General features: G+C 41.8%; 59 protein-coding genes and 1 tRNA gene (2 of these 60 running past the window's edge). 45 read left to right on the top strand and 15 right to left on the bottom strand.

What is annotated here, in order from left to right; all coding sequences use genetic code 11:
* From ACRRU2_RS09160 to ACRRU2_RS09145, 4 genes are all read left to right on the top strand, one after another.
* Window positions 1–79 carry the final stretch of a ParA family protein gene (locus tag ACRRU2_RS09160; protein ID WP_331697566.1) on the top strand. Its footprint begins 695 nt before the window's first position, so 79 of the gene's 774 nt are visible here — the last part of the coding sequence; its start codon lies beyond the left edge, outside the window; it ends in the stop codon at window positions 77–79.
* Window positions 60–914 carry a ParB/RepB/Spo0J family partition protein gene (locus tag ACRRU2_RS09155; protein WP_331697565.1) on the top strand — a complete coding sequence of 285 codons (855 nt, stop codon included), beginning with the start codon at window positions 60–62 and terminating at the stop codon, window positions 912–914. The genes ACRRU2_RS09160 and ACRRU2_RS09155 overlap by 20 nt, the downstream gene beginning before the upstream one ends.
* A 233-nt stretch (window positions 915–1147) precedes the next feature.
* Window positions 1148–2320, top strand: a complete 1173-nt coding sequence (locus ACRRU2_RS09150; RefSeq protein WP_432500922.1) for an aminotransferase class V-fold PLP-dependent enzyme — start codon at window positions 1148–1150, stop codon at window positions 2318–2320.
* 15 nt (window positions 2321–2335) lie between these two features.
* Window positions 2336–2830, top strand: a complete 495-nt coding sequence (locus tag ACRRU2_RS09145) for a DUF4446 family protein (protein ID WP_331697564.1) — start codon at window positions 2336–2338, stop codon at window positions 2828–2830.
* A 320-nt stretch (window positions 2831–3150) separates the two neighbouring features.
* Here ACRRU2_RS09145 and yyaC read toward each other — a convergent pair whose 3' ends face one another.
* Window positions 3151–3750 carry a spore protease YyaC gene (gene yyaC, locus ACRRU2_RS09140; protein ID WP_331697563.1) on the bottom strand — a complete coding sequence of 200 codons (600 nt, stop codon included), beginning with the start codon at window positions 3748–3750 and terminating at the stop codon, window positions 3151–3153.
* A gap of 105 nt (window positions 3751–3855) precedes the next feature.
* On the opposite strand from yyaC, the gene ACRRU2_RS09135 reads away from it, so the two are divergent.
* The 3 genes from ACRRU2_RS09135 (at window position 3856) to ACRRU2_RS09125 (ending at window position 4473) form a co-directional block, all read left to right on the top strand.
* Complete coding sequence (locus ACRRU2_RS09135) at window positions 3856–4095, top strand: DUF3343 domain-containing protein (protein WP_331697562.1); 240 nt, start codon at window positions 3856–3858, stop codon at window positions 4093–4095.
* 24 nt (window positions 4096–4119) lie between these two features.
* A complete protein-coding gene (locus tag ACRRU2_RS09130) occupies window positions 4120–4320 on the top strand; it encodes a DUF951 domain-containing protein (RefSeq protein ID WP_331697561.1) in 201 nt (66 codons plus the stop codon).
* Between the two features lie 62 nt (window positions 4321–4382).
* Window positions 4383–4473 (top strand) — tRNA-Ser (locus tag ACRRU2_RS09125).
* 337 nt (window positions 4474–4810) lie between these two features.
* Here the strand turns inward: ACRRU2_RS09125 and ACRRU2_RS09120 are convergent.
* Complete coding sequence (locus ACRRU2_RS09120; RefSeq protein WP_331697593.1) at window positions 4811–4990, bottom strand: YjzC family protein; 180 nt, start codon at window positions 4988–4990, stop codon at window positions 4811–4813.
* 219 nt (window positions 4991–5209) lie between these two features.
* On the opposite strand from ACRRU2_RS09120, the gene rpsF reads away from it, so the two are divergent.
* The 4 genes from rpsF to ACRRU2_RS09100 all read left to right on the top strand — a co-directional run bounded on the left by rpsF (window position 5210) and on the right by ACRRU2_RS09100 (window position 7002).
* The gene (gene rpsF / locus ACRRU2_RS09115; protein ID WP_331697592.1) at window positions 5210–5494 is read left to right on the top strand and encodes a 30S ribosomal protein S6; all 285 of its coding nucleotides are present in this window, start codon (window positions 5210–5212) and stop codon (window positions 5492–5494) included.
* Between the two features lie 50 nt (window positions 5495–5544).
* Window positions 5545–6078 (top strand): single-stranded DNA-binding protein, encoded by a 534-nt coding sequence (gene ssb / locus ACRRU2_RS09110; RefSeq protein WP_331697560.1) that lies wholly within the window; start codon window positions 5545–5547, stop codon window positions 6076–6078.
* A 20-nt stretch (window positions 6079–6098) separates the two neighbouring features.
* On the top strand, window positions 6099–6380 hold the full coding sequence (gene rpsR / locus ACRRU2_RS09105) for a 30S ribosomal protein S18 (protein WP_331697559.1): 282 nt from the start codon (window positions 6099–6101) through the stop codon (window positions 6378–6380).
* A gap of 169 nt (window positions 6381–6549) precedes the next feature.
* Window positions 6550–7002, top strand: coding sequence for a hypothetical protein (locus ACRRU2_RS09100; protein ID WP_331697558.1), 453 nt, complete (start codon window positions 6550–6552; stop codon window positions 7000–7002).
* Window positions 7003–7068: 66 nt separating this feature from the next.
* Here ACRRU2_RS09100 and ACRRU2_RS09095 read toward each other — a convergent pair whose 3' ends face one another.
* From ACRRU2_RS09095 to ACRRU2_RS09085, 3 genes are all read right to left on the bottom strand, one after another.
* A complete protein-coding gene (locus tag ACRRU2_RS09095) occupies window positions 7069–8457 on the bottom strand; it encodes a TrkH family potassium uptake protein (protein WP_331697557.1) in 1389 nt (462 codons plus the stop codon).
* Window positions 8441–9106, bottom strand: coding sequence for a potassium channel family protein (locus ACRRU2_RS09090; protein ID WP_331697556.1), 666 nt, complete (start codon window positions 9104–9106; stop codon window positions 8441–8443). Before ACRRU2_RS09090 ends, ACRRU2_RS09095 begins: the two co-directional genes overlap by 17 nt.
* Before the next feature lie 142 nt (window positions 9107–9248).
* Complete coding sequence (locus ACRRU2_RS09085; protein ID WP_331697555.1) at window positions 9249–9446, bottom strand: hypothetical protein; 198 nt, start codon at window positions 9444–9446, stop codon at window positions 9249–9251.
* A gap of 233 nt (window positions 9447–9679) precedes the next feature.
* Here ACRRU2_RS09085 and ACRRU2_RS09080 point away from each other — a divergent pair, with 233 nt between their 5' ends.
* The 6 genes from ACRRU2_RS09080 to mnhG are packed head-to-tail and all read left to right on the top strand — an operon-like array spanning window position 9680 to window position 15337.
* Window positions 9680–12553, top strand: coding sequence for a Na+/H+ antiporter subunit A (locus tag ACRRU2_RS09080; protein WP_432500916.1), 2874 nt, complete (start codon window positions 9680–9682; stop codon window positions 12551–12553).
* Window positions 12553–12891: a Na(+)/H(+) antiporter subunit C gene (locus ACRRU2_RS09075; RefSeq protein ID WP_432500948.1), complete on the top strand. Its 339-nt coding sequence runs from the start codon at window positions 12553–12555 to the stop codon at window positions 12889–12891. The genes ACRRU2_RS09080 and ACRRU2_RS09075 overlap by 1 nt, the downstream gene beginning before the upstream one ends.
* Window positions 12884–14356 (top strand): Na+/H+ antiporter subunit D, encoded by a 1473-nt coding sequence (locus ACRRU2_RS09070; protein ID WP_432500914.1) that lies wholly within the window; start codon window positions 12884–12886, stop codon window positions 14354–14356. Before ACRRU2_RS09075 ends, ACRRU2_RS09070 begins: the two co-directional genes overlap by 8 nt.
* A gap of 12 nt (window positions 14357–14368) precedes the next feature.
* Entirely contained in the window at window positions 14369–14707 is a 339-nt protein-coding gene (locus tag ACRRU2_RS09065) for a Na+/H+ antiporter subunit E (protein ID WP_331697552.1), read from the top strand.
* Complete coding sequence (locus ACRRU2_RS09060) at window positions 14704–14994, top strand: Na(+)/H(+) antiporter subunit F1 (RefSeq protein WP_432500912.1); 291 nt, start codon at window positions 14704–14706, stop codon at window positions 14992–14994. The genes ACRRU2_RS09065 and ACRRU2_RS09060 overlap by 4 nt, the downstream gene beginning before the upstream one ends.
* Window positions 14969–15337 carry a monovalent cation/H(+) antiporter subunit G gene (mnhG, locus tag ACRRU2_RS09055; protein WP_331697550.1) on the top strand — a complete coding sequence of 123 codons (369 nt, stop codon included), beginning with the start codon at window positions 14969–14971 and terminating at the stop codon, window positions 15335–15337. Before ACRRU2_RS09060 ends, mnhG begins: the two co-directional genes overlap by 26 nt.
* 105 nt (window positions 15338–15442) lie before the next feature.
* On the opposite strand, the gene ACRRU2_RS09050 is transcribed toward mnhG, so the two are convergent.
* Window positions 15443–15796 carry a DUF4870 domain-containing protein gene (locus ACRRU2_RS09050; RefSeq protein WP_331697549.1) on the bottom strand — a complete coding sequence of 118 codons (354 nt, stop codon included), beginning with the start codon at window positions 15794–15796 and terminating at the stop codon, window positions 15443–15445.
* 352 nt (window positions 15797–16148) lie between these two features.
* Here ACRRU2_RS09050 and ACRRU2_RS09045 point away from each other — a divergent pair, with 352 nt between their 5' ends.
* From ACRRU2_RS09045 to dnaB, 6 genes are all read left to right on the top strand, one after another.
* Entirely contained in the window at window positions 16149–17198 is a 1050-nt protein-coding gene (locus ACRRU2_RS09045) for an LCP family protein (protein WP_331697548.1), read from the top strand.
* An 8-nt stretch (window positions 17199–17206) separates the two neighbouring features.
* A complete protein-coding gene (locus tag ACRRU2_RS09040) occupies window positions 17207–17617 on the top strand; it encodes a CBS domain-containing protein (protein WP_331697547.1) in 411 nt (136 codons plus the stop codon).
* 687 nt (window positions 17618–18304) lie between these two features.
* On the top strand, window positions 18305–19207 hold the full coding sequence (locus ACRRU2_RS09035) for a DUF2232 domain-containing protein (protein ID WP_432500909.1): 903 nt from the start codon (window positions 18305–18307) through the stop codon (window positions 19205–19207).
* Window positions 19208–19225: 18 nt separating this feature from the next.
* Complete coding sequence (locus tag ACRRU2_RS09030; protein WP_432500907.1) at window positions 19226–21187, top strand: DHH family phosphoesterase; 1962 nt, start codon at window positions 19226–19228, stop codon at window positions 21185–21187.
* Entirely contained in the window at window positions 21184–21627 is a 444-nt protein-coding gene (gene rplI, locus ACRRU2_RS09025; RefSeq protein ID WP_432500905.1) for a 50S ribosomal protein L9, read from the top strand. The genes ACRRU2_RS09030 and rplI overlap by 4 nt, the downstream gene beginning before the upstream one ends.
* 64 nt (window positions 21628–21691) lie before the next feature.
* Window positions 21692–23047: a replicative DNA helicase gene (dnaB, locus tag ACRRU2_RS09020; protein ID WP_432500903.1), complete on the top strand. Its 1356-nt coding sequence runs from the start codon at window positions 21692–21694 to the stop codon at window positions 23045–23047.
* 78 nt (window positions 23048–23125) lie between these two features.
* Here dnaB and ACRRU2_RS09015 read toward each other — a convergent pair whose 3' ends face one another.
* The 6 genes from ACRRU2_RS09015 to ACRRU2_RS08990 form a co-directional block, all read right to left on the bottom strand.
* Window positions 23126–23950 (bottom strand): MBL fold metallo-hydrolase, encoded by an 825-nt coding sequence (locus ACRRU2_RS09015; RefSeq protein WP_432500901.1) that lies wholly within the window; start codon window positions 23948–23950, stop codon window positions 23126–23128.
* Between the two features lie 25 nt (window positions 23951–23975).
* Window positions 23976–24803: a carbohydrate ABC transporter permease gene (locus ACRRU2_RS09010; protein WP_331697541.1), complete on the bottom strand. Its 828-nt coding sequence runs from the start codon at window positions 24801–24803 to the stop codon at window positions 23976–23978.
* 21 nt (window positions 24804–24824) lie between these two features.
* Window positions 24825–25706, bottom strand: a complete 882-nt coding sequence (locus ACRRU2_RS09005; protein ID WP_331697540.1) for a carbohydrate ABC transporter permease — start codon at window positions 25704–25706, stop codon at window positions 24825–24827.
* A 61-nt stretch (window positions 25707–25767) separates the two neighbouring features.
* Window positions 25768–27117 (bottom strand): ABC transporter substrate-binding protein, encoded by a 1350-nt coding sequence (locus ACRRU2_RS09000; RefSeq protein WP_432500898.1) that lies wholly within the window; start codon window positions 27115–27117, stop codon window positions 25768–25770.
* Between the two features lie 93 nt (window positions 27118–27210).
* Window positions 27211–28833 (bottom strand): response regulator, encoded by a 1623-nt coding sequence (locus ACRRU2_RS08995; RefSeq protein WP_331697538.1) that lies wholly within the window; start codon window positions 28831–28833, stop codon window positions 27211–27213.
* The gene (locus tag ACRRU2_RS08990) at window positions 28826–30586 is read right to left on the bottom strand and encodes a cache domain-containing sensor histidine kinase (protein ID WP_432500895.1); all 1761 of its coding nucleotides are present in this window, start codon (window positions 30584–30586) and stop codon (window positions 28826–28828) included. Before ACRRU2_RS08990 ends, ACRRU2_RS08995 begins: the two co-directional genes overlap by 8 nt.
* Window positions 30587–30946: 360 nt before the next feature.
* On the opposite strand from ACRRU2_RS08990, the gene ACRRU2_RS08985 reads away from it, so the two are divergent.
* The 7 genes from ACRRU2_RS08985 (at window position 30947) to ACRRU2_RS08955 (ending at window position 39202) form a co-directional block, all read left to right on the top strand.
* A complete protein-coding gene (locus tag ACRRU2_RS08985) occupies window positions 30947–31627 on the top strand; it encodes a hypothetical protein (protein ID WP_432500893.1) in 681 nt (226 codons plus the stop codon).
* Between the two features lie 140 nt (window positions 31628–31767).
* Window positions 31768–33354, top strand: a complete 1587-nt coding sequence (locus tag ACRRU2_RS08980; protein ID WP_432500891.1) for a peptidoglycan DD-metalloendopeptidase family protein — start codon at window positions 31768–31770, stop codon at window positions 33352–33354.
* 180 nt (window positions 33355–33534) lie between these two features.
* Window positions 33535–34272 carry a response regulator YycF gene (gene yycF, locus ACRRU2_RS08975; protein ID WP_331697534.1) on the top strand — a complete coding sequence of 246 codons (738 nt, stop codon included), beginning with the start codon at window positions 33535–33537 and terminating at the stop codon, window positions 34270–34272.
* A gap of 2 nt (window positions 34273–34274) precedes the next feature.
* On the top strand, window positions 34275–36122 hold the full coding sequence (gene walK, locus ACRRU2_RS08970) for a cell wall metabolism sensor histidine kinase WalK (RefSeq protein WP_432500888.1): 1848 nt from the start codon (window positions 34275–34277) through the stop codon (window positions 36120–36122).
* Window positions 36122–37537, top strand: coding sequence for a YycH family regulatory protein (locus ACRRU2_RS08965; protein WP_432500886.1), 1416 nt, complete (start codon window positions 36122–36124; stop codon window positions 37535–37537). Before walK ends, ACRRU2_RS08965 begins: the two co-directional genes overlap by 1 nt.
* Window positions 37538–37556: 19 nt before the next feature.
* Window positions 37557–38309: a two-component system regulatory protein YycI gene (gene yycI / locus ACRRU2_RS08960; protein ID WP_432500883.1), complete on the top strand. Its 753-nt coding sequence runs from the start codon at window positions 37557–37559 to the stop codon at window positions 38307–38309.
* Between the two features lie 83 nt (window positions 38310–38392).
* On the top strand, window positions 38393–39202 hold the full coding sequence (locus ACRRU2_RS08955; RefSeq protein ID WP_331697530.1) for an MBL fold metallo-hydrolase: 810 nt from the start codon (window positions 38393–38395) through the stop codon (window positions 39200–39202).
* Here ACRRU2_RS08955 and ACRRU2_RS08950 read toward each other — a convergent pair.
* Entirely contained in the window at window positions 39168–39401 is a 234-nt protein-coding gene (locus tag ACRRU2_RS08950) for a hypothetical protein (RefSeq protein ID WP_432500881.1), read from the bottom strand. The two genes, ACRRU2_RS08955 and ACRRU2_RS08950, sit on opposite strands and share 35 nt — an antisense overlap.
* 199 nt (window positions 39402–39600) lie before the next feature.
* On the opposite strand from ACRRU2_RS08950, the gene ACRRU2_RS08945 reads away from it, so the two are divergent.
* Entirely contained in the window at window positions 39601–40959 is a 1359-nt protein-coding gene (locus ACRRU2_RS08945; RefSeq protein WP_432500878.1) for a S1C family serine protease, read from the top strand.
* Between the two features lie 3 nt (window positions 40960–40962).
* On the opposite strand, the gene ACRRU2_RS08940 is transcribed toward ACRRU2_RS08945, so the two are convergent.
* Window positions 40963–41166, bottom strand: coding sequence for a hypothetical protein (locus ACRRU2_RS08940; RefSeq protein WP_432500875.1), 204 nt, complete (start codon window positions 41164–41166; stop codon window positions 40963–40965).
* Window positions 41167–42131: 965 nt separating this feature from the next.
* Between ACRRU2_RS08940 and ACRRU2_RS08935 the strand changes: the two genes are divergently transcribed.
* The 6 genes from ACRRU2_RS08935 (at window position 42132) to ACRRU2_RS08910 (ending at window position 47774) form a co-directional block, all read left to right on the top strand.
* Window positions 42132–42299 (top strand): CxxH/CxxC protein, encoded by a 168-nt coding sequence (locus ACRRU2_RS08935; RefSeq protein ID WP_331697527.1) that lies wholly within the window; start codon window positions 42132–42134, stop codon window positions 42297–42299.
* Between the two features lie 140 nt (window positions 42300–42439).
* The gene (gene rlmH, locus ACRRU2_RS08930) at window positions 42440–42919 is read left to right on the top strand and encodes a 23S rRNA (pseudouridine(1915)-N(3))-methyltransferase RlmH (protein WP_331697526.1); all 480 of its coding nucleotides are present in this window, start codon (window positions 42440–42442) and stop codon (window positions 42917–42919) included.
* A gap of 135 nt (window positions 42920–43054) precedes the next feature.
* Window positions 43055–44683: a hypothetical protein gene (locus ACRRU2_RS08925; RefSeq protein ID WP_432500873.1), complete on the top strand. Its 1629-nt coding sequence runs from the start codon at window positions 43055–43057 to the stop codon at window positions 44681–44683.
* 232 nt (window positions 44684–44915) lie between these two features.
* Window positions 44916–45761, top strand: a complete 846-nt coding sequence (locus tag ACRRU2_RS08920; protein WP_432500870.1) for a sce7726 family protein — start codon at window positions 44916–44918, stop codon at window positions 45759–45761.
* A gap of 2 nt (window positions 45762–45763) precedes the next feature.
* Window positions 45764–46693, top strand: a complete 930-nt coding sequence (locus ACRRU2_RS08915; protein ID WP_432500868.1) for a sce7725 family protein — start codon at window positions 45764–45766, stop codon at window positions 46691–46693.
* Between the two features lies 1 nt (window position 46694).
* Window positions 46695–47774 (top strand): RES family NAD+ phosphorylase, encoded by a 1080-nt coding sequence (locus ACRRU2_RS08910; RefSeq protein WP_432500866.1) that lies wholly within the window; start codon window positions 46695–46697, stop codon window positions 47772–47774.
* A 131-nt stretch (window positions 47775–47905) separates the two neighbouring features.
* On the opposite strand, the gene ACRRU2_RS08905 is transcribed toward ACRRU2_RS08910, so the two are convergent.
* Window positions 47906–49774, bottom strand: a complete 1869-nt coding sequence (locus ACRRU2_RS08905) for an ATP-dependent nuclease (RefSeq protein WP_432500864.1) — start codon at window positions 49772–49774, stop codon at window positions 47906–47908.
* Between the two features lie 260 nt (window positions 49775–50034).
* Between ACRRU2_RS08905 and ACRRU2_RS08900 the strand changes: the two genes are divergently transcribed.
* From ACRRU2_RS08900 to ACRRU2_RS08865, 8 genes are all read left to right on the top strand, one after another.
* On the top strand, window positions 50035–51990 hold the full coding sequence (locus tag ACRRU2_RS08900) for an ATP-dependent nuclease (RefSeq protein WP_432500862.1): 1956 nt from the start codon (window positions 50035–50037) through the stop codon (window positions 51988–51990).
* A gap of 962 nt (window positions 51991–52952) precedes the next feature.
* A complete protein-coding gene (locus tag ACRRU2_RS08895) occupies window positions 52953–53663 on the top strand; it encodes a formylglycine-generating enzyme family protein (RefSeq protein ID WP_432500946.1) in 711 nt (236 codons plus the stop codon).
* 43 nt (window positions 53664–53706) lie between these two features.
* Window positions 53707–54690 carry a sigma-70 family RNA polymerase sigma factor gene (locus tag ACRRU2_RS08890; RefSeq protein ID WP_432500944.1) on the top strand — a complete coding sequence of 328 codons (984 nt, stop codon included), beginning with the start codon at window positions 53707–53709 and terminating at the stop codon, window positions 54688–54690.
* A 73-nt stretch (window positions 54691–54763) separates the two neighbouring features.
* On the top strand, window positions 54764–55198 hold the full coding sequence (locus tag ACRRU2_RS08885; protein ID WP_432500859.1) for an SRPBCC family protein: 435 nt from the start codon (window positions 54764–54766) through the stop codon (window positions 55196–55198).
* Window positions 55195–55617 carry a VOC family protein gene (locus ACRRU2_RS08880; RefSeq protein WP_432500857.1) on the top strand — a complete coding sequence of 141 codons (423 nt, stop codon included), beginning with the start codon at window positions 55195–55197 and terminating at the stop codon, window positions 55615–55617. The genes ACRRU2_RS08885 and ACRRU2_RS08880 overlap by 4 nt, the downstream gene beginning before the upstream one ends.
* Before the next feature lie 312 nt (window positions 55618–55929).
* Window positions 55930–56079, top strand: a complete 150-nt coding sequence (locus tag ACRRU2_RS08875) for a hypothetical protein (RefSeq protein WP_432500950.1) — start codon at window positions 55930–55932, stop codon at window positions 56077–56079.
* Window positions 56021–56206 (top strand): erythromycin esterase family protein, encoded by a 186-nt coding sequence (locus tag ACRRU2_RS08870; RefSeq protein ID WP_432500941.1) that lies wholly within the window; start codon window positions 56021–56023, stop codon window positions 56204–56206. Before ACRRU2_RS08875 ends, ACRRU2_RS08870 begins: the two co-directional genes overlap by 59 nt.
* A 154-nt stretch (window positions 56207–56360) precedes the next feature.
* A protein-coding gene (locus ACRRU2_RS08865; RefSeq protein ID WP_432500854.1) for a fibronectin type III domain-containing protein crosses the window boundary here: on the top strand, window positions 56361–57671 show its 5' portion. Its footprint extends 1176 nt past the window's final position; 1311 of the gene's 2487 nt are visible here — the first part of the coding sequence; the start codon lies at window positions 56361–56363; its stop codon lies beyond the right edge, outside the window.

Raw genomic sequence — 57671 nt, 5'->3', positions numbered from 1 at the left:
TGATCCAAGGTCAAAAGGTGCGGAAGTCTATCTTGAACTTGCGAAGGAAGTGATTATGTATGAACAAGCGGCTAGGTAGAGGGTTAGATGCATTAATTCCATCACTTTCTGTTAATGAAGAAGATAAAGTTATAGAAATATCATTATCTAAACTAAGGCCTAACCCATATCAACCACGTAAAACATTTGATGAAGAGTCGATTAAAGAATTGGCAGAATCGATTAAACAGCATGGTGTGATTCAGCCTATAATTGTACGTACAGTCGTAAAAGGCTATGAAATAATTGCTGGTGAAAGAAGATTCAGAGCTTCGCAATACTGCGGTAATGAAACAATACCTGCTGTAGTTCGCTCGTTTTCTGATCAGCAGGTAATGGAAATTGCTTTAATCGAAAATTTGCAAAGAGAAGACTTGAATGCGATTGAAGTAGCGATTGCTTATCAAGCACTGCTTGATAAGTTCAACTTGACGCAAGAGGAGCTTTCTTTAAAAGTAGGAAAATCGAGATCGCATATTGCTAATTTTGTCAGGCTGCTTAGTTTACCAGAAGAAATTAAACAAAATGTTTCACGTGGAACATTATCAATGGGACATGCCCGCGCGTTAGCAGGTATTAAAAATGAGAAAACGCAGTTAGAGATAGCGGATCAAGCGATTACGCAAGAGTGGAGTGTAAGGGAGCTTGAGGATGCGATTCAAAAGCTGGATAGCAAGCCTGTCGATACAAAAGAAGTAGCTGTAAAAACGAAAAGCAGAGACCCGTATATTGAGCATGTAGAAGAAGCATTGCGTGATCGTTTTAAAACAACTGTGAAAATTAAGCAGCAAAAAGATAAAGGTAAAATTGAATTACAATATTACAGCAAGCAAGACTTGGAGCGCTTATTGGAATTGCTTCAGCAGATGGCTTAGCAAGTAGACAATTGTTCAAGGCATATCTAAGTTGTAATCTTCATTCTGAAGGATTAAACTAAGATAGGCCTTGTTTTTTTTGGAGTGAAGGATCGATAATCACGACTGTCCCGAGTACAACTCATAAAAATCGGACTGCAACAGTGGTCGGAATTCCAATCTTGATCGCAGTGGCACCCCTTTGATAGATGTTGTTTAATAGACATATTAGGATAGATGGAGGCTGAATAACAGTGCAGACTGAAAGTGCGTTTATTTATTTGGATAATGCAGCGACCTCATGGCCTAAACCGCCTGAGGTAATTGAAGCAGTTACCCAAACTATGATGTACGACGGAGCCAATCCGGGAAGAGGCAGTCATGCGATGGCCGTTCGAGCGAGCAGAGTGCTGTTTGATACAAGAAAGCAGCTTGCTAAATTGTTTCATATTAAAAACCCTAATGATATTGCATTTACAAGTAATACGACGATGGCATTAAATATGGCCATAAAAGGGTTCTTAAAGCCAGGCGATCATGTTATTGCAACTTCGATTGAACATAATTCTGTTAGAAGACCTTTATATGAGCTGCAGCGAAAATTAGGTATTGAGGTTACGTATATACCATCCGATGTAGAAGGTAATATTAATATAGCTTTGCTGAAGGCAGCGATTCAAAAAAACACAGTTCTTTTGATTGTTAACCATAGTTCTAATCTGCTAGGAACGATTTTGCCGCTTGAACAATTAGCCGATATAGCGAAAAAAAACCAAATAAAGCTGTTAGTTGATGCTGCGCAAAGTGCTGGGTTGCTGTCTATTGATGTGCAAGCGCTGGGAATAGATATGATGGCTTTTCCAGGCCATAAAGGGTTGATGGGTCCTCAAGGAACCGGGGGACTGTATATAGCACCGGATATTGAATTGGAGCCTTTATTGCATGGCGGAACTGGCAGCCAATCAGAAACACCGCATCAGCCGACAGTCAGACCAGACCGATATGAGGCAGGCACGCAAAACACAAGTGGACTGGCTGGGTTAAAAGCCGGCGTAGAGTATATTCACAAACGATCTGTTGAAGCGATTGGGGGGCATGAGTGGAGCCTGTCGCAAAGGATAATAGAGGGACTAATGCGCAATAATGATGTAAGAGTATTAGGCCCGGCCCTTGGAAAGCCTAGAACAGGAATTGTATCTTTTACAGTTAATCATATAGAACCGTCAGAAATGTCATTTATATTGGATCAGCATTATCAAATTGCAGTCCGATCAGGCTTTCATTGTACGCCTTTAGCGCATGAAATAGCTAAGACAGATGCTACTGGCGCGATAAGAGCAAGTGTCGGCGCATTTTCAACTGAGAAGGAAGCTGATCATTTTATAGCTGCAGTTAATGAAATAACAAAACAGTATTCCAAGGCTTAGAGAAGAGGAAAAGAAATGATGGAATGGGTTGAGGAACCGATAGCAGCTATAGCTTTGGCTGTGGCGCTTGTAATGGCTCTAATTTTGTTTCTAATGTTAATTTGGGTAATAAGGCTGAGCGGCAGGCTAAAGAGGCTTACAAGGCAATACAGGGCGTTTATGGAAGGGTCGAGTGTCGACGATCTGGAACAGGTAATCATAAATATGAAAAATAATATTTTTCAAAATGAAGAACAAATCAAAATTCAAGGTCAGCAGCTTCAGCAGGTTCAAGCTAAACTGCCAACAATGAGCAGCAAAGTGGGGATTAATCGTTATAATGCGTTTGGCGACAGAGGGAATGATTTAAGCTTTTCTATTGCCATTGTTAATGAGACAGAGGATGGCATGGTGCTGACAGGCATTCATAGCCGTGAAACGACTTATGTATATGCGAAGCCTCTGGAAAAAGGCACATCAAACTATCCACTTACTCCTGAAGAGCTAAAAGCGATCAGGGAAGCCAAGTGAAAGCTTGATGAATGCCATCATGATCATTACTTGGGCATGCAAAGTGTGTAACGGTTGCTATAGCCGCTAAAGAGCTGATTTTAAGCAGTTTAATTTTTTAATGGTTGTTTTAGCGGTTATTTCGGCTTTTTGGCATGTTTTTAGCATAATTTTATTGAATAGCGGCAATAGCAACCGTTAGATTTTAAAACACCTTATTTTTTTAAAAATAGGCTCTATGGCAACCGTTATAAGATCCTGTATTCCTATGATATTACCTGTTATTATATTCCGACGGTAAACGCACTTCCTGCGTTCAAGCAAAGGAAGGAGGAAGCCGTTTATCCTTGGGTAGCGGCTGTATGTGCGGAAGCATCGCGATACGAGCGCGCATGAATGGATTGATAAAGACTTCTGCTAATCACTTCTGACATTTTGACAACCAGATGCAGCCGAGTATTTTGCAAAACAAAATACTCCATAAAGCCGCCTACGTTAACAATGCCAGTAATGTGAATATCACCAACCGGGGGAAGCTCTTTATTAACGCCTGCTCCGGGCCTTACAGGGCCCGAGCCTACTTGAATGCATCCAACACTCGCTACCTGTCCCAGGCAAGCGTCAATGCCTACCACAAAGGGGTTATGAAAGACTGTTTGTATATGTTCAATCGTTTCGGCCAGATTCATGGCATGGACAGGCTCTTCTAACGTTCCGAACAGGTGGAACGCAGTGCTGTTATATTTCGCTAGTGCAGATCCGATTAAAGGGCCTAATGAATCTCCTGTGGATCGATCAGTGCCAATACAAACAATTACTAATGGTTGTGCGGCGGAAGCTTGCTGAAAATGCTCAGAAAGACGTTTCGTTAATAGACGCACAATATCAGGTGACGTGTAAGGCAGCTTGAATGAACTGTCATTTAAAAAAGGTAGATTCATAGAATCCCTCCACTATTGAAAAGATAGTATCAGTATATGGAAAAATAAGAATGTTTATACCTGACGGGGGAAGTAAATAAAATTTGGTAAAACAGGAGGTAAGAGATGCTTATCGCATTCGACTCCACCCAGCAGGCGCTGCGTGCAGAAATGCTGCTGGAATATGCAGATATCGAAATTGATATTTGTCCGACACCTAAGCAAATTACTGCTGGCTGTGCCTTGTCGATTGAGTTTCCAGATGACCAACTAACTGCAGTACAAACGATACTAATAGAAGAAAACGTAGAGATTAGAGGTATATTTCAACGCGCAGACGATAACTACGAGCTTATTACTAATTAAAGCAATTTGATGGAGGGGAACGATATGGAGAAAAAGCAATTTGAGCTGGGCGATATTGTTCAAATGAAAAAATATCATCCTTGCGGCTCGAATGAAATGGAAATTATCCGTATGGGCATGGACATAAGAATAAAATGTGTAGGCTGTCAGCATAGTATTCTTTTGCCTCGATCAAAGTTTGAAAAGAACATGAAGAAAGTGCTGCGGACAAAAGAGGAGCAGTAAATAGAAAGTGCTTGCATCCTCATAATGGGTATGGTAATATATTTTCTGTTGCACCATCTCACGGAGAAGTACCCAAGAGGTCCAAGGGGGCTGACTCGAAATCAGTTAGGCGTGTCAAAGCGTGCGTGGGTTCGAATCCCACCTTCTCCGCCACTTTTAAACTAAAATAAGCAAGGGCGTTCATTGTAGTATTTAACTACTCTGAACGCCCTTTTTGACGGTGTTTATGATGGTTTAGTATCTATTGAGGAGTTACTTTCGTCAATCGGAATCATTCAGCCCATGCTTCATTATTTCCAATGCGCAAGTTCATCAATTTTTTTCTTCTTACCGAGTAAGGAGTACAAATTGATCTCCGCATCCCATTAGAGCAGATAAACTGCTTTAATGTCTTGCACCAATCGATTCAACGGAACCACACCTCTCTTGCACCGTCGATAATTATAATGCTCTGTTTTATCGATTTGTATACAAACTGTATGCAAAAAAATTATTTCAAATATTTCCATTTTCGATTATGGTTCGTATTCTTAGGAAATGGCTCGCCTTTTGCAAGCTGTACCATTTGAGGATCTTTCACACCGTCATGATTGCCATTTTCGCCATCCTCGATATAAACGCCGGCTTTTGGAGCTTTGTTGCCCTCTGTAAACATTGAAACTTCACCCATTACGCTCATTCCTTCCTTATGATCTGTTGGGCATACACGGACCCAATTATAGTTTAACTGCATGATGGCTTTGAAATTCCAAGCAATTGTTAGCAAGAACAGTCCGATCAATAATTGCTTGAAACTAACGATTTTATTTGTTAATATAGAGTGATGCGGGCAAATGCCCGTTCCTTGCTCCAGCAATGGGGCCGTTTAGTCCAAAAGGAGGTGAAAAATATGCGCAAATATGAAGTGATGTACATCATTCATCCGGAAGTTGAACAAGAAAACGTTCAAGCTCTTGTTGAGAAATTTAATGGCATCATCTCCAATGGCGGAGAGGTCACTAAAACTGACGTTATCGGAAAACGCCGTCTTGCGTATGAGATCAACAAGCTTCGTGATGGTTATTTCGTTCTAGTTAACTTCACTGCAACATCTGAAGTTGTTAACGAACTTGATCGTAACATGAAGATTTCGGATAGCGTTATCCGTTCGTTGATCGTTAGAGACGTAGCTTAATTGCAGTCTGCTGACAACGCAAGAAGATTTATTGGAGGGAGGTCTGTACAATGTTGAACCGTGTCATACTGATTGGAAGATTGACGAGAGACCCTGAATTACGCTATACGCCTGCAGGAGTTGCGGTAACGCAATTTACGCTTGCAGTAGACCGTCCATTTACATCCGGACAAGGCGGCGAACGTGAGGCGGATTTTATTCCTGTTGTTACGTGGCGCCAATTGGCGGAAACTTGCGCAAATTATTTGCGTAAAGGTCGTTTGACAGCTGTAGAAGGTCGTATTCAAGTAAGAAATTACGAGAATAATGAGGGCAAGCGTGTCTATGTAACAGAAGTTATTGCTGACAACGTAAGGTTCCTGGAGTCTAACCGCGAAGGCGGTGCACCGCGTGAGGAAGGAAATAGCGGCAATTACGGAAGCAATGCTGGAGGCGGCGGATCATATGGTGGAAACACCAATAATTCGAACTCGAACTACGGCGGCGGAAGTCGAGGCAGTAACCAATCACGGGGCGACAATAATGATCCTTTTAAGGATGATGGACGCCCGATCGATATATCTGAAGATGATTTACCATTTTAAACAAGAAAGGATGGGTTAAGATGAGCTTCAAACAAAGAGAAGGCGGCGAAGAACGCGCAGATCGCAAATTCGGCGGCCGTAAAGGCGGACGCAACAAGCGTCGTAAAGTATGTTTCTTTACAGTTAACAAAATTACTCACATTGACTATAAAGATACAGATTTGCTTAAAAAGTTTATCAGCGAGCGCGGCAAAATTTTGCCACGTCGTGTAACTGGAACAAGCGCGAAATACCAACGCTTGCTTACAATTGCAATTAAACGTTCACGTCAAATTGCTTTGCTTCCATACACAACTGAGTAGTATATACTCATGAAAGCCTGATCTGGAGTTCATTCTCCGGACAGGCTTTTTTTGATTTTATTGCATAAAGAGGAAATGTAAATATTGGAATATGGTAAATGTTGAAACAATTATGCAAGTTATTCGTCTGAATAAGTAGATCATTGAAAGGGCTTGGAGGTGAAGCGAGTTGCTCATTAAATTCAGCAGTGCCGCATTAATAAGGACCGCAGCCAGCATATCGATTAGCGTTGGCGTAATATATATGCTGGCTATTATGCATTTAACGGATTCATTAACTGGAGTCAGCTCCATTTTAGTTATGCTGGAAGGGCAAAATTTGGTGGCGAAGTGGGCGGCCTATGCTTTATTCGGAGGAATGGCTGTATTAATAGGCTCATTATTTATGAATAGTAAGAAATCAGTGCTGTTTAAACGTTTTATGCTAGGTGTTGCATTAATTGCCGGCTTGCTTCTGATTGTAGCTCAGCTTCCGCCGTTGTTTTGGTGGATCCTTGTAAACAGCTCTACATTTTCCTGGTCAGGCGGTTTATTTTTTATATTGCATTTAATTATTATGCTCGTTTCATTATGGCAATCTTTAGTTACCATTTATGCATTGGAACGGTCAATTGCAAAATAGTAATAACAAAAGATGCTTTGTCAGCGCCTCAAGCGGTTGCCGTCAAAGCATCTTTTTGTTGAACGATTAACCGATCATAATATTATCTTCCGGATAACCAATCTTACTTGTTGTTTTCTTTTGTGAAAGCGCAAAGGCAAGGGTTAGCGGACCGAGACGTCCTATAAACATCGTTATAGCTACAATAAATTTGCCCAAAGGGGACAAGTCATTGGTAAGCCCCATGGAAAGTCCGGTTGTGCTGAAGGCTGAAGTTGTTTCAAACAGCACCTCCAGGAAATGATCCTCCAGCATATCCTCTGTAATAGTGAGGACGAGCGAAATAAATAATACAAATGCTAAAGAGCTGATTACAACAGCAAGCGCGCGCAGAACGGTATCTTGAGATATTTTGCGTCCAAAGGCATGAATCTGCCCGCCGCCGCGAAACGTATTTAACGTAGCCAGCAAGATAACGACAATTGTATTTGTTTTAACTCCGCCGCCTGTTCCTCCTGAAGAAGCTCCGATAAACATTAAAATAATAAGGACAAACTGCGAAGTCGTCAGCATGCTTCCGATATCAATCGTATTAAAGCCCGCACTACGCGGTGTCAGCCCTTGGAAGAAGGAAGCCAGCAAGCGTTCCCCGACATTCAAATCGCCAAAGGTAGCCTTATTCCAGCTCTCAAGCATAAATATAATGAGAAAGCCGCCTATGGATAAGATAGCAGATGTAATTAAGACAACCTTAGTGTGCAAGGAAAGCTTTCTCCACGATCTTTTTCGGAAAATATCTACGATAACGATGTATCCAATCCCGCCAAGCACAAATAAGGTAACTATCGTAATGTTGATAACAGGATCACTTACAAAGCTGGATAAGCTGTCCGACCATAGTGAAAAGCCTGCATTATTGAAGGAAGATACGGTATGAAACAGCCCATAGTAAAAGGCTTTGCCTAAGCCCAGCTCGCCGCTCCAACGAAGGGTAAGAATAATCGTTCCGATAACTTCCAAAGTGAGCGAAATGAGAATCATATAAAGCGACAGCCTTACTAAACCTTTAGAGGAAGAGGACTGCGTTGTCTGTTGAATAATAAGGCGCTGTTTAAGGCTGATTTTTTTGCCAAGCAGGATGGCAACCATGACGCTGAAGGTCATAAATCCAAGCCCGCCGATTTGTATGAGAATCATAATAACAATTTGTCCGAACATGGAAAAGGCGGTTCCCGTATCTACAACGACGAGCCCATTCACGCATATCGCAGATACGGCTGTAAACAGCGCATTTAAAAGGCCTACGGATTGTCCATTGCCAGAAGCAAAGGGTGATGCGAGCAAAATGGTGCCAATCGCAATCAGTATGGCAAAGACAGAGATAATAAGCCTTGGCGGGCTTAATGGAACACGTTTTTTATCTTTTTTCTTATGATGATGATGCAAAATATGCAGTGTGTTATTTTGCTCGCTCATAGGCATTCTCCAAATCACGAATTTCTTCATTGCTGCCGATTATAAGCAGAATATCGCCAGTATGAATTTGATCATCCGCTCTAGGGGAAATGTTAATTTTTTGTCCAGTTTTAATCGCCATAATCGTACAGCCAAAATTAGCCCGAATATCGAGCTCTTTAAGCGATTTGCCATTCATCGCAGGCGGGGCTAAAATTTCTGCCAAATTGTAGTCAGCTGACAATTCGATATAATCGATTAAATTTTCCGAGCTTAACTGATTAGCAATCCGGGCACCCATATCGCGCTCCGGATAAACAACTTGGTCAGCGCCGATTCTTTTCAGTACTTTGCCGTGCATTTCATTTTTGGCCTTCGCTGTTACTTTAGGCACCTTAAGCTCTTTCAGCAGCAGCGTCGTCATGATGCTGGCCTGGATGTCATCGCCTATAGCGACGATCGCATGTGAGAAGTTGCTGACGCCGAGCTCCAGCAGCACCGATTCATCGCTGCAATCAGCCTGCAGCGCATGAGTGGCGATAGGAGCTATTTCCTGCACATAATGCTCATCTTTATCAACCGCGAGCACTTCATGCCCATTGGCGATCAAGGTGCGCGTTACGCTGGATCCGAACCGGCCTAATCCAATTACAATAAACTGTTTTTTCAATATGTCACTTCCTATCAGACGTTAATCCGGACTAGTTGAACTTTCATTGCTGCCTAACATGATAGGAGACGAACTTATATTTGTCAAAGGTTGAAAACACGAACAAAACCGATAAAATTCAATCTCCAAGGTGCTCAGTTCATTATTCTGCCATTACAGGCACAAATTTAATATATTCTCGAGGTAAATGAAGAGAGGCTGGATTTTGATTTGATGAAAACATAAACGGATTGCCTTCCGATGCTCGTACCTGCTCATATTGAGTATGATTGACCCATGTCAGCAGCAATGCAAGCATTGCGAAAATAAGGAGACAGACAGCGGATTTCAATCGCAGCATATTATTCACACTCCCGTTTTATTCAGTAAAAAAACCGAATGTAATACACAAAGTAATCCCCAATTGGCGGTGTTTCCATTCCTAAACGATGACAAAATAATTTTGACAATTAAGGAAAGACGCGATATACTAAATTGAATTTTGGGAAAAATGAATACTGGGATTTAATTGGAGGAGCCTGTCACTAACAGGCTCTTTTTGTGTTTAAAAGGAGTATTAGGAGGGAAAAGGGGTTGTCTGCGTATCATTTTATAATTATTCTGCCATTTATTGGCGCGTTTTTATTGCCATTTATTTATCGAAGCCTGCCTCGTGTTCATGCGGGTTGGTGTGTGCTTCCAATTCCTGTTGTGCTATTTGTATATCTGCTAGGCTCTATAGCTGATTTGAATGAAGCAGGCAGCAGGAACGCTAATTGGTCCTGGATGCCGTCTTATGGCATTGATTTTAATGTATATATAGACGGGCTGGGTTTATTATTTGCTTTGTTGATTACAGGAATTGGAAGTCTGGTTGTCTTTTATTCCATTTTTTATATGGACAAAAGAAGGGAGAAGCTAGCCTCCTTCTACGTTTACTTATTGCTTTTCATGGGAGCTATGCTAGGTTTAGTGCTTTCGGACAATATGATGGTGCTGTACGGCTTCTGGGAGCTTACCAGCTTGTCCTCCTTCTTGTTAATTGCTTTTTGGCACGAGCGCGGCAAATCAAGGTATGGGGCGCTTAAATCGCTTGTTATAACTGTTGCAGGCGGCCTTGCGATGTTTGCCGGCTTCCTGCTGATTTACGTTATGACAGGAACGTTCAGTATAAGAGAGGTAGTCAGTCAGCTTCCTGCAATAAAAAGCGAAGGACTGTTTATTGCTGCTATGCTGCTTGTCCTTCTTGGCGCATTCACGAAGTCAGCCCAGTATCCATTCCATATCTGGCTGCCGGATGCCATGGAAGCGCCGACGCCAGTGAGCGCGTATTTGCATTCAGCCACGATGGTTAAAGCAGGGCTTTATTTGGTAGCCCGTTTTTCACCTGTTTTTTCAGGGCATATGCTTTGGTTTTGGCTTGTTTCAGGCATTGGCCTTGCGACATTAATTTATGGCTCATACAGAGCTATGAAGCAAATCGATCTAAAAGCGATTCTAGCCTACTCTACAATAAGTCAATTGGGTCTTATTATGTGCTTGCTGGGACTCGGCTCCGCGGCTGAGCTGGCAACCTCTGACATAGCTATCGCCACATTAATGAATGCTACGCTTGCTGCTGTATTTCATTTAATAAACCATGCGGTTTTTAAAGGCTCACTGTTCATGACAGCAGGCATCATTGACCATAGCACGGGCACTCGCGATATACGCAGGCTTGGCGGCTTAATGGCGATCATGCCGATCACTTTTACGATAGCTTTGATCGGCACCTTTTCGATGGCAGGGCTTCCGCCATTTAGCGGCTTTTTAAGTAAAGAAATGTTCTTTACAGCAGTTGTTAAAATTACCACACTGGAAGTGAAGCATTGGGAAGAGCTGCTTTATATTTTTCCTGTTGTCGCATGGATCGCCAGCGTATTTACATTCTTTTATAGCATTCGCTTGCTGCTGAGAGCATTTGGAGGCAAAGGAAATATCGAAAAGCTTGAACGAAAGCCTCATGAAGCGTCGTTAGGTCTACTTATACCGCCTGTAATATTGGCATCGTTAGCCGTTCTGTTTGGCTTGTTTCCGAATGTGCTGTCCTATACGATACTTGAGCCTGTGCTGCATGCCGTACATCCGGCATTAATCCCTGCAAATAAGCAGATACAAGTAGCTATTTCATTCTGGCATGGCCCTACTGTTGAAGTATTTATGACGATAGGCGTAATAGGATTAGGCTTAACCCTATATTTGCTGTCTCCGAGACTGGCTCTATTCGTTAAGCCGCTTGGCAGCCGCTGGTCGCTAAATAGTCTGTATGACCGGGGAGTTGCAGGCGCGCATCGATTGGCTGGCTTGGCAACAAGGCGATATATGACTGGTTCGATCCAGCACTATATGCTGTATATTTTGATTACGATGCTCTTGCTCATAGGAGTGACATTTGCACTCGTCAGCGCATTCCATATCGACACGACCGGATATGCGGATGCGACGGTGTTTGAGATCGTAATTATTGCAGCGCTTATAGCTGCTGCACTGGCTGTCCCCTTTGCCCGTACTCGATTAACGGCTATATTGCTGACAGGGCTTACAGGATATTTGGTTGTGCTGTTTTTCGTTATTTTTCGAGCGCCGGATTTGGCTCTCACTCAAATTATTGTGGAGACGGTGTCGGTTGCGCTTTTCCTGCTATGTTTTTATCACCTGCCTAAGCTGAAGCGGGAAAAGTTCAGACCTCGCTTTAAACTATTGCGATTGTTGGTAGCCTTGGCGGTTGGAGTGACGGTTACAATCATTGCTCTAAGCGCCAGCAGCACAAAGCTGTTCGACTCTATTTCCCAGTATTATGTTCAAAATAGCGTGAAGCTTGCAGGCGGCAGCAACATTGTTAATGTCATTTTGGTAGATTTTCGCGGCTTCGATACGATGCTTGAGATTGTGGTACTTGCGATTGCATCTTTTGGCATCTACTCGCTTATTAAAATGGGGGAGCAGGAAAAAACGTCCGACAATGCCGGCATGCCGGCAGAAGCTTCCAGCCCGACTTATTATCTCGGCAGCAATGATGTCATGCTGCAAACGATCGGAAAGCTGGCTGTCGTGATTATGCTTTGCTTCTCGCTGTATTTGCTTTATTCGGGACATAACCAGCCGGGAGGGGGCTTTATAGGCGCCTTGGTAGCATCCTCTGCGTTCATTTTGCTGGCGATGGCCTTTGGCATGAAAAGCTTTGAGCGCTTCGTTCCAGTTGATTTCCGAAAAATAACAGCCTTTGGCTTAATGATTGCATTTTTGACCGGTGCGGGCTCCTTTTTATTTAAAGTGCCGTTTCTGACACATAGCTTTGGTCATATCGAGCTGCCGCTTATCGGCTCGCTGGAGCTGGCAACCGCTATGATATTTGATCTAGGCGTTTACTTAACGGTGCTAGGCGTTACGATGACGATTATATTTACGATTGGGAGGGATCGAACATGATGGAGTTATATATGTCTGTCGCTATAGGCGTCTTGTTTACAGTAGGCGTGTATCTGCTATTGTCCAAAAGCTTACTGCGCATTATTCTCGGCATGTCGCTCTTAACCCATGGCGTCCATTTGCTTCTTCTGACGATGTCCAGCTTGAAGACCGGCGCGCCGCCGATCGCGGGCGAACAAGCGCAGCGTTTTGTCGATCCTTTGCCGCAGGCGCTTATATTAACATCGATAGTTATTAGCTTTGGCGTAACTGCGCTGTTTATCGTAATCGCTTATCGCGCTTATAAGAAGCTTCAGACGGATAATATGGATGAGCTGAGAGGTGAGCAGGATGAATAATATACTTGTTTTACCGCTTCTGCTGCCTTTATGTACGGCTGCTGTTCTATTATTTTTTGCCAAGCATGTTGCCGCACAGCGTGCAATTAGTTTGCTTGGCAGTGTATTGCAAATGATAGCGTCCATTTATATCGTTGCACAGGTCAAGGAGCATGGCGTTCTTACGCTTCATATGGGCGGCTGGCTTCCGCCTTACGGCATAGTGTTTGCAGCTGATATGACAGCGGCATTGTTAACGGCTGCCGCAGCAATAGTGGGGGGACTGTGCCTGCTGTACGCCATGGGAACGATAGGGGAACAAAGAGAGCGCCATTACTTTTATCCGCTTGTCCAGTTTTTACTGGCAGGCGTAAGCGGCTCATTTTTGACCGGAGACTTATTCAATCTGTTTGTATGCTTTGAAGTGCTTTTAATTGCGTCCTATTCTTTGCTCGTGCTGGGCGGGGAAAAAAAGCAGTTGAGAGAAACATTGAAGTATATGATTATTAATATATTTTCCTCAACGCTCTTTGTCGCTGCAATGGCCTATTTGTATGGAGTAGTGGGGACACTGAATATGGCCGATTTGTCGCAGCGAATCGCTGAGTCGCCATCCGGCATCCTGGAAGTGATTGCTGTACTGCTTATGCTCGTTTTCGCTCTTAAAGCCGGATTGTTTTTATTTTTTTGGCTGCCAGGCTCGTATGCTGCACCGCCTGCCGCCATAGCAGCTTTATTCGGAGCGCTGCTGACGAAGGTCGGTATTTACGCTTTAATAAGAACGTTCACGCTGTTATTTCCTTTGGAGGGCAGCTATATACAGCTTTGGCTGGGCATAATGGCAGGGCTGACGATGACGCTTGGCGCAATCGGAGCGATTGCCTATTCGGATATTCAGCGCATACTAAACTATAATGTCATCATTAGCGTAGGGTTTATCATCTTTGGCCTGACCGTGGCTGTTCGCGCCTCCTTGGAGGGGGCCATCGTTTATTTGCTGCATGATATGGCAGCCAAGGCGCTTCTTTATATGCTTGGTGGACTCATTATATATGCTTCAGGAACGAATAAAATTACGGAGATGGGCGGTTTGCTGCGCAAATATCCGCTTCTCGGATGGATGTTTTTCCTTACTGCCCTCGCTATCGCAGGCTTGCCGCCGTTAAGCGGCTTTCCGGGCAAAGTATTGCTCATTAGAAGCGGGCTGCAGCAGGAGTATTATATACTTGCGGCGCTTTCCCTGCTGTCCAGCTTTATTGTGCTGTATTCCTTAATCAGAATCTTTATGCATGCCTTTTGGGGGGATGAAAGCAAGGAAGGTCATAAGCCGGCGCTTATTCCGCGCAGCGCCTTAGGCTCGGCCTTAGGCTTGCTAGCTATCGTTATCGGTATGGGGATAGGAGCAGAATGGTTGTACAGCTTCATTGAACAGGCAGGAGCGCTGCTTGTCAGCCCAGCACAATACATTGAGGCCGTTTTAAAGTAGAGGAGGGGCAATATGGCACTATTACGTAAAATCTGGCCAGCATTCAAGCTGCTGGCATTGTTTAATAAAGAGCTGTTTTTATCCAGCTATGCTGTGCTGCGCCATGTCGTCTCTCCACAAATGCGCATGCAGCCAGGCATCGTGGCGCTGGAAACGCAATTAACGTCCAAATGGGAGGTCACGCTATTATCCAGCTTAATTTGTTTAACGCCGGGGACGCTGACACTTGATATTGCTCCTGACGGGAAAACATTATATATCCACGCGATGGATATTGAAGATGCCCAGCAGCTTATCGATCAAATGAAAAATACGTTTGAGCGGGCGATTATGGAGGTGAGCCGGGCATGATAAAGCCGTTATTGATGATCGCCTTGGCATTGCTGGCGCTTGCGATTACAGGCAGCATGTACAGATTGCTGAAGGGGCCGTCGATCCCGGATCGAATTGCTGCGCTGGATATGATCGGTGTGCTTATTTTGTCCATGGTCGCCATTATTGGCTTGCTGCTCGGGACGAGGGCTTATTATGATCTTATTTTGGTAATTGGAATCGTAACATTTGTCGGTACCACCGCATTTGCCAGATATATTGAAAGAGGAGGCGTGTTTGATGTGGGAGACGATAAAGACAGCTAGTGAAATTGTGCTTTCCTTATTCATTGTTGCGGGAGCTTTCATCAGCTTGCTTAGTGCAATTGGCGTCATACGCTTTGCCGATGTATACTTGCGTTCGCATGCGGCGACAAAAAGCGCCACATTAGGCGTACTCATTATTGTAACCAGTGTGTTTTTGGCGGAATGGATCATAAACGGACATTTTAGCATGAAGCTGATTTTAGGAATCATATTTGTGTTTCTAACCTCGCCTGTAGCGGGCCATCTTAATGGCCGTGCGGCATATCGGTCGGGAGTTCCGCTCTGGGGCAAGAGTGTAAGGGATGATTGGAAGGGAAGCAAAGAGGGACAGAAAAAAATATAATTGGAAGAAGAGCCTGCTGTGTGATAAGATCGCGCAGACAGGCTCGTGTTCATTGATAACCGCGCTGTCCAAAGGACGGCAAAGCCGTTTTTCCTTTGACAAGGCTTAGAAGCGTCGAACCTGCTCATCAACAAAGTCGCTAATAACGGGAATGCGAATCGTTCTGCCTTGCAAAGCAAGCAGCATAAGGGCAATCCACAAAATAAATGTCAGCGGTCCAACGATGATGCCTAGAAGCCAGCCAATAATTGGTATAAACGAAAGAATTAAATTAATGGCTGCCAGTCCGCCAAACACAACCGTTGACTGCATGGCATGGAATTTTACAAAATAGCTCTTCTTTTCTACAATAAGAAATATAATGCCTGTAATGAAGCCTACCAGATAGCATAGCAAGCCTGCTACTTTAGGGTCTAATCCCGTTGAAGACGGATCAGGAGTTACATGTACTGGCTGCATGGAGCGTCATCCTTTCTTGGACATATTCTTGCAATGATTGTATTCCATGCCAGCTGCCGTTATACCTTTTTTATAAGCCAAAAAATTTGTAAAATTTTGCAGAGTGTTGCAAGAACAATTATAATGAGGAAAATTTATATTCGTGATGCAAAAATATGTCGATCTGTAGTGAGCAACAGTTGGAACGAAGATATGCGGGCGGAGAGCGATTTATTACAATTTTTTAATGAGAAGTATTAAAATTGTAAACGGTTTGTAACTTGTTGCCCTGTTTGTTCGTTTAGAATAATGTCGATAATATTTGCTGCTTGATGTAAGATATTGCAGATTCTTGATTGGAGAGGAAACGACGATGAATAGGAAGAGATGGATCTATGCAGGCAGCGCTCTTGCTGTTGCATTGATTGCGGTGCTTTATTTGAATAGAGGAGCTCTGGCTATGCTCGGTTTTGACTGGTTTGTGGAAGGCCATGTTAAGGAGCAATTAGAGAAGACATACCAGCCACTAGAAGGCAGAGAAAATAATTACCCTACCAATGTTGTGAATAAAAAAGCAGACCCAATCGCGTTTCTTCTAATGGGAATTGACCAGAGAGGAAAGGAAACGGGCCGCTCAGACACTTTGCTATATGCAGTAGTTCGTCCATCAGACGGCAACATACTGCTTGTTTCTATTCCTAGAGATATGTATGTTGAGATCGTCGGACGCGACCGGAAGGATAAAATTAACCATGCGTTTGCTTTTGGCGGCGCAGGCATGTCTATGGATACAGTAGAAAAGCTGCTGGATTCTCCAGTGCATTATTATGCTTCAATTAATTTTGAAGGGTTTAAGCAGGTTATCGACGAGTTGGGCGGCATTGCGCTGCCAATCGAGAAAGATATCGAAAACAAAGACCCTAATCATGATTATTTCTTTATTAAAGGCGGCCAAAGTCTTTATAACGGTACAGATGCATTGAATTTCGTCCGATACCGCGAGGATGCCGGCGGGGATATGAGCCGTACGGAGCGCAATCAGCAATTATTAAGTGCAATGATGGATAAAGCAACCAATATGAATCAGTGGATGAAAATTCCCCAGCTTATTAATATACTTGGCAACAACTTTCAAACCGATATGAGACCGGATAACCTTGTCGACTTGGCTCAAGTCATGCTACAGTCTAAACAGAGGAATATTTATAATCACACACTAGCCGGCGAAGGACACCGTCTGGAAAGCGGCGGAGCCTGGTATTATTTTGCTGACGAGAAGGATTTGAGCAAGGTTCAGGCCATGATCAAAAATTGGCTGGATCCATCCGTGAAGGATGCAAATTTGATTTTGCCTGAAAAATATTTGAAGGATAAGGAATCGCAGGTTCAGTCAATTACTAGTGCTGCTGATAGATCGGAGTGAAACAGTTCATGAATATAGCGTTTTTCTTGCTGCCTAAGCAAGAGGTGATTAGTGTGGCACATGATGCTACACTGAGGCAGACGCTTGAACGAATGGAATATCATCGCTACTCGGCTGTCCCTATTATTAATGATGAAGGCGGATATGTAGGTACTGTTACGGAAGGCGATCTGTTATGGTTTATGAAAAATCGTCCGGACCTCACCTTTGAGGCAACCAATAAAGTAAAGCTAAGTGATGTTCCGTTAAGGATGAATAACAAGACCGTGCAGATTGATGCTAATATGGAGGATTTGATTTCTCTGGCCAAGCAGCAGAACTTCGTTCCCGTTATTGATGACCGCAATCATTTTATTGGTATTGTACGCAGAAGTGAAATTATTGATTACTGCCAGAAACGTCAGGAATACTGGAAATAGCCAGTATTTCTGGCGTTTTTCTTTTTTGTTGCTCTTATAGCTTGTCACCGTGCGGTACCGCATAAAATCGTCCAGGTGTAACCTGGTTGGTCAGACGTTCCGTTATAATGCTGAAGGTAGCAGTTTTAAGGCGGTAAAGTGACAGACGTTCCGTTATTGGCTAATAATTGGCTGAAATCGCCCCAATTATAGCTGCATAACGGAATGAGTGTCAGCGAAAATTGAAAAAAGGTGATTTTAGGGCAAATAGCGGATCGTATGACCACTACAGTTACCTATATAAAGCTATCTCTTCTGCATCAATTGCAATGTGACTCTCAACCTCTAACAACCAGCATTTTTGTATATAAAAACGCAGCGCCGCCAAAGCTGCACCATTCTTGGCTCACTTGGGTGGAATTAATATCTAATATAATGCGTTCAAAATGATTTATGTTATAATGGAGGAATAGTGATTTGATAAGCGGTATGCTCTGGAAAGCTTATAGAATGTAAGCTAATCTATCCTGGAAATAATAGAAAGTATAAGTTTTTAACTTATCCTGTTTCTATATTCATCGGTAAACACGCCTGTCCTATGGACGACTAAGCCGTTAATCCTTGCATACTTTGATTTGAGGAAATTTTTTACACTTTCTTCATGAGCCAAACAAAAAATGAATATGTAAATTCTAAGAGGTGAATCGTTTGAAAACTGGCTTGAAACCAGTGCTTTGGAGTGCAGCCGCTCTAATTACACTATTGCTGCTTGTTGTGCCTGTACTAAACTTCCCCGCACTATGGTTCATTATGGTGCCTTTTGTAGTCCTCTACACGACATTGCCCAGGAAATCATTTGTATTATGTCTAATACCGATTGCGGTAATAGCAAGTATAATTATAAATCCGGCTATTATGATGATAGGGCTGTTTTTCGTTGTGCCTTCAATCGTCATGGGGCATTTATATCAGAAGGGCGCATCGGCAGGCAAAGTTATTCGCACAGTGTCGATCGTATTTTTGGCGCAAATTATGCTGGAGCTGTTATTGTTCAAGCTTCTGCTTGATTATTCTTTGATTAAAGAAATAGGCGACTATATACGCACGTTATTCCAGCAGCTGGCAGACAGCAACTTGCTTATGCCGAATTGGAACAGCGATATGACAGAACTGATGATTCGCACGGTGCTGAACGCAATTCCATTATCGTTTATTATGCTTTCATTTCTTTATACGGTATTTACTCATTACATTTCCAGACGCATTCTTAACAAGCAAGGAATGGAAATTGCTGCATTTCCACAAGCTAAGGATTGGCGATTGCCGCGTATCCTGGTGTTCTATTACTTGATTGCTTATGTAGGGGATATGATGATTTCACCTACGGACCAGTCATTTATAGCGATTGCTTTGTTGAATCTAGTACCTCTGCTTTCCTATGTATTCGCCATTCAGGCCATCGGATTATTTTTCTTTATCGCTGATCAGCGCGGCTGGCACAAGTCAGTACCTTTATTGCTGGCCATACCTGTGCTGCTATTTCCGCCGCTTAGCCTGATTGGAGTGCTGGATACCGCATTTCCAATCCGCAAGTCATTTACGAAATCATAGCACGGGAGCGAGTGAGAAATGCCAAAGTTTTTGGTAGCAAAATGGAATGGAACGCATCAGCTGTGGCTATTTGCTGCCATGCTTGTCATGGCTGCCGCGCTAGCCTGGTTTAATTGGCTGCTTGGCGCTGCTGCGCTGCTGCTTGCTATTGCTACAGCCATATATTACATCATGGTTGAGAAACAAAACCGCAAGGAACTGAAAAATTATATTGCCACGCTATCTTATCGATTGCATAAGGCCGGGATTGCGATTAGCAATGAGCTCCCGTTTGGCATTATTTTATATAATGAAGATCGCAAAATCGAATGGCATAATGGATATATAGCGGGTATGCAGGAGCGGGAATCGCTGATAGGCATGCCTCTTACAGAGCTTTTTCCGACCTTGCAGCACGGCAAGGACCGGGATGGCATCGTAGAAGCGGCAGTCGGCACGCAAATGTTCAGCCTGCATTTCAAGCCCAAAGAACGCATATTGTTTGTAAACAACATAACGGATTTATGGCAAATCAGCCGCAGGTACGAGGATGAAAAGCTGTCTCTCGGTATTGTGATGATCGATAATTTGGATGAGGTTACAACGGGGCTCGATGACCATCAGCGCAGCTCACTCCTGTCAAAAGTAACGACAGCCATTACCGAATGGGCGCAAAAGTATGAGATATATCTTAAACGGCTTAATTCTGACCGTTTTTTACTTATAACAGATTTGCAAAAGCTGCGGCAGCTTGAGCAGTCGCGCTTTGTTATTTTGGATGAAGTACGGGAGATGACTTCTGATCAAAAAATTCCAGTTACACTGAGCGTAGGCTTTGCGGCACTCGCTGAGGATGCTGTAGAGCTTGGACAATGGGCACATATGAGCCTTGATATTGCACTTGGACGCGGGGGCGATCAGGCGGCGGTCAAGATTGGCAGCAGACAGTCATTCTATGGCGGCAAGTCGAATGCTGTTGAGAAGCGGACCAGGGTGCGCGCCCGCGTCGTGGCGCATGCGCTGCGGGATTTGATGAAAGAAAGCCATAACATTGTTATTATGGGACATAAAATGCCGGATATGGATGCGGTGGGAGCTGCCATAGGTGTGCTTAAAGCTGCACAGCTATTCGGCAAAGAGGCTTACATTGTGCTGGAGGGCATAAACCCAGCTATTCAAAAAATGATGGAGCTGCTGCGGGAGGATGAAAAGCTGTCTCGGCGATTTGTATCGCCAGAGCAGGCTGCCAATTTAATCGCGCCGCAATCGCTCGTTGTTGTGGTCGATACCCATAAAGCATCTATGGTGAAGGAGCCAAAGCTGCTGCAGCAGACCGATCGTATTGTCGTAGTTGATCATCATCGCAGAGGCGAGGAGTTTATTGCCAATCCGATTCTTGTATATATGGAGCCGTATGCTTCATCCACCTGTGAGCTTGTCACGGAGCTGCTGCAATATATTCATGATCGTGTTACCCTTGATGTACGGGAATCTACAGCGCTTCTAGCAGGAATAACCGTCGATACAAAAAGCTTCTCGCTCCGCACGGGCGCCAGAACCTTTGAAGCTGCTTCATTTCTGCGCCGTCATGGGGCAGATTCTGCGATGATTCAACGCATGCTGAAGGAAGATTTGCAGGAGTACATCATTAAGGCAGAAATAATTAAGCATGCTGAAGTTTACTATGATCATATCGCTATTGCTATCGCAGAGAGCGGCCGTCAATATTCGCAGCTGCTGATTGCGCAATCGGCAGATACACTGCTTAATATGACTGGCATAAGAGCTTCGTTTGTGATCGGCGAGCGTCCAGACGGCTTAATTGGCATAAGTGCCCGTTCTCTTGGTCAAATGAATGTTCAGGTTGTCATGGAGCGTATAGGCGGCGGGGGCCATCTAACCAATGCTGCTGCTCAGCTGGAAACAACAGTTGAGGAAGCTGCTGATCAATTGAAGGCTATATTAGCGCAAATTGAAAAGGAAGAGGGGTTATTTGAATGAAAGTAATTTTTCTTAAAGATGTTAAAGGTCAAGGCAAACGCGGTGACGTAAAGGATCTGTCCGAAGGCTATGTACGCAATTTTTTATTGCCGAAGGGCCTCGTTAAAATTGCATCGGAAGGCAATATTAAGACGTTAGAGGTACAAAATGCATCTGCAGAAAAGCGTAAAGCAGAGGAAAAACGCGAAGCGGAAGCGCTTGGCAAAAAGCTGGAGGAAATGACCATCGTAGTAAAAGCGAAGTCAGGCGAAGGCGGGCGTTTGTTCGGAGCGGTTACCTCTAAACAAATAGCGGAAGCTCTCGCTGCCAGCAGCATTAAAATTGATAAGCGTAAAATTGAGCTGGATGAGCCTATTCGCACCTTAGGTGTAACTCAGGTTTCAATTAAGCTTCACCCGGAAGTGAAAGCGAAGCTTAATGTTCAAATTGCTGAAGAATAAGGATAAATAGCTTTCGCATCCCATGCAGTTTGAAAGATGGTTAAAAATGAAGGAGTAGTGCGCAATGAGTAACGAGCTGATGTTTGATCGTATCCCTCCTCAAAACTTAGAAGCGGAGCAGGCTGTTATTGGTGCAATTCTTCTCGTGCCAGAGTCATTGATTACGGCTATGGAGAGATTGAGAAGCGAAGATTTTTATAGCTCAGCCCATCAGCGCATCTACGAGGCGATGATTGAGCTTGGCGAGAACAATCAGCCGATAGACTTGGTCACGCTCACTTCACATCTGCTCGATCAACAGCAGTTAGAGGATATAGGCGGCGTTAGCTACTTGGCCAAATTGGCCAATGCAGTGCCGACAGCCGCGAATGTAGATTATTATGCTCAAATCGTAGAAGAAAAGTCGATGCTGCGCAGATTGATACGAACGGCTACGAATATCGTATCCGATGGTTATGCGAGTGCGGATGATATCGGCGTGCTGCTTAGCGATGCTGAGAAGCAAATTCTTGAAATATCCAATAGACGCTCCAGCAGCGGGTTTATATCAATACGCGACGTATTGATGGAAGTTTTTGAGAAGGTAGAGTTCTTATATTCCAATAAAGGCGGAACCTCTGGCATTCCTTCCGGATTTGTGGATTTGGATCGTATGACAGCGGGCTTCCAGCGAAGCGATCTGATTATCGTGGCGGCCAGACCGTCCGTAGGAAAGACGGCGTTTGCCCTTAATGTAGCGCAAAATGTCGGCGTCAGAGCTCGTGAAACCGTAGCGATATTCAGTCTGGAGATGTCGGCGGCACAGCTCGTACAGCGTATTATTTGCGCCGAGGCGAATGTGGATGCCACCCGTATGCGTACAGGAAGTCTTGAAGGCGATGATTGGGAGAAGCTTACGATGGCGATTGGCGCATTGTCGGAGGCTGAAATATATATCGATGACACACCTGGCGTAACCGTAGCGGATATACGCTCCAAATGCCGGCGTTTGAAGAAGGAACGCGGTCTGGGCATGATTCTGATCGACTATTTGCAGCTTATTCAAGGGCGCGGCAAGGCGGGGGAAAATAGGCAGCAGGAAGTATCCGAAATTTCTCGTACGCTCAAGATGATCGCGAGAGAGCTGGAAGTGCCGGTTATCGCTCTGTCACAGCTGAGCCGCGGCGTAGAGCAGCGTCAGGACAAGCGTCCGATGATGTCCGACCTTCGGGAATCCGGTTCGATTGAGCAGGATGCCGATATCGTAGCGTTTCTGTACCGTGACGATTACTACGATAAGGAATCTGAGAAAAAAAATATAATTGAAATCATTATCGCTAAACAGCGTAACGGTCCTGTTGGCACGGTTGAGCTAGCATTTTTGAAAAACTTTAATAAGTTCGTGAACTTGGATCGTTCGCACCAGGAGCCGGCTTCATAATATATAATGGAATGGATAAAACCCGCCAGATGGAGAGGAACGAAATGTTCCTTATCCGCTTGGCGGGTTTTCTTCACTTTATATTTCTACAATTAAGCCATCATACGCTGTTGTAATGCCATGACGTTCGAAAATAGCTTCCAAGTCTTCATGCAGTAATTGTGCATTATGAGAGAAATGTGTGACTATGACTGGTGCATTTTGTTTCAATAATTGCTCTAGGCGCAGCTTGGCGACTGTTTCCAATACAGCGTCAACATTCATATGAGTAAGCCGATAATGGTTGTAACCCATTGTACACTCCAAAACAACCAAATCGAGCGGCAGAGCTTCCTGCTCCAGCCATTCCCACACATCAGAAGGGAAATCCCCGCTGTCATGCCCATATAGAATGGCTTTCCCTTCCTTTTCAATATAAAAGATAAAGCAGGTCTCCAGGGGATCATGGCTTGCCGGCAGAGGAACTATGCTGGCCGTTTGCAGCATTGTCCTTACAAAAGGCTGCAGTCTGTTCAATTGGAACTTTTGCTGCAAGCCACCGTTAACAGCCAGTATATGCATACATTTGGATAGGACAAGATCGTTTCCATAAAGCTGTAATGTATGGTCGAGCGATTTGCCATAGCCCGGCAAGCGGGCAGCAAGATCTTCCGCATAGAGATGGTCGGAATGAGAATGGGTGAATAGGATGTCTTTTACTTGCTCATAATTGAGTCCAAAACGGTGCATATGATGCAAGGAATCTGGCGGAAAATCGATTTTCAGCTCATTGTCGATCATAGCGGATGTGCGGGAACGAATATTTTTGCCGCCAAGCTGAATAGCTTTTTTACATAAGTCACAAGTACAAAATAATGAAGGAATTCCCTCAAAAGCAGCGGTTCCCAATAACTGCAGTTTCAATGACTTGACCTCCAATCCCTATACGTTAGCCCTTCACAGCTGAACTGACTGTCAGTGCCCGTTCCACTTGCTCAGAGAAAATCAAATATACGATAATGGTAGGCAAAGTGGACAGAACCATGACAGCTCCCATCGCTCCCCAATCTGAAGTAAATTGTGTTTGGAAATAGAGCAAACCAAGCGGTATTGTCTTGAGCGCAGTTTTACTGATCATAACAAGCGCTACTAAAAACTCGTTCCATGCATTCAAGAAAACGAAGATGCTGACAGAAGCAACAGCGGGCTTAACAAGCGGCAAGATAATACGAAAGAATGTCGTATAAATACTTGCTCCATCAATAGCTGCCGATTCCTCGATTTCGTAAGGCAATGATCGGAAAAACGCATAAAAGACGATGGATGCAAACGATAGCTGAAAGGCTACATAAGGCAATATTACAGCTAAATACGTATCTTGCAAATGAAGTTGTCTGTTTAGTATTAATAAAGGAATTAAAATAATTTGCATCGGGATAAACATACCGGCTGTCATATAGATCCGGCTGATCTCAGAAAATTTCCATGTCATGCGGGCGGTAGCATATGAAAACATTAATGCTAAAAATACAGTAATCGCGACCGTTCCTGCTGAGACAATTAAGCTGTTTTTAAAGTGCAGTATAAGATCAAACGCCGCAAAAGCATTTTTGTAGTTTTCAATCCGCCAAATCTCCGGTATTCCAAAAACGTTAGTTGAGAAAATTTCTTCATTGTTTTTAAAGGAATAAAAGAGCAGCCAAACTAGCGGATACAGGCTGACAATGACATAGAAGGATAACGGACCGTAAGCCAGCGCCCTCTTGGATGTTCGCATTAACATATGATCCTCCCCGTCCTAGTAACTGATCTTCTCTCGTGCTATTAATTTGTTAATAAGAATCGTCATAATCAAACATTGAATAACAAGCACAGCAGCAGCTGCAGAGCCATAGCCGTATTCACCGGAACGGAAGGCGGCTTTGTACATCATAAATGTAAAGGTGTATGAGATATTGCCAGGTCCGCCATTGGTCATAACGAACATGTTTTGGAAAGCATTCAGCCCGCCTGTAATAGCTATAACTAAGCAGAACTTATAGGTTTCGCCTAATAACGGGATAGTGATGCGTGTATGGGTTTTCCAAAAGGAGGCGCCATCGAGCGTCGCTGCCTCATACAAATGTTCAGGAATGGATTTGATCGCAGCATAAATGAGCACCAAATGGACACCCATATTTTGCCAAGCATTAGTAAATGCAATAGCCCAAATCGAAGTATGCTCTCCGCTAAGCCATGCTTGCTGATAATTAAACCCGAATAAGGAAAACAAGCTGTTCAATAGTCCGCCATCTGCGTTATATATCGCGATCCACAATTGAGAAACAACAACACCTGACAATACAACCGGGATGAAATAGCTTGTTCTAAAAAATTTGCGTCCACGCAATGTCTTGGAACTCATCGCAATTGCGAGCACGGTGCCCAGTCCGATCTGATAGATAACGAGTACAAAGGCAAAGATGAACCCGTTCTTTAAGGAAACCCAGAAGTCATCGTCTTCCCAAAGTCTTGTATAGTTATCTGTGCCGATATAAACCGGTGCCGTCAGACCGTTCCAATCAAAGAAGCTTTTCTGAAAGGTTTGAATGATTGGATAGACAACCATGACAGTGAAAAATAGCAGGGTAGGGACAGTAAATACAAGGACAGCCAGTCTGTATTTCTGTTTTGCAGTCATAGGGTCCTCCTCGAAATAACAGGTTACCCCGGTTAGCACCGGGATAACCTGCTGTTGGTCATTATTTGCGCGCTTGCTCTAACGCCTTGTTCGTTTCTTCAATAAATTTCTCTGGCGATTGACCTGCTAGCAGTTTTTGCGAGTTATCCTCGATCATCGTCTTGAATTTAGCATTCTCATAACCCCAAGCGAAAGTAGTCATCGTTTGGAAATTAGCAGATTGCTCCGCATAAAATTTTTGAATAGCCGTGAATCCGCCGTTAGGCTCGATATCTTCAACCAAGATAGAGTTCGGGTCGCCGATTTGAATAACGCGTTGCTTGGCAAATTCGATAGAGAACAGTGCCGCGTATTCAGCTGCGATTTCTTTGTGCTTGGAATTTTTAGATACGGCAAAGCCTTGGTTGAAACCGCCGCCGCTTACATTCCACTTCACATTGTCGGCAATATCAGCATCCTTCAGTGGTGTGAACAGCATGCCCAGCTTATCGCCAAGCTTTTCTTCTATGCTGCCCATTCCCCATGAGCCATTAACGAACATCGCTGCTTTTTCGGAGGTGAACAATGCATTGGCATCGTCTGCAGTCGTGTTAAATGCATTTTTGGACAAAAGACCGGCAGAAACCAGCTCGGCTACTTTATGAACCGCTTTGGAGAATGCTTCGTCAGAGAAATTCCCTTCGCCATTGTCCAATTTTTTGATGCCTTCAACATCGTAGCCGACAGTTGCCATATCCAAAAGCAGAACACCAGGCCACTTTTCTTTAGCAAATACAGACAAAGGAGTAATATCTGTTGCTGCAAAAGCTTTTACTGCTGCTAAAAACTCATCATAGTTTTCTGGAACTTTTACATTGTGCTTTTCAAATAAATCTTTGTTGTAATAAATAACGCCTGCCCACTGACCAACGTTTGGTACTGTGTAGGAGTGCCCATCCTTATTGCGAAGCATCGGTTTGGAGGACTCGTTCAGCAAAGATTCAATATTGTGTTTTTCTACATACTCGTCGAGAATCATCAAATGCTCGGATTTTTTCAACGTCTCAATCAAGCCGCTGGAAGCAAAGAAGATGTCTGGCAAAGTGCCTGCTGCGGCATATGTTTTAATTTTTTGCTCATCATCCTGTGCAGCTACTTCAAATTCTACTTCAACGTTCGGCATCACTTTTTTCAGCTCGTCGCGCGCTGCATCATAAACTCCTTTTTCTAAGCCGCTGTATTGAGCGTAGAAGTTAAGCTTGACAGTTTCACCGCTGTTGTCCGGCGGGTTTTTCGTTTCGGCATTATTGTTTTTCTCTGTATTGGACGGATTGCTTGATGGAGCAGGCTCCTTGCCGCCTCCACATGCGGAAAGCGTTAACATTACTAGCATAATTGCAAACAGTAACAGTGAAGCTTTTTTGGCTTGCATGATTATTCCCCCTAGTTACGTGATAAGCCTATTGTATATAGCGGAGCTGGAATCGATAATGGACGATTCGGAACATCCATGTCTTTTTACGTTCTATTTTGAGCGGAGCACTTCAAATTCACTTGGTGACAAGCCTGTATATTTCTTAAATCGTTTGCTGAAATGGCTGGCGTCATTGTAGCCGCTCATTTCGGCTACATCGGTCAAGCGTAAATTTTGTCCGCTGCTGAGCAAGCTTTTTGCCTGCTCCATCCGCAGTTCCAAAATATAGTCACTGACGCTTTTGCCCAGCTCTTGATTAAAAATTTTGAGCAAATAACGAGGTTGTATATAGACATGCTTGGCTACATCCTCCACCTTTAATTGACTGTTGGTGTAGTGAACTTGAATAAAAGCCAGTGCCTGTTTGAGTAAACGGTTGGATTTGGAAGGCTTCGACTGTTTGGATTTATCGCATACCGTTATATAGAGCTCCCTGATCCAGCCGAAAGCTGCTTCGAGTGATGGCTGCTCCAGCACATCCTGCGGAGAAAACTGCTCTAGCAGCATATCCTCCGTTGATTTGCCCAATTCATAAATATAAGTAAGCGCTAATGATACGAGGCTGGATAAAATAAGCTGTGTATATTCCATTGCCAGCTGATGTGAAGTGACATGTGCTTGAATCGTTTTTAAACTGTTCTCAATTCCCGCTGTATCGTGGCTGCGCAGTTGAACTAGCAGCTTTTCATTAATTTCGCTTGGATAGAAGCCTGCATTGGCGAAGCGTTGCTTCATCTCCTCAAAATAGAGCACATCGGCAAGCTGCATCGTCATTTTGTTCGAAAGAGCAATTACGGCTTCCTTGTATGAGCTGCGAATACAGGATAGACCAAGCCCGGCACTGCCTGCACCGATCGTTACACTAAATCCGAAATGCCGTTTAATCAGTGAGCATAGCTTTAACAAAGCCGCGTTCGTTTGCTCCTCCTCTTCTTTCGACAATAATGCGGTATGATCGTATCGTGTTGTCTCCTTGTTGAATTGAAGCAACAGCACGACTCTGTTTTCCGGGCCGTTGCCAATATAAAATTGACCGTCGATCTTAATTAAATCTTGAAGCAAGTTGGCAATAATCGATTTAAATAACCGAATATCATGTGCGCTTGGTTCGTGATCCTGCAAATGATCAATTTCGACTGTGAACACTTGAAATACCCCATCGGTTTGTTGGAGATAAGCTGTAATTTGCTCACGCATCAAATCATTATTTTCTGAAAACTCGTTGCTAATTAATTGATTCAGCATAGTTTCACGCCAAACGGTTTGTTCTTTTAATGCTTTATTATGCTCTTGTCTTGTTTTTTCAAGTTTGCTTTTCACCTTGGCAAGCGCAGTTTGCAGTTCGTCCTCATCGAATGGTTTTAAAATATAATCATCCACATTCAGCTTAAGCGCCTGGCGAGCATACTCGAATTCACTATGCCCCGTTATCATCAGAATAGCTGTATGTGGGAACTGCTCTTTAATAGCAGCAGCCAAATCAATGCCGTTCATAAACGGCATATTAATATCAAGCAGTGCAATGTCCGGCTGTTTGTCCCGAATGAGCTCAAGCGCTTCTTTGCCGTTGCCAGCCTCCCCCACGATATGGAAGCCATGCGCCCTCCAATCAATGACATGCCAAAGAAATTTACGGTAAACCGCTTCATCATCTGCAAAAATAACTTTATACATAAGGAGTTTCTCCAATCATCGGAAATTCCAGCAGCACTGTTGTACCTTCTCCTTGCCTGCTGGTTATGGTTACGCCATATTGGTCGCCAAAGTAAAGCTTGATCCGCTCATGTACACTGTGAAGACCGAAGGAATCTTCATTGTTATCACCTTGTAACAGTCCAGCCAGCTTTTGCGGAGCAATGCCAAGTCCGTCATCGGTAATTTTTAATTGTATGATTTGCTGGTGCATAACGCCAGTGACGGATATATGCCCAGCTGTTCCGTTTTCTTTCAGCCCATGATAAATCGCATTCTCAATTAACGGCTGCAGCGTCAATTTGGGAATGGAGCCGTTCAGCAATTCATTTTGAATATGAACAGAGAAGGTAAACATATCCGGATAACGAGCCTTTTGAATATAAAGATAACTGTTCACATTGCGAATTTCTTCCCGAATTGAAATGATTTCCTTCCCGTTGCTAAGGCTTACTCGATAGTAATCGGCAAGTGCCTTGACAGCCCGGCTTGCCTCAACGCTTTCGCCAGATTTGCACAAAACATAGATCAAATCCAATGTGTTATAGAAAAAATGAGGCTTTATTTGCTCTTGGATTAAGGCAAGTTCGTATTCGCGCTTTTGTTGCTGTTCTTCCTTAATTCGTATAAGAAGATCGTTCACTCTGCCAAGCATCATATTAAGTCCCGCACCGAGAATGCCGATCTCATCACTGCTCCTTACCTGGACCGGACGGTCTATATTTTCGTCGCGGATCCGATTAATATGCTTGGCAAGAGAAATAATTGGCGAAGCAATTGCTTTGGAAAGAATAATAGCGCCAAGCAAAGCAAGCAGCAAACAGATGCCGGCAGCAATTAGAATAACGGAGGATACTTTACGGGTTTGCCTTGTTAGCTCCATGAGCGGAATTTCATTGACGAGCGTCCAATCCATCTTGTCAAAATGCATCGTGCTCCGCAAAAATTGGTCTGAACGATCTGCTAGCTCTGAGTCGGATAAGACAGGTTGTAAAATCTGCTCACTTCGGGAGGAGGAAATAATCATTCCTCGATTGTCTGTAATGTAGTAACCATTCGATTGCACAGGCCCTACTGGAGCATAGACAGAAGATAGTGTTTTCTCATTAATGTTGACGAATAAATAACCAAGTAAATCAAGCGATTCGGTGTCATATATTTTTTTGCCTGCAGTAAGCACCGGCTCCTCGGGAGCAAGCGACCAAAACTCACGTTTTTCCATCGAAAACCAAATGGGCAATCCGTTGCTGGCAGCAACAGCTTCAAACATCGGGCTGGAGAATCCCTTGATAGAGCCTGCAACAAGCCGATGATCGGTCACATAAACATTGTAGCTGCGGTCAACAAAAACAGCGGATTCTACCTCCGGAAAAATAAGCTTGGCGATGTCCAGCTTCATTTCTATTTGGTTGCGGATAATATAATCCGGATTGATAGGAATTTGTGTCATAGGCTTGGGTGCTCCGTCTTGCAGCTTTAGTCCGGCTTCCTTGTTCAAATCGAGCATCGCATTATTGGCAAAGCTTTCAGCTGCTCCCAATATGGCATCAATACGGGTCGTTATAAGTCCGGACTCATCCCGCATATTTTTTTTGGTTTGGGCAATAACAGCGTCCGTATTGATCTTGTAAGAAAAAAAGCTGAGCAATAAAAGGGGAATGAGCACCAGCGGAACATAAATAATAATAATTTTGTATTGAATTTTTTGTTTGCGAAACCACGCAATCGCTTTCATCTGCTTTGTTCATCCTTCCTTTTCTGAACATATAAAAAGTATAAGGACGGCGGAAGCCGTTTCTGCTTGACAGCATAATAATTTGATATGAATTATAGGACTGAAATGAGGCGCAGACAAGAAGCAAGGAAAAAACATATGTCCATTTACCAAAATATCATAGTTTAAATTACATAAAAAAAGGATATTTTCACAGAAACAGCTGTCCAATAAAGTGAAATCGAAAGGCAGCAAGACGGGTATGCAACTCTTTCATGTTGACCATAATGAAAGATAACTAGATATTGTGAAACGTTATTCTATGAAATGTGTCTGCTCTGGCGGGAGGAATAGTGGTTCGTCGGAGGAAGGAGTGAGGGTATGTTTAAACGCGCTATAGAGATAATCAAATTGGCGGCAGCAGTCATTCTCATCAGTACGATAACGATATGGACAACGGGTATTATTGTAACCCATTATCTGGATTCGTTATTGAAGCAATATAATATCCCTTTTGATACGAAGCCTGTCGTAGTATCCGGTTTTTGGGGGACATTGTGGGGAGCTAACCCGCCAGTTAAGTCAAATTCCACTCAGGAGCCGGGTGATGCAGTAGAAGTGTTTGGTCAGCTTCCAGACAGCTTTGAGAGCGATTCTGAGTCTGATAATACGAATACAGGAACAGAAACGGAAACGGAATCGGAAACAGAAACGGATACAGAAATTGACGGCAATCAAACGGATCCTGCTGGCGCAGATGACGAAGGGGATCTGGACCCGCTCATTAACGGAAATAAAGGAAGCTCGGATATAGATGGCGTAGATACGGCTATGACTATGGAGGAAATAACATCCGTAAAGGATAGCATCAGCCCTGCGGATAAGGAGCAATTATTTGCGATGCTGGTAGGCAAACTGCCGGAAGAAACATGGCAGCAGCTATCAGAAATCGTCGAAGACGGCGTAACGGAGCAAGAGCTTTCGACGATTCAGCAGCTGATGGCGATGCATCTGGATAAGGCTGAATACGAGGAAATGATGAATATTCTGAAAAAATATTAATTTTGTGTTTAGTTTGTAAAGGTTGCCCCATTAAAGAATGATATGATACAGTAATAGGCGAGTGCTCCAACGGGAGAATTCGTCTTTTTTCTCGTTTGTACTCGTAAATCTATCAGCGGAAGTGCGAAAAGGAGACAATCATGACCGATTTCAGGGACATGAGTCGTATTAAGAAATTCTGGAATCAAACGATTCAGTATGTTCGTGGTACGCGCTCGCAAGACTTGAAGGGCAAGAGTGATCAACAAGAAGCCGCAGCAGTTGCAGCACCGCTTTGGCGTAGAAAGTCAGTTCAGATTATTGGCGGGGCAGTCATTTTATTGACAGCTGCTGGTCTAATAGGCTATCAACAATACACTCAATATATCAAAGCAAATACATTTGAATTTTTCCATGTTTCTATGAATGGACAGGAAATAGGAACCGTTAGCAGCACAGAGCAAGTGGATGAGCTGATTGCCAGCAAGCTAAGCGAAGTTAAAGCAGCTAATCCTGATCTTCAGATGGAATTGAATACTGGATTGATTACATATGAAAGCGAAAGTGCTTTTAAGCCGCAAATCGATGCTGACGCGACACTGTCGAAGCTAGGTTCTATGTTTACCTCTTATGCGGTAGGCGTTGAAGTCAAGGTAGATGGCAAGGTAGTCGGTGTAGTAAAGGACCAGGAAACAGCGGACAGCATTTTGCTTCGCATTCAAGGCAAGTATGCTCCGGAGTTAGTTGCACAAAGCAAAAACCCTCGCTCAGTAATGGCTCTATCCTATAATAAGGATGGCGATGATGAGAAGAGCGCAGATGCAGCTGCTGACGAAGAAGTTAAACCTGGCCGTGTAGTCAGTGAAGTAGAGTTTGTTGAGAAGGTAGACTTGAATAACACAAATATCGACCCGGAAGCGGTTGAGGATCCGGAGCAGTTATATAAAAGATTGACGGAAGGCTCGCCTAAGCCTACAAAATATGTCGTACAAAAAGGCGATTGCGTAGGATGTATTGCCCACAAGTTTGATATTTCCCCACAGGTTATTTACGAGAATAACCCTTGGATCAAGGACGATATGATTCGTGTAGGCGATGAGCTTGATTTAACAGCCATTCAGCCTGAGATTACCGTTCGAACAGCGGAGAGCTTGGTCGAGGTTGAAGCGATTGCGGCACCTGTAGAGGTACAGAAGAACAACACAATGCCAGTTGGACAATCGAAAGTAATCCAGGAAGGTGTTGAAGGCTCGCAGCGTTTAACATACCGCATTTCCAAGGAAAACGGCTATGTCGTTAGCGAAGAGCTTATAAGCAAGGAAGTGCTGCTAGAGCCGGTTCCTGAAATTGTCGAAAAAGGAACGATGGTAGTCATCGGAGAAGGCTCAGGCAAATTCGCTCTGCCGGTTACCAATTACCGTATTACGAGCAAGTTCGGTCAACGTTGGGGCCGTCTGCATAAGGGCGTAGACTTTACAGGCAATAAAACGATTCTTGCATCCGATGCCGGCGAAATTGAATTTGTTGGCAGAAAGAGCGGTCTGGGCAATACCGTTATTATTAATCACAAAAACGGCTACAAAACAGTGTATGGCCATTTGAGCTCCTATAAGGTTAGCAAAGGCGATAAAGTGAAGAAGGGCGCTGCGATTGCTATTATGGGCAACACAGGCAACTCCACTGGAACGCATCTTCATTTCGAAATTCATAAAGACGGCGTTGCTCAAAACCCGTTAAAGTACTTATAAACTTATACTCATTATTTTAAACACTGCTCGCCATAATCTGTGGACATTAAGTTCCAGCTTACGGATGGGCAGTGTTTTTGTTTTGCTGACAAAGGGACAATATATAATTATATTTATGAACAAGCACTAGACGTATGTTAGAATAGAATTATTAAGGATAAGCGGACAGGCGGTGGAACGATGCACGGAAAAATATTAGTGGTCGATGACGAGCAGCCGATAGCAGATATACTGAAATTTAATTTAGAAAAGGAAGGTCATCAAGTGATTTGCGCATTTGACGGCGCCGAGGCAGTGCGGCTGGCTTTTGAAGAAAAGCCTGATTTGATGCTGCTTGATTTGATGCTTCCGCTTAAGGATGGCATGGATGTTTGCAGAGAGGTAAGAGCTAAGCTGCAAATGCCAATTATTATGCTGACGGCAAAGGATACTGAAATTGATAAAGTGCTCGGGCTGGAGCTGGGTGCCGATGATTATGTGACGAAGCCTTTTAGTACGCGGGAGCTGCTTGCCCGTGTGAAGGCTCATTTGCGCAGACAGCAAAAAACAAATGAGCTGGCAGAGTCGCCGGATGCTTCAGAAGAGCAGGAACAGCAGCAGGGCTTGAAGCTGTTTAATTTATTTATTGATACGGATATGTATGTCGTATATAAAAACGGTGAGCCGCTTGATTTGACGCACCGTGAATTCGAGCTTGTTTACTATATGGCTCGCAACAGCGGCAAGGTCATGACCCGCGAGCACTTGCTGCAGGCGGTTTGGGGCTTTGAATATTTTGGAGATGTACGAACTGTCGATGTTACGATCCGCCGACTACGTGAAAAAATTGAGGATGATCCAAGTCGTCCTGAATATATTATGACAAGACGAGGGCTTGGATATATGATGCGCAACGCCAAAAGTGGAGGCTTTGGTTAAGCATGAAAATATCCAGCTTTTTTCGTACTATTCAAGTAAAGCTCGTTATCATATACTTGCTGCTTATACTTGTAGCCATGCAGTTAATCGGCGTTTATTTTATAAGCACTGTTAAGCATTCCCTGATTACGAGCTTTACAAGCAATTTAAAGGAGCAAGCCGATATTTTGTCTAAATTCGCCGCTCCCAGCTTGTCGCCTAATGTAGAAGCGGAGGGTGATTCCGCAGAAAGCACAACAGAGGATTTGAATCTCATTGTTCGCAATTTGTTCAGCATTAGCGGCACGGAAGTACAGGTGCTTGATTCGAATGGAAAAATAGTAGCAACGTCATTGCAGGTGCATCAATCGAATATCGGAAAGAAAAACAAGTCGCTGGCAGTTAGCCGCGCATTGCAAAATATTTCCGATAACGAGGAAGAAATTATTGATGAAGACAATATCCGCAAAAAAATGATCGCTCAACCGGTTGTACATAATGACAAGGTCGTTGGCGCCGTCTATGTGGTGGCGTCAATGACTGAATTGTACGAGACGGTAAATCGAGTCAATCAAATTTTTATTTCTGGAACGTTGATAGCCCTTGGTTTAACCGGGGTGCTTGGCATTGTGTTGTCGCATACGATAACAAGTCCGATACAAGGATTGACCAGGCAGGCGGAAGCTGTTGCCGAAGGGCGTTTCGATTTGCAGGCACCGGTGCTGGGGGACGACGAGATTGGCCGTCTGAGCATGGCCTTTAATGAGATGACTATTCGGCTTAAGGAAGCATTATCCGTTAATGAGGAGGAAAATGAGAAGCTGTTCTCTATTCTTTCCAATATGAGTGACGGCGTGCTAGCTTCTGATGAGCATGACAATATAATCGTATGGAACCGCAGAGCCTTGGAGCTGCTGCAGATCAAGAAGTGTGAAGGCATCAACTTGTGGGAGCTGCTCGCTCTTACGGAGGAAAATCAAACAGAGCTGATGAGCGGGCGCAGACAAACGGTTATTATGAGAAGCAGTGCAACCGGTGATGCAGAGGATGACAAAGAAGACAGCCTGCTTCGAATTACTTTTACACCGATTCATCGCAGAGATGCAGGAATTGTAGGAACAATAGCGGTTATTCAAGACGTAACGGAGCAGGAAAAGCTGGAGCAATCGAGACGGCAATTTGTTGCCAACGTCTCTCATGAGCTTAGAACGCCGCTGACGACGATTAAAAGCTACGCCGAGGCGCTGCAGGATGGAGCGCTCGATGAGAGGGAGCTGTCGCAGCGCTTTGTAGGGGTAATCAGCAACGAAACCGAGCGGATGATCCGATTGGTTACCGACCTGCTGCACTTGTCTAGGCTCGATTCCAATACAGGACCGCTTCGCAAGCAGCGTATCAATTTGCATGAAATGCTTGATGAGGTTGCAGACCGTTTCTCCTTCCAGCTGCGCCAGAAATCAATAAGAGCGGTTGTAACAGTTGAGCGAGGTCTTAAGACCGCGTGGATGGATAGGGATCAGATTGACCAGGTGCTCGATAATTTAATGTCCAATGCGATAAAATATACACTGGATGGCGGTTCCATCGTAATGGCCGCAAAGCGGTCAGCAAATAAATCTGATCTTGAAATTAGCGTGAAGGATACAGGAATAGGCATTCCGCATAAAGATTTGAATCGTATTTTTGAACGGTTTTATCGCGTTGATAAAGCTCGTTCCCGCAACATGGGCGGGACAGGACTTGGACTTTCGATTGCCCGGGAAATCGTGAAGGCGCACGGCGGATCGATTTCGCTGCAATCGGAGCTGAATGAAGGAACTACGGTAACGTTTACTCTTCCGTTAGTGCACGAAGGAGGAGAGCAGGCTTGATGGAAAAGTTAAAAACGACAGCGCTTATTTTTCTTGTTGGGCTAAGCTTGCTGCAAAGCTATTTTCTTGTATATCGCATGCCTGGCCTCGCTGCAACGATGCGCAGCGATCAAGATTATGTCAATACGGAGCCGATGGGAGCATCATCGTCGGTTGAAAGTTTAGTTTTTCCTGAAAAAATTATTATTCATCTTGGAGAAAATACACACACTGTTCTCGATCCCGGCACTCAATTTTACGATATGATTTTGAAGCAGCGCATCGTTGGCCGTGAATTTAAAGGCTTCCAGCGCGGTCCTGAATCGATGATTGATTGGGACGATGTTCGTAAAAACGATATCGGGCTGGAGCTGCGATTTTCCAATGGCATTGCTGTAGAACTGCTGCAAAAGCTGTTGAAGCTTGAAGGCGATCTTTTGTTTTTAAATGAAAAAATAGATCGTATATGGATTTACAAGGTGGCAGATACCGAAGAAGTGCGCACTTTCTTTTTCAGCAGCGGCAACAAAATCGTTTACGAATCGGTACGAGCCGACTTAACCGTGCGAGATGTACAGGATTACGTAGGATTTGGACAATATTTGCCAAAATACGAAATGACTGCAGATGGTTTGTATATTCCGACTGAGCCCATTCAGGCAACGGAAATGGTGTTTGATTATGAAGCCTATTCTCCTGAGCAAATGCAGCGTAACTTTTTTGATCCAAGCACAACGCTAGCTGTAGAAGATCGCAGCGGCTCATTAATATATACAGACGGCAAGCGCGGTTTGCAGGTTGAGCAAAATGGCATGTGGATTAATTATACGAATCCGGCTGCCTCACAAAGCACTTCCAGTCATATAAGCGAGAATGTATATGCATCTATAGAATTTATTAACCAGCATGGCGGATGGGATGGTGTTAATCGTCTTGTTAACCCTGTTTCCTCCAGCTCGGAAAAATATGTTACATTCCGTAAATATATTGAGCAGTATCCAGTTATAGAGCTTCCGCCATTTCGTTATGGTTATATGAAGCTTACTTTGCAGCAAGGCGTCGTAACGGAATATGCCCGTTCGCTTATTACATTAAGCAGTACCGCCGAGGAGAGAGAAGCACGGTGGCTTCCAGGCGGACAGACGTTAAAGGATCAGCTCAAGGCTCATCGTAATCGAAAAGACATCGTCGGGTTATTCCCGGCACTGAAAGCAATGCCTATTGATGACAGTAAAATGAGATTCGTTCCGGTATGGGCAATCAAGCTTAAGGACGGCTCTGAGCAAGTGTTGATGGAGGCTTATCCTGCAGGCTTTAAGCCTGGCAAGCTGCCGAGTGAGCAGCAGGAGGAAGCAGATAAGAAAGCTGTGGGGCAGGCTGTTGACAGCAAGTCTGATGAGTCCGCGGAAGAGCTTTCGGATAAACAAGCAAATTAGGTTGGCGGGGTGAAGGTAAGTGGACTGGGGTAGAGCGAAAAGCGTGCTTATATTTTCATTTCTCATGCTGAATATACTGCTTGGCTATCAGCTGTGGCTGGATATTCGCGAGCAATTGAATGCCAATGTAAATTCTGCGGAGCTACCTGCCGATAAATTGCTTATTATGCAGCAAAAACGCATATCGCTTGCCGCTAACTTGCCTTCTGAAACCCCGGCGCTTGGCGATTTAACGTATTTGCTGCACTCGGAAAGCCGTTCGCAGAAAAAAACAAAGCTGAAAAATCCAGCAGATTCAGCGTTTATCTTTAACAAGTCAGAGCTTAAAAAAGCGTTTGGTCAAGAAATTGCGGAAATAGATTTATATGCCTACGACTTATTGGGCAGCTCAGAAGGCGTATTCGTCATGTACAGAATTGTAGATGGGTACCCTGTTTTTAATGTTAGGCTGGAGCTGTTCAACAGCAATTTAAAAATTACAGCCTATCAGCAGGACCGGATGGAGCTAGTGAGCCGCGGAGAAGCGAAGCAGGTGCTTCCCGCTAACAAGGTTGTAGCCAGCCTCATTGAAACGTATTTGGAGGACGGCTCGACGATATCTGATATTCAGCTTGGCTATTATGGCCAAATATTCGACTCGGACAAGCAGGTATCTGCGCCGACATGGCGCGTGATGCTGGAGGACGGAAAAACGTACTATGTCAATGCTATTAGCGGAGAGGTAGCAACTGACGCGGAGAACGACGACCCTGATGCAGAAAACAAGGAATAAATGCGCAGCGGCGCCAAACATTTACTTTAGCATTAACGGGTCAGTTATGTTATGTTAGCGGGGAAAGGACAGGACAGACAGCTATGGGATTACGATTTACGGTTTTGGGGAGCGGTTCAACCGGCAATGCCACAATTGTACGTGGCAATGGACATACAGTTATGGTGGATGCGGGGCTGAGCATGAAGAGGCTGGAAGTGCTTATGAAGGATCAAGGATTAGCGGGTCATGACATCGATGCGTTATTTGTGACGCATGAGCATTCCGACCATATTAAAGGCTTGGGCGCTTTTGCGCGCAAGCATCAGCTGCCGATCTATGCCAATGAAGCGACCTGGCATGCGATGGAACGGCATGTGGGAACGATCGCTGACGATAAGAAAATAAAAATCGAGACCGGTGAGGAAGTTTGCTTTGGCTCTATGAAGGTGCAATCCTACCCGATCTCGCATGATGCAGCAGAGCCGGTAGGCTACTGCTTTGTAGAGGATGGAGAAAAACTGAGTCTAGCAACCGATTTGGGCTATGTTAGTGATAGAGTTCGCAATCAAATCATAGATTCCGATGTGCTAGTGCTAGAATCCAATCATGATACCGAAATGCTTCGCATGGGCAGATACCCATGGAATATTAAACGCCGTATTTTAAGCGATATAGGACATTTATCAAATGTAGCGGCAGGAGAAGCGCTGCTTGAGCTGATGACCGATCGTACGAAGCGGGTATACCTGGCACATTTGAGCCTTGACCATAATCAAATTGATTTGGCCATGCTGACTGTTAATTCTATTTTGGAGAACAACGGAATATTTTATAAAAAGGATGAATTTCCTTTGCGAGCGACCTATCATGACCGTCCTACAGCTTGGGATGAGGTGCGCCGAAAATCATAGATTCCAGCTTTTTATCGATAGCGGAAGCTTTGCTTTCCAGCTCTTCCAGGGTTAAAATCTTTTTTTCAATAAGCAGCTCGAGCATTGCGCTAAGCGTGAGCACAGCATTGTAATTGTCCTGCTTTAGGTCAGCCAGCTTTGCAGCTAAATCGACATGCTCCCAAGTGGAAGAGTTTATGGAAGAAGATGAGGATTTCATAATGTTTTCTCCTTTATACGTCATATAAGGTTATAATAGTAGGCGTGGAACTGCACCTTTTCAGAAACAGATTCGAATCTATTAATAGTGTAGTCACGACTAATCACAAATATTCCAAATTTCAAAAATATAAGAGAGTATAAGTTTTCACCTTATACTTATATCAATGTTTACTATGGCGGTATAGAGAGAGGCGATAATGATGAGCTTGTTCGATGATGATTTTTACTCAACGAAGGTATCCAAACGCATAAAGCGAGAAACAAAGGGGACTTCGCTGAAGCTTCCGTTTCAATTCCGTTTTCGCTTTCGGGGATATAAATTATCAACTTTGCAAATTGCTCTGTTATCGTCACTAGCCAGTTCAGCTATCGTCGTCATCCTATTCGTGCTGTTCACCGGCGGCATTAGCGGCAGCGGAAAGCTGGGCGCCTCTACATCAGGCATCGATCCTTCAGAAAGAGCGATATATGCGACCTCCAAGGTAAGACCTGCTGTCGTAAGTGTGATTAACGAGCAAACCTTCCCCGTAGGGGCAGGCGGCAAAAAATCCGGAAAGTCAGAAGATGGGAATGGCATACTGCGAGAAGCTGGCGTCGGCTCTGGCGTTATAGTGGAGAAGAAAAATGGGAAAGCCTATATTATAACGAACCATCATGTTATTGCAGATGCGGAAAAGGTTAAGGCTGTACTGACCAGCGGTGAGATACGCGAAGCGAAAATCGTCGGATCGGACCAGATTACCGATTTGGCTGTGCTCGAAATTGATGCCAAAGGCATCAATACCGTTGCTGAAATAGGCGATTCCTCCACACTGCGGGCAGCCGAGTTCGTTATGGCAATGGGTAATCCGTTAGGGATGGGCGAATCGATCACACTGGGCATTGTCAGCGTTATTCGCGAGGTAGTTCCAGTATCGCTTAGTCAAAATGGCATTATGGATTGGGAGCAGGAAGTTATCCGCGTAGACGCTGCCATCAATGAAGGCAACAGCGGCGGTCCGTTGATTGATCTCAACGGCAAGGTTGTCGGCATTAACAGCATGAAAATTGCTGATTTCGGCGTAGAAAGCATCGGTTACGCCATTCCAATTAACAATGCCATGCCAATTGTGGAAAGCATTATAAGCAAAGGCTATGTGCCAAGACCGTATCTTGGCGTTTATACGATAGATTTGGAACAATACTGGAGTCAACAGGAGCTGCAAAAATGGCTGGAGGAAGAGCAGCCAAGTACAAACGAAGAGAATGAGGATGGCGAAGAATTGGGCGGCGATCAAGGGAATGGCAGCACTCCTATGCCTAAGCTTCAGCTGCCGGATGAAGTATTTTCCGGGGTTATTGTGCTCGAAGCCGTTGGACCGGCCAAAGATGCAGGCTTGCAGTACAACGACGTCATCGTGAAGCTCGACAAGAAAAAAATCGGCAGCACAAGAGAGCTGCGCAAATACCTCTACAACGACAAAAAAATTGGCGACAGCATTGAAGTAAGCTACTATCGCGAAGGCATGCTGCAGGTTACGTCGTTTAAGCTGGGGGATAAGGCGGAAGAGGAGTAGAGCTTAGCTCATTTTTCTCAAAGCAAACCTTAGTAATGTAAATACAAAAAGAGCGGAATAACCATAGCCCAATTTTAAATACAAATTGACAAATTCCGCAGAGGCGACAGGCTTGTCGAAAAAAATAAAATAACCGAGATATAAAAGAAATAAAATGGAACCGGCAAACAATATATCGACAACACGTTTTAGCACTTTTATTGCCATATAATCACCTCTTTTTAAACTAACTATACTATATAACTTTTTTCCTGATTATGGAGGTGCAGGAAGGCGTTATGGCATTATTTAACGACCGTGAGCTGAGGGCTTGCGGTTTTTTTGCTTGTTTAGGAAATTATGCATCAGTTAAAATTGTAGATAATTATGTCGAGCTCGAATTGATCCTAATGATGCGGACATTTATGGCCGTTAGCGCTCAATTTTCGCCAACTTCCACTTTCTAGCGGACAGAAATATCCGTTAGCGGGAAAAAAGCTAGAGAATTCGACAGAATGTTCTTCTAATGGTCATAAATGTCCGCATACGCAACAAAAAGACTGCTTTTTGGGTTCTAACGGTCATTGATGACCGCAGCGTAATGAAGGCATAGATTTTCAGCAAATATCTATTCCTACATTTTATCAGTAAACGCGCCAGTTAAAAGTAAAGCAGAGCCGTTTATCCATGTATCAGTTATTTTTTGAGGGGATGTGTAATGTTAATATTATTACCTGGTTTGATTTGCTTATCGGCCGTTGTATTCTTTGTCAATTTCATAGCACTGCTTAAAAAAATGAAAGCTGATCAAAATATAACTAGACAGATTATGCTTAATGAGTAGGGTATACACCAAGACTGTCTTTTAATTGTGGATAGGGAAACAAGCAAGCGAAAGGGATGCACTGTGATCAAGTTTGGGATTCCGACCGCTGTTGTAGTCCAATTTTATTGTTGAATAACCCCTGTAAAGGATAAAATTGGTCTACAAAGGCGGACGCTATCGCTTCTCCATTCCCAATCTTGCTCTTTCGTTCCCCTTTCTTATTGCTTATCAATAGTTGCCCATAATTATCGATAGTCTCAAGCCAATAGTTACTGCTTTCGAAGCATGTCGTTTTTTGATATGCTATATACATAAAGAGCGGAACAGCTCGCAAAATGAATCCACTAGATAGGAAGCGAATTATTGTATGTATTGTGTTTGCAAACCATGTATTGAAAAAGCTTTGGAGCGATTTGTCGACGAATATGAGGATGCTCCAGATGTAGTAGATTTAAAAGAAACGCAGTTTGCGGATTGGGATCCGCCTCGCAAATGTGATTTTTGTGATGCAGCTGCGGAATATTTGGTTGTATAACGTAAATAATGAGCCTGCTAATGCTTTGACCGTATGGTGAGTGAATTAGCGGCTTTTTTGTAATTATAGGGCGGTAAAAGTAGAAATAACACTAGTCGCTTATCTGGCATTAAATAAAGCAAAACGAGGATGTGTAGCATTTGCATATACAGATTGCAGCGGTCGGCAAGCTGAAGGAGAAATATTTGGTGCTTGGCATAGCTGAATATGCCAAGCGTCTCGGGCCTTACGTGAAGCTTACGCTCACGGAAGTGCCCGATGAGAAGGCACCGGAGACGATGAGTCCGGCGGAGGAGGCGCAGGTGCGCGAGCGGGAGGGCGAGAGGCTTCTGGCGCAGATTAAGCCAGATGCCCATGTAGTCGCGCTCGCGATCGATGGCGAGCTTTGGTCCAGCGAGGACCTCGCGGACCAGCTCGATAAGCTGGCCACGTACGGGCGCAGCCACGTGGCCTTTGTCATTGGCGGGAGCACAGGGCTCGCTCCCGCTGTTCTTGCGCGCGCCCAGCAGAAGCTGAGCTTCGGGCGCATGACCTTGCCGCACCAGCTAATGCGGCTGGTGCTGGTGGAGCAGATTTATAGGGCGGTGAAGATAAATCGGGGGGAACCTTACCATAAATAGGGCGAAATTTAAGTTTCGTTACAATCAATAGTCATTAATAATACCTTATACAACAAGGTTTTTTTGTTTTTAAAGAGGTTGCCCATTAAGTATATAATAATTATAATAAGGGCAGTGTTACAAGGAGGTAGTAAGATGAAATCTTCAATAAAACACAAAGAGACTGTAGTTGAGATATTAAAAAACGAAGGTGCATTATTAGGTAGTGAGCTAAGTCAAATAATAATCGAAAAGTTGAATGTATCAGCAACATATTCAAGACAAATAATTCACAGATTAAAAAATAACAGAGAAATACTTAATACAGAACCTGTAAGGTTTCAAAAAAATCAAGTCTTATATTTTCTCCCAGGACAAAACATTAAAAAGAAATTGAGAGAAGTTATGCCCGATCACGCAAAAACAATTGAGAGGGTTTACCAAGCGCTTGTAGAACTTGATGGATTTCTGTTTTGGTCAGAGTTTGCAAAGGTTTCTGCTGGTGTTGTCAATCAAGAACAATCAAGTAAAAAAAGCGCTATGAGTATTTATAAAGATATGAAAAATCTTGGAATGGTCAACGAACTATATGATTTTCATGGACTTCCTGTAGTAATAGCTAATAAGAATTGGATTCCAGATGTAGAAGTGAATGCATTCTCACTGATGAAAAGAGAGCAGCAATTATCATTTACAAGAAAATTTACAGCAGATCTTTTACAGTGGCTAGAGAGATTGAATTTTGTTGGTTGGAATTCAACACGACTCACTGGAGATGATGAGTTTGAAAAGGGGTATAATGGGTTCTACTGGGATGCTATTGGATACTCTTATTTATGGGGATTATATAGAACGAATAAAAAGGACGGACTGTATAATCCAGCGGAAGAAAAAGCGGGTTCTTTAGTAGTCATAGAATCGATTATTCATAGAAAAACCAAAAGACATGACATCAATGGTTTTATAAATAGAGTTGATAATATTTATGGTCCAGTTAAAAAGGATAAGTATTTTAAGATAATACCTGTTTGTTTTGTTGATTCAATTGAGGACGACGCATTAATTCTTGCGAGAAAACGGGGAATCTTGGTGATAAGGCTAGTTGAGGTTTTTGGCACTAAGATTGTCGAGTCATTAAAGCAACTAAGAGATATTGATCCTCGTAATATCGATGCTGAAATGTTAGCTAAAATATTGAAAAATGCTGACGATAGTGGTCAGGATGGTAAATTTGGTACTCTAAAGGGATACGTATTTAATTTTCTTGTGGCATATATTTTTAGTCAATTTCAATTCACTCCAAAAGTTGGTGTGAAGTATCACGATCCTGATTTAATAACAAGAAAATGTGAATGTGATATTATTGCGCCAGTAGACGATAAATGGATGATTGTATGTGAAGTAAAAGGATACAGTACTGGGAATGAAGTTATGTTAGGTGAAACCGAAAACGATTCGGATTCAGTTAAAAAATTTTTCGAGAAAACTTGTGACATTGCATCAAAGTCCACGCGAAGAGATATTATACCTCTTTTTATTACATCTTCAAGTTTTTCAAGTGAAGCAATTGAATATATGGAGAAAAGAATAAGTAAAAAACTGAAAAGCAAGCTTAAATCAATGAATTTTCCATCGAAGGTTTTCTATGATCGAAATGATCTTATGGATTTGTTTGGAAATGATTCAAAATATACAGAACTTAAAAAAATTTTAAAGGAGTTCTTCAAAGAACAGAAACAAATTACTAAGCCTGAAAAACATCTTAATGGACAGCGGGTAATATAACTGCTTTATCAAGCAATGTGCCCATTTGCTCCTGTTGATGCGTTAGCTCCGTCAGTTGGATATCGGTTCGATAATCAGACCATCCACACCGTAAGAGAGTATCGTCTCAAGTGCTTTTATTTTCTGAACGATATCATTGTTGGGATTAGCGAGCAGTAGCGAATAGTAAATGTTACATTTATATTTGAAACTAGACATTTGTTTGATACAATTGCACTGGGAAGGTGTTGATATGGGAGCAAATAATACTATACTTAGTCGTATCTTTACAAGAAATACTTTCAACGAATGGGTTTCAAGTGAGGAGACTCCCGTAATTATTCAGGGAGTTCAAAAGTATCTAAGCAATCCAAACTTAAAAAATAGGAATGTAATCTCGGAACTATATGATATTATGCAAAAATCTTATAGAAATGAGTATATATACAAAAACACTTTATTAAATAAGATTTTATTAGGAAGGCACAGTATAAATACATCAACAGCACTTACTGAGGTCCCAATAGAAAAGTCAAAAGCGGACTTTATTGTAATTAATGGTAAAGCAATGGTATATGAAATAAAGACGGAGCTTGATAATTTAGACAGATTAGAAGGTCAGTTGAGCGATTATTACAAAGCATTTGATAATGTCTGTGTGGTAACAAGTGATTCATATTACAATGATGTTTTAGATCTACTCAAAGATACTAGTGTCGGGATATGTACACTCACATCGAGAAAAACAATTAGTACTAAAAAAGAACCAGAACCTAATAAATCATTATTGAATCACATTTCAATGTTTAAGATCCTCAGAAAGAATGAATACGAGCAGGTTTTGTTAAAATACTACGGAGACCTGCCAAAGACGACACAAGTGAAGTATTATAAAGAGTGCTTAAAGTTATTTTGCGAAATAGAATTAGATATTGCTTATAAATATATGTTAACAGAACTAAAAAAGCGGAGTAAATTATTTCAACATGAATTTCATTCAGTACCTTATGAGATAAAGTGGCTAGTATACTTTTCGGAATATAAACCCCATGATTATGCTGAACTCGAAAAGTTTCTTAATAAAGATTTCAGGGGGTAACTATGTACTTTCCATACTTTAGAGGAAGACAATTTGAGTTGATAGCTTTGAGAGAACTACTTGATTTAAAAGTCATGCATGAAAAGATCGTTCCCATTATAGAGCCAGTTAAACTGTCTTCCACACTTACAAAAACGTTAGCTATGTTTCTTAATGAGCACAGAGAGATTGCTGTAATTCATAATCCTCAGGTGGGTAGTTTTAAATTAGAGGTAGCAAAAGAGAGTTCTTTGAAAGAAATATATATCTCACAGTTAGAAAATACTCTGATAATTAAATCACATTTAATAAACAGAAAGTCGGAAACAGAAATCTTAGAATTGAATACATTTGGTGTAATGCCACAAGATCTACTTACACTTACTTTAGACGTGGATAATCTAGAATACTTTGAAAGATTATTTGATAATTCTTGCGGAAGACTTAACATAATTCCTGATGAAAGACAACTAAAAAGAAGTGTGACGAATAACAAAGTTTTAATAGAAGATAGTTTTATAAAACAAACTAAAAACTCAGACTACAAAGACAAACCGGATGAATTTTTTTCTGACAATCACTTGTATTTTAATGAAGAAGGATATGTAGGTTTCTCTGATTATTCGGTAGTTGGAAATATCTATTCAGAATCGGGCTTCGCTCCTTATGCAGTGGCAATTCATATTGTTTACTTTGATACAAAGAAAAATCTTCGTATCATGCATTTTGTTTCCGATTCAAATGATGACATTCAAGATCCTGGCGGAAAGTTTTATGAGGCAGTTCGAAAGCTTTACGTCTGGAGCGAAGAAAACACAATTAGAACATATGGGCTCAATGAACTGGTTAAGCATTACCGAAATCAAACATATCCTGGTTTGGGAACAGTGAAAAAGTTATCTATTATGCATCATATGGAATTAATGAGTCAATACTTCCGTGGAGAGATTTAATATGAAATGTTGTGTAGAGTGTTTCATTGACATAGAAATTAAATCAAGAATCACAGGGCTTAAGCAAGTAGGCAATTGTAATATTTGCGAGGCGGAGAATGTATTTGTATATGATACTCATCTCTTAAGTGATGACTTTGAGGCATTACTTGACACCTATAAACCAGAATCGATATTACCTGACACTTTTCCCAAAGAACTATTAAAGCTACTCAAGGATGAATTGGTAGAGAATTGGAACATTTTTAATTTAGATTCAGATAGAGTTGATAAGCTTATCAAGGTAATATGCCAATCAAAGTATAAGGAAGAACCAGAACTTTTTGAACAGAAGATAGGTATTAGTCAAAAATGTGATCCTCAATACTTAGAGCAGTATTCACTACTTGGTAAATATAGCTGGGAAAGTTTTGCTGAATCAATTAAACTAAAAAATCGCTTCCATAGTAAGCAACTTAATACTTCTGTCTTCCTTGATTTCTTAAACTACTTAAGGAAACCGTACAAAAAAGGTTCGGTGTTTTATCGTGCAAGAATTTCAAATAGCAGTATGGGATATCGGAAAGAAGAAATGTTTGCTCCCCAGCCTGGGCAAGCTTCGGCTGGACGTGTAAACCCAGAAGGAATTAGCTACTTGTATCTTGGCAGTGACAAAACAACTACATTAAATGAGGTTAGAGCTGGACTTCATGACTTTGTAAGCATCGCAACCTTTAAATTAAATCAGGATATTGATGTTGTTGACTTAACAAGAATTGATAAAATTAGCGCGTTTTCAAGATTAAATCCTACACAACATGCAGTTAATAGAACACATTTAGTAAAGATGAGTAGAGATATTGCAAAACCATTAAGGCGTCAGGATAGTCACTTAGAATATTTGCCGACGCAGTATTTATGTGAATTTATTAAGATGAGTAGATTCAATGACGGTACTGAATGTAGTGGTATTGAGTATGGAAGTACAATGAGTAAAGAGGGATACAATATCGCAATGTTCAATAGTGAATTATTCGAATGTATTGAAGTAGACGTATATGATGTACAAGGACTAAAATATACAGTAGATCCCAGTTTGTAATACAAAGAAAGGCACCCAGTAGGGTGTCTTTTCAATTCGCCGTTAGAGTGATACGCTGAGCCGTATCACAAATAAAGGAGATAGAAAAACTGCAAAAGAGTGACTCCTCACAACTTTTGCAGTTTTTCTATTTATGAAATATTAAATTTTGAAGGAACAGTTTGTTCAGTAAACTCATAGCTTCTTTCAAGTGGATCGATACTTGCATGAAGTTGAAATTTACATATAAATTTAACTTCTTTATCGCTCAAAGGAGTGAATTCAACATTTGATAGAAAGTTCGTATATTTCTTTATATTAATAAAAGAACTTAGTCTTAAAGAATCGGTACTTTGTATCCTATTTAATTTAAATTCTTTTTGAACTGAATGAATGAAATCACTTAATTCTGCACTTATAAAAGGATTAAGATCAATTTTTATACTATCGCACGCTTTATCTATAGATGTCAGTAAATCTCTGTATTGTTGTTCTAACCTTTCTTCAGTGAGTGTTTTTGAAGAGAGCAATTCATTTTCTAATTCAACTAAAGAAGATTTATTATTTTCATCTATTTTAAAGAAGTCACCATTATAATTGAAATAATAGTTTTCTAATACACCGTATCTTAGAACAAAAATATTAGCTACTTCAAAAGCCCTAATTATTTTATCCATTTTTCCGACTACTGTATGAATTTCTTTGAGTTTAGAAAGCATATGTGTTTGAAATACACCTAAGTAATTCATTATTCCTAATAAAATTATTTTTCTTTTTTTGTTTATATCATGTTCTCGTGTTATTTTATCAATGATTAACAATAGAGTTTCATTTTTAATGTTTAAGCCAATAATTTCAGTAATTATAGTATCGAGATTAGTTAATAAAGAACCTATTAATCTCATTAAGTCAGAATCTAATCCTTCTTTTGCTAAAAATTCAATTACTTTAACATTTGAAGTTATTGTTTGTTTTACTTTACCATCAAATATTACGTCATAATCGACTATAGCACGAGCATCAATAGATAAACTTTTAGCCAATCGATAAAAAGCATCTACTTCATCTTTTCCTCCAACATCTATAACTGAAACGCCTCTAGCATCTATATCTATACCACGTATTTCTTGTAACTTGTTTATAAATATCTTATCAGTATATCCTTCTACAAATACTGGTTTTGGGGAAAAGTAAAATTGATTATGATAAGAATTTATTCTGGGCAGTACCTTATTAATTCTATAGTTATCTTCTTCATCTAAATCACTAATCCATGTAGGACGTGTAAAAGGATTAAAAATAATTAGTTTCTTTAAATCTTTAGTATTAGAAATATCTAAAAAATAAGGTGAATGAGTGATTATTATGAATAATTTTTTTGTTGAATCTTCGATTGGATTACCAGCGATTCTTTTTATTTCAGATAATAAAAATTTTTGATACTGTGGGTGTAAATGTAACTCGGGTTCATCTAGAATAATACAATTGTATTCATCGTCATAAATAAATGTAAGTAGACTAAGTAGTTCTTTTAAACCATGACTTTCATGTTTTGTTAATTCGTATGTTACTCCATTATTCATAGATTGCAAATACGGTTTTAGAAAACCACCTTCTTCTCTTAATTCTAACGATCTATTAAAGTATTGTGATAATACTGCTTCTATCCTTATTTTAATATTTAATTTTTCACTTAATACTAACCAAGCATCAGCTGCTAATCCATAATCTGCCCCATAGGTTTTTATATCTTGTTTATTTGATAAGTTAAAACCTTGACTTAAAGGTGAACCATGAGTGAAGTAATGATAAGATTGTTTTTCTAATCCTGATAATCTTTCAGCATTTAAGTATCGAATTTTTAAATTCTGCCTATGTAAATTGTTTTTAATTTGTTCTGCAAACAATGATTTTCCAGAACCATTTGGACCCACTAGATAAGTTATATCTGAGATGTTATCTTTTTCAATAGACTCGCCGTTCCACATATATGGAATTGAGACATTTAATTGGATATTCATTGAATAACTCCTCTCGTTAATTAACTTAATTCTAATTATATAGTAAAAAATCAAGTAATCACTAAGTAGTTGGAAAATCTCACTTACATCCACGACGGTGAACCGCATCACAAATAGGGTGAATTGGTAGTATATACATTTTTGTGTGGAAGTAAAACATATTTGGATCTACATACCTTGTTAGAGGATAATAATGAATTATGTCGAATAGAGTAACAAATAAAAACTAGAGTATATATTACAAATGGGGTGAGTTTAATTTGATAGTTGGATTACTCTGTAGGCACTATAAAATATACCAAGGGTTGTACTTTATACCTATTTGCGATGATTATGAAACTCCTTTTTCATTATTCATAGGAAATAACGCAGTAGGTAAAAGTTCAGTGCTGGAGAGCTTAAATACCTTTTTTAATAATACCAATTGGAATAGAACAAAAGGGACAAAAGCTGATGAGACATATATAGCTCCAGTTTTTTTATTGAAAAAGAATGATTTACAAGGGAATATAGATAATATTGTATATCAAAAACTGGACTTGATTAGTCAATACTTTTGGGCTGTAACAGAAGAAGCTAATTCTAATCTCAAGAGTAATGAAGAGTTTAAAAAGTTTTTTCAAATTAGGGACGAGTTAAAACATAGATATGGGGAAAATGATTACTTATTTTTCTTGTTAGGGTTGCGATACCAAGATAAAACTGAAGTATATTTTAGCACTTTCGACGACGATATAATCAAAAAATTAAAAAGCCATAACTTGAATTTTAAGGATATTGAATTAATTAATGAAATAAAAAAATACCTCACATACATTTACATTCCAATAGAGTCAATTACTAGTGAAATAATTAAAATAGAAAATAAAGAGATGCAGGCATTAATGAGCACGGATATTCTAGAAGAAATTGATAAAATTTTGGATGAGAGAAATATACCAAAAGGTAATCGTACTACAAGCTTAATCGACTATTTAAATTCAAACTTAGATGAATATATGAACAAAATTAATGACACAATCAGTAGAATTGATGAAAGCTATGCATATAGAGTTGAACAGGGATACAAGAAAAATTTAAGACCATCCGATGTAAGAAACAAGATTTTAGAAGCTTACTTTTCGATAAGAACTCTAAAAAAGGATAAAAAAGAGATACATGAACTCAGTTCGGGGGAACAAAGAATTGCGTTGATTGATATAGCCACAGCTTTCTTAAATAATACGTCAAGTAGTAATAAAAGAAAAACTATTGTAGCTATTGATGAACCAGAAAGCTCATTGCATATATCAAAAGCGTTTAAACAGTTCGAGAGATTACAGAGTCTTGTTCAAGAAAATGTTCAGTTAATTCTAACAAGTCATTGGTATGGGTCGTTACCTTTCACTACTACCGGAAATTTAAATTATATAGAGTTGAAATCCGATAGCAGAATAAATATTAGTACATATGATTTGAATAATTATTTCGAAAAAAGAGGATCATTACCTGAAGATGTACAAATTAAGAGTTACTTTGATCTAACCTCAGCAATCTTGAGTTCCATGAGATCAGAAAATACAAATTGGATAATTTGTGAGGGAAGTGATGATAAGCTCTACTTAAGTCATTATTTATCCTCATCTATAGCCAATTTGAAGATACTATGTGTTGGTGGATGTAGTAATGTTATAAAGTTATACAAATATTTATATACTCCTTTTCAAGAAAAGGATGAGAAAAAAGCAGTTAATAGTAAAATATTATGTTTGATTGACACAGATGATGTTGTTTATGATCTTGAAATAAACAGTGAAGTGAAAGGTAAGTTAAAACTAGCTAGAATACAACCTGAAAGAGCCGGCCAATTGAAATTAATGTCAGTGAAGAAAAGTGGGTTTTATTATTCTACTGAGATGGAAGATTGTTTAAAGCCCAAAAAATATTACGAATCAATAAAAGATGTTATTGGAAAAAGCGATAATGAAAATTTATTAGAATTATTTAAAAAATTTAGTTATAAAGAGGGTTCTACATATTCTAGAATTAAAAATGAAGAAAACTCTATTCTTGAGCCTTTAGAACTAATTAAGTATGAAGATAAAAAACCACTATTTGATTTCTTAGACGACCACCATACTAAATATCTTATTGCTCAAAATTATACGGGCAGAGAAATGGAACAACAACCTTTACTATTTACATTGATTAGTCAATATTTTAACGAAACCAATTGATACTTAAGTGCCAAATGAGGGGAGCCCCAGAAAAGGGATTCTCCTCTTTTATTGTCCCCTATTATTACGGGAGATCAAAACCTTAGTTAATGGTAAAAAATACAAAGCGGTGGTTGTTGAATTTAAAAATTATTTACAGAATTGCTATGTTGAGGATTATACAGTAAGACTAACGGATGATGTCACTGCTTCAGGTGATGGAAAAATCGGCCATATGATTGAATAATTAAATAAGAACTAAATAAATCCCTTTTCCCTAAAGATTATATATGATATGAAAGTCCTTTTTAAATATTTTGCCGATAGACCCGTAAAGGAGAAAACGTATCATAAGTAGGTCAAAATATAGCTAGTAGGCTTCTTGCAAGGAATTATAAAACTTCGGGCCTTAACATTCATTTCCCTTTACATTAGGTATGTTTTACAATATAAATTTAAAAATGATCAATCCAATAAATCTGTATTATTTCTAAATTTCTGAAGGGGAGAGAAGATGAATTGAAGAATTAAATTGTTTTCAAAACAATGTTAAAAAGGGATACTATGGTATTGGTCATTCAAGAGTTCTGTACTATGAAAATAGAGTGTTTTTACGGCATCAAGCTGCTTTAAATAACGTTTCCGCCAGCTCATTTTTGATGCTTTAGTCTGCCCGCGAAAGAATAGATATTTATATCATCTCTTTTTACAAGTATCTTCACCGAAGTTAATTCACCTAAATCGCCAATACCCCGTTAAGCTGAACCTACCACAAAAAAATTATTTTTAAAACTTTTTAAAGCTGCTTTGCAGGAAAATACGGTTCCAGAATGGAATTCGTTGGTGATAAGTTGGTGGTATTGAGGAAGTCATACATGTTAGATTTAACCTTGAAGCAGCACCTCGAAAGACAGGAGGGAAATAAGATTATAGAAAAGTACGGAAATGACAAAGAGCGTTTTCTAAAAGACATAATGAATTTGATGGTGCCAATAGAGGGTGGATCCGTTGAACTGCGTGATTATATCAATATGAATAAATGGCTTAGTTCGGATTACACGTTATCAGACCCTGGAAGTGGAAGTAATAGAAAGGTTATTACATGGACGGAAACGATTGAACCTTTCTATGTAATGAAGTATCCGGTAACACAGCATTTGTATCATTTTGTACTGAACGAAGAAGAAGTAGAACCGAATGTGTGTAACCTCCCAATTACGGAAGTTTCGTGGATAGATTCGCTTGTCTTTTGTAACAAATTGTCCAGAATGCTTGGCAGGACTGAATGCTACAATATCGACAGTGAAAGTAAGAACACGATATATAACAACAAGGCGAATGGCTTTCGTTTGCTATCAGACGCCGAATGGCAGTATGCATGTAAAGCGGGAACCACGGGATATCGGTATGCAGCAATTGATCAAATCGCATGGTATCTAAAAAACTCCCATGGATCAGCTCAACATGTCGGAAAGCTGCTGCCTAATCCCTGGGGGCTTTACGATATGATCGGAAATGTGTGGGAATGGTGCTGGGACCTATATGATACTAATCGATATGGGAATTATAGGGTCTTCCGCGGAGGCAGTTGGGCTGAGGTTGAAAACAATTGTGGTTCAACGGTCAGAAGGAAAAGCATGCCTGAATTCAAGATAGATGACCTTGGTTTTAGAATAGCACTTACAAAACCTTGAGAACACGAGATCTAGAGAATACGATAACACACATACTAAACACATTTTCTCTAAAAAGGAGGCTAATATGAACGAGACGACAGTTGATTTGCAGTTATTAGAGAATTTGAAGCCGGAGTTAACATCGTATTGCTACAGAATGCTTGGATCTATCGAGGACGCGGACGATGCTGTCCAGGAGACTAGCATACGTGTATGGCAAAGCTGGAACTCATTCAGGCAAGAATCCTCGTTTAAAACATGGGTTTACCGTATCGCAACTAACTTATGTCTGGATAAACTAAGACAAGCTAAACGCCGTATCCTTCCCGTTGATCTGTCAGATCCTGCGACCTCTATTATAGAACCCAGGGAAACGCTGCCTGACTCTTCATGGATATGGCTTGCTCCTGACTTTGGGGAGAATCCTGAAGATGCCCTCATTCGCAGAGACACCCTGCAGCTCTGCTTCATAGCTATCTTACAAGCCTTACCGCCCCGTCAACGTGCTGTGCTTATTTTGAAAGACGTATTTGAGTGGACCTCCAAGCAAATTTCTGAAACACTAGGCATGTCGCCAGCGGCCGTTAACAGCGCTCTACAAAGAGCAAGAGAGACGATGGACCGGACCAAACTGCGTTCCGATGAGCTCAGCCGAATGGATGCTGAGCCTGATCACGAGCTGCTGTCCCGGTATGTGGATGCTTTTGAGAAATTTGATATCGATGCGCTTGTTGCATTATTCCATGAGGAAGGCTGTATGTCCATGCCTCCATTCCCGATGTGGATACGCGGCAAGGACGATTTGTTCAAGTTCTTCTCACTGACTCGCTGGCATTGCGAGGGTTCCCGCTTTCAGCCGGTAGCTGTGAACGGAGGTTATCCCGCATTAGCACAGTATGCACCGAATCCTGAAGATACATCCATCCTGATTCCTTGGGGGATTCACGTTCTCGAAGTCAAGGATCAAAAAATACTCCATGTTCAAAATTTTATTAACACCAAATTATTTTCTCGATTTGGGCTGCCGGAGCAAATTCACCGATGAATTTTGAATTCGACTGACGTCTATATTATTGAGAATCAAAATAACGATGATATTAAGAGAGGTGTCGTTCAAAATGGAAACAAGCAAATCGACAAAAGTAACCGTTCAGGCAGTAGTAAAAGCGCCAATTGAACAAGTATGGAGCTATTGGACAGAGCCGAAGCACATCACGAAATGGAATCAAGCATCCGAGGATTGGCATGCGCCGAGGGCGGAGAATGATTTGCGAGCTGGTGGAAAGTTTCTAACTAGAATGGAAGCGAAGGATGGAAGCATGGGGTTTGATTTCTTTGGGGTATATGATGAAGTACAGCAGCATGAGCTGATTTCATACACCATAGAGGATGGAAGAAAGGTCGAGATCACCTTCGAGGATCTAGGCGGCGAAACGAAGGTTGTTGAAACTTTTGACGCTGAAAGCACCCATCCCGTCGAATTCCAGCAAGCGGGCTGGCAAGCGATAATGGACAATTTCAAACAATACACAGAAGAAGGGGTGCAAGGATGACTGTAAAACTAACCCCTTATATAACACTGGAGGGAACCGCAAGGGAAGCTATTCAGTTTTATGAACAAACAATAGGGGCAAAGGTTCTCTCGATTATTACTTACGGAGAAATGCCGGAAATGCCAAATACGTTTAATGATGAACTAAAGAATCTCATAGCGCATGCAAAGTTACAAGTAGGTGAGACGGAACTTATGTTTTCTGATGCTCCAGGAGGTCTGAATATAATAGACGGAAAACGGGTTACCATCTGCATTACAACAAACGATGTGGAAAAATCAAAACAAATTTATGAAGCCCTACGGCAAGACGGGCAAGTCAATATCCCTTTTCAGGAAGAGTCTTTTAGTCCTGGTTTTGGTGATGTAACGGACAAATACGGCGTCACCTTTCAAATTTTTACGGAAATTCAAAACTAAATGAAGAATAAAGAACTGTCCCAAGGTGAGCAGTAACAAGTGAATAGGATATAACTATAAAAGGCACCGAATTTGGGTGTCTTTTTCGTTCACTCTATAAAGGTAATTAGAAGCCCTTAACACATCACAACGTGCTAAGGATTATTTAAATTTGATCTTTCAATTGGTATGAACACAACCACTTACATCATCGCTGTTTCCCGAATAGATGCTCCATTTGGCGGAAATGATAGGTAAACCATCATTGAAAGATGCAAGTATTATCTACCTAATTCGTACCTAAACATGACAATTCAAAGGGAGTGAATGTATATGCAGGAAGAAGAAATTATACTTGAAATTCAAAAAACATCTACGCCCATTAAGACGATGGAAGATCTACATATGGTCGTACAAGCCATTGGTGATATCGAGATTGTTATGCAAGGTGCTCAATCAACCGCTTGGACATCGGGCAATTGACGTTGTTTACCACCCGAAATTTGAGTGTGGTAACTATGTGCCATCCATACTCCCAAGCCGGTATGATGCTTTTATCTATGTAGATCAGTCGCGAACACTGGAACCGCTTAGGCAGCCTGTTCTATAAATGGGCACTATGGTTTAGTTTCTTTAAATTTCGCCCTAATTTGCAATTTGTTCGTAATACTAATAAATGTCCACTTGCCATCTAACTATTGTCTACTACGAAGAGTTGAAATTCCGATTATGATTAGATTATTAACGATGGGAGGTTGTGGACAATGATGGCTCAAGGTTTGAAAAGAGTATTATTTTGCATGGCATTAGGATTGGGGTTAATTACTTTCTCAAGTGTGATATGTGCGGCTGCAGATACTATAGAAGATATAGACAATAAGGCGGCGATTTATAGTTTACGTCTGGTTGAAAGCGATTACAAAGGGCCGTTAATACAGGTAAGACGATCAAGCGACAATGCAGTAGAGGATATTTACAGTGCTGCTAATGGTGAATTGGCCATCGATGCATTGTTGAAATTTGTAGGAAACTCAAACGGTCATGTCGCGGTATGGTATGACCAGAGCGGGAATGGAGCTGATGCGGTGCAAGCCGTTTCCAATCTTCAGCCGCTGATTGTAAGTGAAGGAGCAGCTCAGTATGTGGATGGCAGGCTAGCCATTTACTTTGATGAGTACAATGAACTGTCTCTAAGCTCGATCAATACGCCTGCTCCGCTTTCAATTAACTTGGTAGGAAGAACAACGTTCGGAAATGGCAGCCGTTTTATATTTGATCCTAATGGCGCTGAAGTCTACCGTTGGAATGTTGCTCCTGCAGTCAGTGAACTTCGAGCAGGCAATGCTGGTCATCTGATACAGGCCTCGGGTCTTGATTTTCGAGAAAGCTTCGTAAGCACCAGCATCATTAATGGTTCTTCTTCCTCCATTTCATTGAATGGCGATGTTGTTCTCGGCAATATGGGGACAGCAGGACTTACATCTGCTGCAACCATCGGAAGCAATGCGATAGGAGTCGGACTGGTAGGATATATGCAAGAGGTGCTTGTATTCGCTGACGCATTGACTTCGGCGGAACGATCCGCCATTGAGGCCAATCAAATCGAACAATATTTGACGCCAGGTAAAGTTAGAAAACTAAAAGCCGCCGTATCCGGCAATCAAGTGAATATAAATTGGGCAGCGCCTATCTCCTCTTTTACCTTGGTCACCAACTATAGAGTCGAGTATAAGCTTTCCTCTTCGGATACATGGCAGCTGCATAACACAACAACTTCCAGATCGGCCATTGTGTCGGGACTGGATGCGAATCAACGGTATGATTTTCGAGTTCGGGCCGTTAATAGTTATGGCGCAGGACTTTCATCCGATGTATTATCTCGCAAACTTGGCGGTTCCTGGGGGAAGATTGCGGATGACTCCGCTCAATCTAATGTGCTGGCTTCAACCCTGATGTTTCCGGGAATTCCGAACAGTAATTTTATGTCCGCCTATACAGCGCTGCCATTAGAAACAGAAATGGGATTTCAGGAAGAAGATATCCGGCTTCAACTGCAGCGTATGAAATCGATCGGT

Source organism: Paenibacillus sp. GXUN7292 (assembly GCF_050864975.1).
Taxonomy (GTDB): domain Bacteria; phylum Bacillota; class Bacilli; order Paenibacillales; family Paenibacillaceae; genus Pristimantibacillus.
The sequence above is the reverse complement of the archived record's forward strand: the minus strand, read 5'-3'. Positions and strand labels throughout refer to the sequence as shown.

Bases quoted from the DNA above. Each gene is read 5' to 3' on its own strand.
- ACRRU2_RS09155 (WP_331697565.1), top strand. From the start codon at position 60: ATGAACAAGCGGCTAGGTAGAGGGTTAGATGCATTAATTCCATCACTT.
- ACRRU2_RS09145 (WP_331697564.1), top strand. From the start codon at position 2,336: ATGATGGAATGGGTTGAGGAACCGATAGCAGCTATAGCTTTGGCTGTG.
- yyaC (WP_331697563.1), bottom strand. From the start codon at position 3,750: ATGAATCTACCTTTTTTAAATGACAGTTCATTCAAGCTGCCTTACACG.
- ACRRU2_RS09135 (WP_331697562.1), top strand. From the start codon at position 3,856: ATGCTTATCGCATTCGACTCCACCCAGCAGGCGCTGCGTGCAGAAATG.
- ACRRU2_RS09130 (WP_331697561.1), top strand. From the start codon at position 4,120: ATGGAGAAAAAGCAATTTGAGCTGGGCGATATTGTTCAAATGAAAAAA.
- ACRRU2_RS09120 (WP_331697593.1), bottom strand. From the start codon at position 4,990: ATGGGTGAAGTTTCAATGTTTACAGAGGGCAACAAAGCTCCAAAAGCC.
- rpsF (WP_331697592.1), top strand. From the start codon at position 5,210: ATGCGCAAATATGAAGTGATGTACATCATTCATCCGGAAGTTGAACAA.
- ssb (WP_331697560.1), top strand. From the start codon at position 5,545: ATGTTGAACCGTGTCATACTGATTGGAAGATTGACGAGAGACCCTGAA.
- rpsR (WP_331697559.1), top strand. From the start codon at position 6,099: ATGAGCTTCAAACAAAGAGAAGGCGGCGAAGAACGCGCAGATCGCAAA.
- ACRRU2_RS09095 (WP_331697557.1), bottom strand. From the start codon at position 8,457: ATGAGCGAGCAAAATAACACACTGCATATTTTGCATCATCATCATAAG.
- ACRRU2_RS09085 (WP_331697555.1), bottom strand. From the start codon at position 9,446: ATGCTGCGATTGAAATCCGCTGTCTGTCTCCTTATTTTCGCAATGCTT.
- ACRRU2_RS09075 (WP_432500948.1), top strand. From the start codon at position 12,553: ATGGAGTTATATATGTCTGTCGCTATAGGCGTCTTGTTTACAGTAGGC.
- ACRRU2_RS09070 (WP_432500914.1), top strand. From the start codon at position 12,884: ATGAATAATATACTTGTTTTACCGCTTCTGCTGCCTTTATGTACGGCT.
- ACRRU2_RS09065 (WP_331697552.1), top strand. From the start codon at position 14,369: ATGGCACTATTACGTAAAATCTGGCCAGCATTCAAGCTGCTGGCATTG.
- ACRRU2_RS09060 (WP_432500912.1), top strand. From the start codon at position 14,704: ATGATAAAGCCGTTATTGATGATCGCCTTGGCATTGCTGGCGCTTGCG.
- mnhG (WP_331697550.1), top strand. From the start codon at position 14,969: ATGTGGGAGACGATAAAGACAGCTAGTGAAATTGTGCTTTCCTTATTC.
- ACRRU2_RS09050 (WP_331697549.1), bottom strand. From the start codon at position 15,796: ATGCAGCCAGTACATGTAACTCCTGATCCGTCTTCAACGGGATTAGAC.
- ACRRU2_RS09045 (WP_331697548.1), top strand. From the start codon at position 16,149: ATGAATAGGAAGAGATGGATCTATGCAGGCAGCGCTCTTGCTGTTGCA.
- ACRRU2_RS09040 (WP_331697547.1), top strand. From the start codon at position 17,207: ATGAATATAGCGTTTTTCTTGCTGCCTAAGCAAGAGGTGATTAGTGTG.
- ACRRU2_RS09030 (WP_432500907.1), top strand. From the start codon at position 19,226: ATGCCAAAGTTTTTGGTAGCAAAATGGAATGGAACGCATCAGCTGTGG.
- rplI (WP_432500905.1), top strand. From the start codon at position 21,184: ATGAAAGTAATTTTTCTTAAAGATGTTAAAGGTCAAGGCAAACGCGGT.
- dnaB (WP_432500903.1), top strand. From the start codon at position 21,692: ATGAGTAACGAGCTGATGTTTGATCGTATCCCTCCTCAAAACTTAGAA.
- ACRRU2_RS09010 (WP_331697541.1), bottom strand. From the start codon at position 24,803: ATGCGAACATCCAAGAGGGCGCTGGCTTACGGTCCGTTATCCTTCTAT.
- ACRRU2_RS09005 (WP_331697540.1), bottom strand. From the start codon at position 25,706: ATGACTGCAAAACAGAAATACAGACTGGCTGTCCTTGTATTTACTGTC.
- ACRRU2_RS09000 (WP_432500898.1), bottom strand. From the start codon at position 27,117: ATGCAAGCCAAAAAAGCTTCACTGTTACTGTTTGCAATTATGCTAGTA.
- ACRRU2_RS08995 (WP_331697538.1), bottom strand. From the start codon at position 28,833: ATGTATAAAGTTATTTTTGCAGATGATGAAGCGGTTTACCGTAAATTT.
- ACRRU2_RS08990 (WP_432500895.1), bottom strand. From the start codon at position 30,586: ATGAAAGCGATTGCGTGGTTTCGCAAACAAAAAATTCAATACAAAATT.
- ACRRU2_RS08985 (WP_432500893.1), top strand. From the start codon at position 30,947: ATGTTTAAACGCGCTATAGAGATAATCAAATTGGCGGCAGCAGTCATT.
- ACRRU2_RS08980 (WP_432500891.1), top strand. From the start codon at position 31,768: ATGACCGATTTCAGGGACATGAGTCGTATTAAGAAATTCTGGAATCAA.
- yycF (WP_331697534.1), top strand. From the start codon at position 33,535: ATGCACGGAAAAATATTAGTGGTCGATGACGAGCAGCCGATAGCAGAT.
- walK (WP_432500888.1), top strand. From the start codon at position 34,275: ATGAAAATATCCAGCTTTTTTCGTACTATTCAAGTAAAGCTCGTTATC.
- ACRRU2_RS08965 (WP_432500886.1), top strand. From the start codon at position 36,122: ATGGAAAAGTTAAAAACGACAGCGCTTATTTTTCTTGTTGGGCTAAGC.
- ACRRU2_RS08955 (WP_331697530.1), top strand. From the start codon at position 38,393: ATGGGATTACGATTTACGGTTTTGGGGAGCGGTTCAACCGGCAATGCC.
- ACRRU2_RS08950 (WP_432500881.1), bottom strand. From the start codon at position 39,401: ATGAAATCCTCATCTTCTTCCATAAACTCTTCCACTTGGGAGCATGTC.
- ACRRU2_RS08945 (WP_432500878.1), top strand. From the start codon at position 39,601: ATGATGAGCTTGTTCGATGATGATTTTTACTCAACGAAGGTATCCAAA.
- ACRRU2_RS08940 (WP_432500875.1), bottom strand. From the start codon at position 41,166: ATGGCAATAAAAGTGCTAAAACGTGTTGTCGATATATTGTTTGCCGGT.
- ACRRU2_RS08935 (WP_331697527.1), top strand. From the start codon at position 42,132: ATGTATTGTGTTTGCAAACCATGTATTGAAAAAGCTTTGGAGCGATTT.
- ACRRU2_RS08925 (WP_432500873.1), top strand. From the start codon at position 43,055: ATGAAATCTTCAATAAAACACAAAGAGACTGTAGTTGAGATATTAAAA.
- ACRRU2_RS08920 (WP_432500870.1), top strand. From the start codon at position 44,916: ATGGGAGCAAATAATACTATACTTAGTCGTATCTTTACAAGAAATACT.
- ACRRU2_RS08915 (WP_432500868.1), top strand. From the start codon at position 45,764: ATGTACTTTCCATACTTTAGAGGAAGACAATTTGAGTTGATAGCTTTG.
- ACRRU2_RS08910 (WP_432500866.1), top strand. From the start codon at position 46,695: ATGAAATGTTGTGTAGAGTGTTTCATTGACATAGAAATTAAATCAAGA.
- ACRRU2_RS08905 (WP_432500864.1), bottom strand. From the start codon at position 49,774: ATGAATATCCAATTAAATGTCTCAATTCCATATATGTGGAACGGCGAG.
- ACRRU2_RS08895 (WP_432500946.1), top strand. From the start codon at position 52,953: ATGGTGCCAATAGAGGGTGGATCCGTTGAACTGCGTGATTATATCAAT.
- ACRRU2_RS08885 (WP_432500859.1), top strand. From the start codon at position 54,764: ATGGAAACAAGCAAATCGACAAAAGTAACCGTTCAGGCAGTAGTAAAA.
- ACRRU2_RS08880 (WP_432500857.1), top strand. From the start codon at position 55,195: ATGACTGTAAAACTAACCCCTTATATAACACTGGAGGGAACCGCAAGG.
- ACRRU2_RS08875 (WP_432500950.1), top strand. From the start codon at position 55,930: ATGCAGGAAGAAGAAATTATACTTGAAATTCAAAAAACATCTACGCCC.